General features: G+C 68.4%; 48 protein-coding genes and 1 pseudogene (1 of these 49 running past the window's edge). 28 read left to right on the top strand and 21 right to left on the bottom strand.

Annotation, left to right across the window (positions count from 1 at the left end; translation table 11 throughout):
• Positions 1 to 238 precede the first annotated feature (238 nt).
• The 5 genes and pseudogenes from KY661_RS27130 to KY661_RS27150 form a co-directional block, all read right to left on the bottom strand.
• Positions 239 to 1204: pseudogene (locus KY661_RS27130) on the bottom strand (trypsin-like serine peptidase); the annotation flags it as partial.
• 840 nt (positions 1205 to 2044) lie between these two features.
• Positions 2045 to 2542 (bottom strand): helix-turn-helix transcriptional regulator, encoded by a 498-nt coding sequence (locus KY661_RS27135; RefSeq protein WP_225412989.1) that lies wholly within the window; start codon positions 2540 to 2542, stop codon positions 2045 to 2047.
• 308 nt (positions 2543 to 2850) lie between these two features.
• Positions 2851 to 4038: a serine/threonine-protein kinase gene (locus KY661_RS27140; protein WP_225412990.1), complete on the bottom strand. Its 1188-nt coding sequence runs from the start codon at positions 4036 to 4038 to the stop codon at positions 2851 to 2853.
• Between the two features lie 469 nt (positions 4039 to 4507).
• A complete protein-coding gene (locus KY661_RS27145; RefSeq protein WP_225412991.1) occupies positions 4508 to 6358 on the bottom strand; it encodes a serine/threonine protein kinase in 1851 nt (616 codons plus the stop codon).
• Positions 6355 to 7203, bottom strand: coding sequence for a DUF2381 family protein (locus tag KY661_RS27150; protein WP_225412992.1), 849 nt, complete (start codon positions 7201 to 7203; stop codon positions 6355 to 6357). The genes KY661_RS27145 and KY661_RS27150 overlap by 4 nt, the downstream gene beginning before the upstream one ends.
• A 1539-nt stretch (positions 7204 to 8742) precedes the next feature.
• Here KY661_RS27150 and KY661_RS27155 point away from each other — a divergent pair.
• The 3 genes from KY661_RS27155 (at position 8743) to KY661_RS27165 (ending at position 12329) form a co-directional block, all read left to right on the top strand.
• Positions 8743 to 9336 (top strand): hypothetical protein, encoded by a 594-nt coding sequence (locus KY661_RS27155; protein ID WP_225412993.1) that lies wholly within the window; start codon positions 8743 to 8745, stop codon positions 9334 to 9336.
• Between the two features lie 1551 nt (positions 9337 to 10887).
• Positions 10888 to 11112 carry a helix-turn-helix domain-containing protein gene (locus tag KY661_RS27160; protein WP_225412994.1) on the top strand — a complete coding sequence of 75 codons (225 nt, stop codon included), beginning with the start codon at positions 10888 to 10890 and terminating at the stop codon, positions 11110 to 11112.
• A complete protein-coding gene (locus KY661_RS27165) occupies positions 11109 to 12329 on the top strand; it encodes a tyrosine-type recombinase/integrase (RefSeq protein WP_225412995.1) in 1221 nt (406 codons plus the stop codon). Before KY661_RS27160 ends, KY661_RS27165 begins: the two co-directional genes overlap by 4 nt.
• Positions 12330 to 12682: 353 nt before the next feature.
• Here the strand turns inward: KY661_RS27165 and KY661_RS27170 are convergent, their stop codons facing one another.
• The gene (locus KY661_RS27170; RefSeq protein ID WP_225412996.1) at positions 12683 to 15187 is read right to left on the bottom strand and encodes a jacalin-like lectin; all 2505 of its coding nucleotides are present in this window, start codon (positions 15185 to 15187) and stop codon (positions 12683 to 12685) included.
• 12 nt (positions 15188 to 15199) lie between these two features.
• Complete coding sequence (locus tag KY661_RS27175; protein WP_225412997.1) at positions 15200 to 16618, bottom strand: hypothetical protein; 1419 nt, start codon at positions 16616 to 16618, stop codon at positions 15200 to 15202.
• A 207-nt stretch (positions 16619 to 16825) separates the two neighbouring features.
• Between KY661_RS27175 and KY661_RS27180 the strand changes: the two genes are divergently transcribed.
• Both KY661_RS27180 and KY661_RS27185 read left to right on the top strand, forming a co-directional pair.
• Complete coding sequence (locus KY661_RS27180; RefSeq protein WP_225412998.1) at positions 16826 to 17176, top strand: ArsR/SmtB family transcription factor; 351 nt, start codon at positions 16826 to 16828, stop codon at positions 17174 to 17176.
• The gene (locus KY661_RS27185; RefSeq protein WP_225412999.1) at positions 17173 to 17667 is read left to right on the top strand and encodes an SRPBCC family protein; all 495 of its coding nucleotides are present in this window, start codon (positions 17173 to 17175) and stop codon (positions 17665 to 17667) included. The genes KY661_RS27180 and KY661_RS27185 overlap by 4 nt, the downstream gene beginning before the upstream one ends.
• Positions 17668 to 17679: 12 nt before the next feature.
• Here the strand turns inward: KY661_RS27185 and norR are convergent, their stop codons facing one another.
• Positions 17680 to 19230 (bottom strand): nitric oxide reductase transcriptional regulator NorR, encoded by a 1551-nt coding sequence (norR, locus tag KY661_RS27190; protein WP_225413000.1) that lies wholly within the window; start codon positions 19228 to 19230, stop codon positions 17680 to 17682.
• A gap of 176 nt (positions 19231 to 19406) precedes the next feature.
• On the opposite strand from norR, the gene hmpA reads away from it, so the two are divergent.
• The gene (gene hmpA / locus KY661_RS27195; RefSeq protein WP_225413001.1) at positions 19407 to 20588 is read left to right on the top strand and encodes an NO-inducible flavohemoprotein; all 1182 of its coding nucleotides are present in this window, start codon (positions 19407 to 19409) and stop codon (positions 20586 to 20588) included.
• Between the two features lie 19 nt (positions 20589 to 20607).
• Here the strand turns inward: hmpA and KY661_RS27200 are convergent, their stop codons facing one another.
• From KY661_RS27200 to KY661_RS27210, 3 genes are all read right to left on the bottom strand, one after another.
• Positions 20608 to 21555: a TIGR02757 family protein gene (locus KY661_RS27200; protein ID WP_225413002.1), complete on the bottom strand. Its 948-nt coding sequence runs from the start codon at positions 21553 to 21555 to the stop codon at positions 20608 to 20610.
• A gap of 38 nt (positions 21556 to 21593) precedes the next feature.
• A complete protein-coding gene (locus KY661_RS27205) occupies positions 21594 to 22055 on the bottom strand; it encodes a MogA/MoaB family molybdenum cofactor biosynthesis protein (RefSeq protein WP_177241438.1) in 462 nt (153 codons plus the stop codon).
• Between the two features lie 186 nt (positions 22056 to 22241).
• Positions 22242 to 22556, bottom strand: coding sequence for a Rieske (2Fe-2S) protein (locus KY661_RS27210; RefSeq protein ID WP_075008189.1), 315 nt, complete (start codon positions 22554 to 22556; stop codon positions 22242 to 22244).
• Between the two features lie 151 nt (positions 22557 to 22707).
• Between KY661_RS27210 and polX the strand changes: the two genes are divergently transcribed.
• The 5 genes from polX to KY661_RS27235 all read left to right on the top strand — a co-directional run bounded on the left by polX (position 22708) and on the right by KY661_RS27235 (position 27312).
• Complete coding sequence (gene polX / locus KY661_RS27215) at positions 22708 to 24450, top strand: DNA polymerase/3'-5' exonuclease PolX (protein WP_225413003.1); 1743 nt, start codon at positions 22708 to 22710, stop codon at positions 24448 to 24450.
• A 65-nt stretch (positions 24451 to 24515) separates the two neighbouring features.
• Positions 24516 to 25877: an AHH domain-containing protein gene (locus tag KY661_RS27220; RefSeq protein WP_225413004.1), complete on the top strand. Its 1362-nt coding sequence runs from the start codon at positions 24516 to 24518 to the stop codon at positions 25875 to 25877.
• A 9-nt stretch (positions 25878 to 25886) separates the two neighbouring features.
• Entirely contained in the window at positions 25887 to 26453 is a 567-nt protein-coding gene (locus KY661_RS27225) for an imm11 family protein (protein WP_225413005.1), read from the top strand.
• A 41-nt stretch (positions 26454 to 26494) separates the two neighbouring features.
• Positions 26495 to 26866: an ArsR/SmtB family transcription factor gene (locus KY661_RS27230; RefSeq protein ID WP_225413006.1), complete on the top strand. Its 372-nt coding sequence runs from the start codon at positions 26495 to 26497 to the stop codon at positions 26864 to 26866.
• Positions 26863 to 27312, top strand: a complete 450-nt coding sequence (locus tag KY661_RS27235; protein ID WP_225413007.1) for an SRPBCC family protein — start codon at positions 26863 to 26865, stop codon at positions 27310 to 27312. Before KY661_RS27230 ends, KY661_RS27235 begins: the two co-directional genes overlap by 4 nt.
• On the opposite strand, the gene KY661_RS27240 is transcribed toward KY661_RS27235, so the two are convergent.
• The gene (locus tag KY661_RS27240) at positions 27313 to 27873 is read right to left on the bottom strand and encodes an NADPH-dependent FMN reductase (protein ID WP_075008183.1); all 561 of its coding nucleotides are present in this window, start codon (positions 27871 to 27873) and stop codon (positions 27313 to 27315) included.
• A gap of 119 nt (positions 27874 to 27992) precedes the next feature.
• On the opposite strand from KY661_RS27240, the gene KY661_RS27245 reads away from it, so the two are divergent.
• The 4 genes from KY661_RS27245 (at position 27993) to KY661_RS27260 (ending at position 33291) form a co-directional block, all read left to right on the top strand.
• Positions 27993 to 28595, top strand: a complete 603-nt coding sequence (locus tag KY661_RS27245) for an MXAN_2756 family trypsin-like serine endoprotease (protein WP_225413008.1) — start codon at positions 27993 to 27995, stop codon at positions 28593 to 28595.
• Positions 28592 to 29314 (top strand): myxosortase MrtX, encoded by a 723-nt coding sequence (mrtX, locus tag KY661_RS27250; protein WP_225413009.1) that lies wholly within the window; start codon positions 28592 to 28594, stop codon positions 29312 to 29314. Before KY661_RS27245 ends, mrtX begins: the two co-directional genes overlap by 4 nt.
• 126 nt (positions 29315 to 29440) lie before the next feature.
• A complete protein-coding gene (locus tag KY661_RS27255) occupies positions 29441 to 32575 on the top strand; it encodes a TonB-dependent receptor (RefSeq protein WP_225413010.1) in 3135 nt (1044 codons plus the stop codon).
• A 14-nt stretch (positions 32576 to 32589) separates the two neighbouring features.
• Positions 32590 to 33291 (top strand): hypothetical protein, encoded by a 702-nt coding sequence (locus tag KY661_RS27260; RefSeq protein ID WP_225413011.1) that lies wholly within the window; start codon positions 32590 to 32592, stop codon positions 33289 to 33291.
• Positions 33292 to 33313: 22 nt separating this feature from the next.
• Here the strand turns inward: KY661_RS27260 and KY661_RS27265 are convergent, their stop codons facing one another.
• Positions 33314 to 34147: a class II glutamine amidotransferase gene (locus KY661_RS27265; RefSeq protein ID WP_225413012.1), complete on the bottom strand. Its 834-nt coding sequence runs from the start codon at positions 34145 to 34147 to the stop codon at positions 33314 to 33316.
• A 218-nt stretch (positions 34148 to 34365) separates the two neighbouring features.
• Here KY661_RS27265 and KY661_RS27270 point away from each other — a divergent pair, with 218 nt between their 5' ends.
• The 3 genes from KY661_RS27270 to KY661_RS27280 all read left to right on the top strand — a co-directional run bounded on the left by KY661_RS27270 (position 34366) and on the right by KY661_RS27280 (position 38460).
• Complete coding sequence (locus KY661_RS27270; RefSeq protein WP_225413013.1) at positions 34366 to 35967, top strand: Hsp70 family protein; 1602 nt, start codon at positions 34366 to 34368, stop codon at positions 35965 to 35967.
• A 381-nt stretch (positions 35968 to 36348) separates the two neighbouring features.
• Positions 36349 to 37659, top strand: coding sequence for a J domain-containing protein (locus tag KY661_RS27275; RefSeq protein WP_225413082.1), 1311 nt, complete (start codon positions 36349 to 36351; stop codon positions 37657 to 37659).
• A 48-nt stretch (positions 37660 to 37707) separates the two neighbouring features.
• Positions 37708 to 38460 (top strand): CvpA family protein, encoded by a 753-nt coding sequence (locus KY661_RS27280; RefSeq protein WP_225413014.1) that lies wholly within the window; start codon positions 37708 to 37710, stop codon positions 38458 to 38460.
• A 36-nt stretch (positions 38461 to 38496) separates the two neighbouring features.
• Here KY661_RS27280 and clpX read toward each other — a convergent pair whose 3' ends face one another.
• Entirely contained in the window at positions 38497 to 39567 is a 1071-nt protein-coding gene (gene clpX, locus KY661_RS27285; RefSeq protein ID WP_225413015.1) for an ATP-dependent Clp protease ATP-binding subunit ClpX, read from the bottom strand.
• A gap of 217 nt (positions 39568 to 39784) precedes the next feature.
• Between clpX and speA the strand changes: the two genes are divergently transcribed.
• The gene (speA, locus tag KY661_RS27290) at positions 39785 to 41794 is read left to right on the top strand and encodes a biosynthetic arginine decarboxylase (protein ID WP_225413016.1); all 2010 of its coding nucleotides are present in this window, start codon (positions 39785 to 39787) and stop codon (positions 41792 to 41794) included.
• 55 nt (positions 41795 to 41849) lie between these two features.
• Here speA and KY661_RS27295 read toward each other — a convergent pair whose 3' ends face one another.
• From KY661_RS27295 to KY661_RS27310, 4 genes are all read right to left on the bottom strand, one after another.
• Positions 41850 to 42371 (bottom strand): hypothetical protein, encoded by a 522-nt coding sequence (locus tag KY661_RS27295; RefSeq protein ID WP_225413017.1) that lies wholly within the window; start codon positions 42369 to 42371, stop codon positions 41850 to 41852.
• A gap of 119 nt (positions 42372 to 42490) precedes the next feature.
• Positions 42491 to 42928, bottom strand: coding sequence for an OsmC family protein (locus KY661_RS27300; protein WP_075008173.1), 438 nt, complete (start codon positions 42926 to 42928; stop codon positions 42491 to 42493).
• A gap of 31 nt (positions 42929 to 42959) precedes the next feature.
• Positions 42960 to 44180 carry a deoxyhypusine synthase family protein gene (locus KY661_RS27305; RefSeq protein ID WP_075008172.1) on the bottom strand — a complete coding sequence of 407 codons (1221 nt, stop codon included), beginning with the start codon at positions 44178 to 44180 and terminating at the stop codon, positions 42960 to 42962.
• Positions 44181 to 44238: 58 nt separating this feature from the next.
• Complete coding sequence (locus KY661_RS27310; protein WP_075008171.1) at positions 44239 to 44511, bottom strand: hypothetical protein; 273 nt, start codon at positions 44509 to 44511, stop codon at positions 44239 to 44241.
• Positions 44512 to 44667: 156 nt separating this feature from the next.
• Here KY661_RS27310 and KY661_RS27315 point away from each other — a divergent pair, with 156 nt between their 5' ends.
• The 4 genes from KY661_RS27315 (at position 44668) to KY661_RS27335 (ending at position 48707) form a co-directional block, all read left to right on the top strand.
• A complete protein-coding gene (locus KY661_RS27315; RefSeq protein ID WP_225413018.1) occupies positions 44668 to 45486 on the top strand; it encodes a PHP domain-containing protein in 819 nt (272 codons plus the stop codon).
• A gap of 124 nt (positions 45487 to 45610) precedes the next feature.
• Positions 45611 to 46729, top strand: a complete 1119-nt coding sequence (locus tag KY661_RS37375; protein ID WP_317987308.1) for a hybrid sensor histidine kinase/response regulator — start codon at positions 45611 to 45613, stop codon at positions 46727 to 46729.
• Between the two features lie 14 nt (positions 46730 to 46743).
• Positions 46744 to 48327, top strand: a complete 1584-nt coding sequence (locus KY661_RS27330; protein ID WP_225413019.1) for an ATPase domain-containing protein — start codon at positions 46744 to 46746, stop codon at positions 48325 to 48327.
• Positions 48324 to 48707, top strand: a complete 384-nt coding sequence (locus KY661_RS27335; RefSeq protein ID WP_225413020.1) for a response regulator — start codon at positions 48324 to 48326, stop codon at positions 48705 to 48707. The genes KY661_RS27330 and KY661_RS27335 overlap by 4 nt, the downstream gene beginning before the upstream one ends.
• 12 nt (positions 48708 to 48719) lie before the next feature.
• Here the strand turns inward: KY661_RS27335 and KY661_RS27340 are convergent, their stop codons facing one another.
• Positions 48720 to 50258, bottom strand: a complete 1539-nt coding sequence (locus KY661_RS27340; RefSeq protein ID WP_225413021.1) for a methyl-accepting chemotaxis protein — start codon at positions 50256 to 50258, stop codon at positions 48720 to 48722.
• Positions 50259 to 50494: 236 nt separating this feature from the next.
• Between KY661_RS27340 and KY661_RS27345 the strand changes: the two genes are divergently transcribed.
• Both KY661_RS27345 and KY661_RS27350 read left to right on the top strand, forming a co-directional pair.
• Entirely contained in the window at positions 50495 to 50863 is a 369-nt protein-coding gene (locus KY661_RS27345; RefSeq protein WP_075008166.1) for an NADH-quinone oxidoreductase subunit A, read from the top strand.
• Positions 50864 to 50869: 6 nt separating this feature from the next.
• Positions 50870 to 51433, top strand: a complete 564-nt coding sequence (locus KY661_RS27350; protein WP_075008165.1) for an NADH-quinone oxidoreductase subunit B — start codon at positions 50870 to 50872, stop codon at positions 51431 to 51433.
• Positions 51434 to 51510: 77 nt separating this feature from the next.
• Here the strand turns inward: KY661_RS27350 and KY661_RS27355 are convergent, their stop codons facing one another.
• Together KY661_RS27355 and KY661_RS27360 are read right to left on the bottom strand one after the other, a co-directional pair.
• Entirely contained in the window at positions 51511 to 51984 is a 474-nt protein-coding gene (locus KY661_RS27355; protein ID WP_225413022.1) for a PaaI family thioesterase, read from the bottom strand.
• Between the two features lie 23 nt (positions 51985 to 52007).
• Positions 52008 to 54005 carry a sulfatase-like hydrolase/transferase gene (locus KY661_RS27360; RefSeq protein ID WP_225413023.1) on the bottom strand — a complete coding sequence of 666 codons (1998 nt, stop codon included), beginning with the start codon at positions 54003 to 54005 and terminating at the stop codon, positions 52008 to 52010.
• 140 nt (positions 54006 to 54145) lie between these two features.
• Here KY661_RS27360 and KY661_RS27365 point away from each other — a divergent pair, with 140 nt between their 5' ends.
• From KY661_RS27365 to nuoD, 3 genes are all read left to right on the top strand, one after another.
• A complete protein-coding gene (locus KY661_RS27365; RefSeq protein WP_225413024.1) occupies positions 54146 to 55417 on the top strand; it encodes an adenylate/guanylate cyclase domain-containing protein in 1272 nt (423 codons plus the stop codon).
• A gap of 163 nt (positions 55418 to 55580) precedes the next feature.
• The gene (locus tag KY661_RS27370; protein WP_075008161.1) at positions 55581 to 56099 is read left to right on the top strand and encodes an NADH-quinone oxidoreductase subunit C; all 519 of its coding nucleotides are present in this window, start codon (positions 55581 to 55583) and stop codon (positions 56097 to 56099) included.
• A 23-nt stretch (positions 56100 to 56122) separates the two neighbouring features.
• Positions 56123 to 56894, top strand: the 5' portion of a protein-coding gene (nuoD, locus tag KY661_RS27375) for an NADH dehydrogenase (quinone) subunit D (RefSeq protein WP_075008160.1). The gene runs 476 nt beyond the window's last position; only the first 772 of its 1248 coding nucleotides appear in the window; it begins with the start codon at positions 56123 to 56125; its stop codon lies off the right edge, out of view.

Genomic DNA, 56894 nt, shown 5'->3' on the forward strand with positions numbered 1-56894 from the left:
AAGGCCCCGAGTCCTCCATCACGATAGGCAATGTGCAGCCGCGAAAGGGGAAAAGTTATTTCCTCCAGCCTCCTAAGCCCCTCATCTCTTACTTTTTCAGCGGCCTGCTAGGGCAGCGTGGATGCTGGCCATCGCTAACGTGACGTGCTGTTCATCGGGCTGCCTGAAACAATAAGCCTGCCCAGTTCAACGCCGCTCAATCCAACGAAAGAACCGACATAATGAGAGCTGGCGCTAACCCGCACAGCCGGGTGCTAGCAGTATTGGTGGTGGTGCAGAAGGCGCTGATGGCCGGGTAAACGTAGGTGATATCCTCACCGCGACAGGCTGTCTCACCGCACACGTTGACGACCTTGCAGGCGCCGCTGGAGATGTAGTCCGTCTCGCCACGCACGAGAATGCCCGCTACGCTGTAGGTGCTCGTCTCGTACACGCCTGAGCCCGAGTTGCCAGCGAAGGTATCCGTGGAGGCCACGAAGTAGTCGAGCGTGCCCGAGCGCGCGTCGCGCACCGAGCCGCCCGAGTCAATTTTGAAAGGGATGCCACTGCCGCTGCCGATGACGGCCACGTTTTGCCCGGCCGACAGAGCGGTGTTGCCCGTGCGCACGGGCGCCGGGATGAAGCGAGGCGCGGCCGTCCGGTCCAACCGGATGACGGCGTAGTCCAGGTTCTGCGTGCCCACCGTGCCCTGCTGTCGCGCCACGATGGAGGCACAACTGAAGATGTCTGCCGTGGTGACCGTCTGCAACGAACCCGCCGCTGGCCGGTAGTAGTTGAAGACGAAGCGCGTGTTGGTGCAGTCCATGGCGTTGGTAACGCAGTGGCCTGCTGTAAGCACCAAGTCGTCGTCGATGAGCGTGCCGGAGCAGAAGGCCGCCGTGGGATCATCCCGGAAGCGCTCGGTGGTGCAGAGGTTGTAGGCGGCGCCCAGCGTCTGACCGTTGAAGGTGACGTTGTTGGGATCGGTCGCGTTGAAGTCCGACGGGTTCATCAGCGCCACCGTGGCCTGCTGCGCGCGCGCCCGCAGCGTGGCATTGGTGTGTGCGTACACGTCCTGCCGGTTATCCGGCCCATAGACGACTTCGCGCTCGACAAAAGCGGGCAATTCGTCGTGTTCATGCGTGCTGCTCGCGCCCGTCTCAGAACACGAGCAAACAAGAAAACACCCGAACAACACAACATATCTACTTGGCTTGATGGTCATTAGCCTTCGTCCTGAACCAGGATGGCTAGCGAAGTTCGAGCCCTAGAAGGACAGGATAACCGCCAGCATCGCAACCGCCACCCCAATAGACTCCCGTAGGACGCGAGGACAGTATCGCCGAAACAGCAAGTGATGTCATTTGCTTAATGTTATCTGCACTGCCGCCCAGCCGATATTGATTGGTTTTGTTCGGGCATGTGTGGCTGGTAAACGGAGCTGTGGTAAGCCTGAGCCAGACACCACCACCACTGCCAGAGGTGTCTGAAGCCTCAATAGCCGCGACTCTCACATCGCCGCTCCATACCCCAGCATATGCGATGCCGGCCGCGAGAAAAGACAAGAGTCCACTGACCAAATTGATCTTTTTCATCTCGTTTTTGACTCTCAGTCTGAAATTCGTCATAACTTAATCGAACTAGGGCTATGCTTTACGCCTTGATTCACGCGCAGAGCGGTCATGCACTATAACCATCTAGAATCCGCCAAGCTAGTTTGTTCGTAAGCCACCTGCCATGCCCAGGTCGCACGTCGCGCTGCAATTGCTCGAACACCTCGGCGCGTCCACTGGTGACCCACCACGCTCAGCTCGACAAGCTCCCGCAGCATGTCATCGTCGGACGGATACGGCCTCTGGAACGTCCTCCGGCTTGAGAGGATGATTCAGAAGCCTCGCCCGAAGTTCCTCTGGGTGCTTCGCTAGTTCCACCACCCTCATACTCGTGACTGGCCGCCGGCGGCAGACGTCAGGGACGCCGATACAGCCTCCTGGCTGCGAAGGTGACTGCATAGGGGTTGAAGGGGTAGAAAACATCGACGAGGAGTCTTGCTGCGTGGGCGCGGTCATCGCCGATCCCTCCCCTGGCGGCGGGTACGCTTGGGCTCCGTCAGGAAGGCCATGACAAGCCGCAAGATCAGCCGGAGCTGGAGCCCTTGGAGGCGTCCGAGCAGGCGCCGCAGGCGCCGCATTTCCGGCGTGTCTGCCAGTTCGGGCGGCACTTCGAGCCGCGCCGCTTCCGGTACGCTGCCCACAGGGGCAAAGCCCATCAGCTCGTGCGGGCCGCTTCGCAGGGCCACGCACAGCCGGAACAGCGTGGGCACGCTGGGGAGCATCTTCCCGCGCTCTAGCCGCCCGTAGACTTCTGTCGCGGTGCCAATGCTCTCGGCAAGTTCCGCCTGAGTCAGCCCCGCACGCATCCGCGCCTCCCGCACGGCCATTCCGAGGGTCGATGCGAGGCGTTGCTCTCGGCGCTGCGCATCCTCCGGAAGAAGGGGACGCTTCCTGTGGGTCTTGGCCCGAGGGCGGCGCTTTGCGACTCGTGCTTTCAGGTGCAGTTTCATGGCGGGAACCTCGCGCACCACGCCAGCACGGAGGAATCCGAGCCAGTCAGTGCATGACAGAAATAGGAGAGAGAAAGCCCGGTCTGCTCACCGGGGCCGGTGAACTGCAACGACCGGAGGCGCCCCAAGGTTCAGGACGCCTCCGGTCGCCTCGTACCCGGCCACGCCGGTTCCCCTCGGCGTGGCCAGTGGTGCGCGCTTCGAGCGGGTCGGCTTGTCCCCCTCCAAGTTAGAGGCAGGCCGCTCCCCTCTCTGCGCGACGCCGACACGGGGCTGCGGGGCTGGGTGCTGAAACAAGAGGCCGAGCGCTACGCGGAGCCCCCCGGCGAGGTGGTGATGTGATCCGCCGACAGCATGCGCGTGGTGGCTTCGGAGTCCGGTGCCGTGGGGCTGCCCACGTCCTTGTGCATACGGGCCTGCGCCGTCATGCGGCGGACTTCCGCCACAGCTTCGGGGGCTCCGTAGGGAGCCCCCAACGACTCCAGCGCTTGGCGCAGCTCTTCCTCCAAGGCTGCGGCAGACGGGTAGCGGTCATCCGGGCGGCGCTGGAGCAACTTTCGGAGGATGGAGCGCAGGGGGGGGAAGAGTTCTTCTGTCAGGTGCTCCACCTCCTGCGCGGTGTACGTCGCGGCCCGCAGGATGTAGTCGTCTACTTGCTCGGGCAGTTCCGCAATCGTGGCCGTCGTGTGAGCGGCCACCACCTGCGCGCGCACCTCGGGGGTCAACGCTGCTTCCAAGTCAGAGGCGCGCAGCGTGGCCGTGCTGTAGAGCCCCTGGGACGTGACAATCTCCAGCAGCACCAAGCCGAGCGCGAACAGGTCCGAGCGCGGATCCATCGGCTCGCCGAGAAGCGCCTCGGGAGCGCCGTAGTAGGCGTCCCCCTGCGGGCGCGGGACCGAGGTTGCCACCCGGCCCGGGAGCAGCGAGCGGGCGAGCGCAAAATCCGTGAGCCTCACCGAGCCATCCCATCGCAAGTAGATGCGGGCGGGGTTCACGTCCCGGTGAACGATGCCCAGCGGGCGTCCTTGCTCATCGGTGCGCGTGTGCGCGTGCTGGAGAGCACTCGCCACTTCGGCGCCCACGTAGAGTGCGAAGCCTGCCGACAGGCAGACCCCGCGCATCATCATGGCGGTGACGTAGGTGTCCAGTCGAGTGCCCGAGACGCGCTCGGTGAGGATGTAGAGAACGCCTTGGGCCTCGGTGCGCCCCAGCACGCGGGCGATGTTGGGATGATCCAGGTAGGTGGCGAGCCGTGATTCTTCCTCCAGCCGCGCTCGGATCTTGGCGAGCGTTTCGGGATCGTGCTTGGGCGAGGAGGGCGGCAGACTTCGAGCGAGGTAGTTTCCCTCCGGGCCGAGCCGGGAGCGCTGCTGAACAAGGAGCACGGTTTCCCCGTGATTTGTCGTCTCCAGTTCCCGGGCGAGCGCATACGAGAATTCTCCGAAGGTGAAGAGGATCCGCACCTCGGGTTTCTGGGGGCCTTTCGCGGTGGCCATGGGATGCAAGCTCCTAAAGGCGCGCAGCAAGGAGCCGCGCGACGGAAAGAGACACTACCCGGCACATGGGGTCAGGGTGAACGATGGGGCAGGTAGGGCGGATGCGTTCAAAAAACAGCCAATTTCCAGCCTTGTCGTATAAATGTACCCCTCCCCGCTCGGGAAGCCACCTCCAACTGGGCCGAGCTAGAGCTGTTCGACGCGTGCAGCACCCAGGCCGAGTCGGGGCGCCCGACGCGCGCGGCACCAGGGCCGAGCTGGAGCTGTCCGCAGCGCGGCACCAGGTCCGAGAGCTGGAGCTATCCGAGGCGCGCAGCACCGGACCGAGCTGGAGCGCTTCGAGGTGGCTCCCAGCTCATCACCGGGCCGAGTTGGGGCGCGCCTGGACGCGCGCAGCACCCGGGCCGAGCTGGAGCTGTCCGCCGCGCTCCACGGCCCGTACCGGGGCGGCGCAACTACGGCTGCCCCCTTAGGGCGCCCAGCTTCTCACGGTCCTCCCGTTGCTGGGGCTTGTGGCCAGTGCAGTGCCGTCCTTGGCTCCCTTCGCGACGCCGTGAGGGCCAGAGACAACGCACACCGGCACCTTGGCTTTGCCGGGGAGTTCTACGTGATCGTAGATGGCTCTGATCTCGTAGGGAGCACCGTTCTTCTCATCAGTGACGTAGATCCGCCCGTAGAACAGCGTGCCAGGGGGGGCTTTAGGCTGGTTGCCGTTGGGCACGACGCCAGTAACCGGGCCGCCTAGCGTGAACTCGCACAGGCCACGGGCTGGGCATTGTTCGTCGAGATTGAAAACGAATTTCTCACCGATCTCCCAGCCGAGCCTTTCCATGGATTCGACCGCGCCGGGCGAACACTCGAAAGGCTCCGCCTTGATACGGACGGACGCGCAGCCGTTGGTAGCCATGGCGACCGCCAACGGCAGCGCCTTGCACCATGCCGGGAAGCCGGGATCAGTCGGGGCGGGGGCTGCTTTCGTCGCGCGTGTGGCACGGGGGGACTTGAGAGCATCGGGCGGCTTGGGCTTCACGGGAGATCCTTCCTTGGGTGCGGTGGCAGAAACGGCGGGGGCTGAGTCCTGCGCGAGCGCGGGCACGGGCGCGGCCTTCACAGCGGGAAGCGGGGCGGCGGGCGCGGCCTCTCTCGGTGCGGTCGGCGACGCGGGGGCGGGGTGCTCGCGTGTCAGCCATGCAGCCGCACCGGCAGCCAGCACAAGGGCAGCCACCATGCCCGCCAGCGCCAGAGGTTTACGCCAGTGCTGGCGTGAAGCAGCCCTCATGCCCGCCAATGCGCGCGGCTGGAGTCGGCCACGCACGCGTGAGGCGTGCTTGTCCGCCAGTGCCAGAATCTTGCGCCAACCCTCATTCCCACGCGCCGCGAGTCCGGCACCCTGCCCGCCTTCACCGGGTGTGCGCTGCAACGAGGGCGGGTGTGCTTGCGCCGCGTATTCAGGCGCGGGGTGGTCGGCCAGTTCCAACAACTCGCGCCGCAGTGCCTCGAAGCTCTCGGGCCTTAGTGCTGGCGCACGCGCTACCAAGCTCTCCACGAGCGCGCTCAAGGCTTGAGGAACTCGCGGGTTCACGTCTCGGGGCGGGGGCAAGTCCAACGTGGAATCCGCGAGAGCGCTGCGGGGCTTGTCCTTGGTGGGGAGCGGATCTGTGAGTAGCTCGTGGAGCATGATTCCCACGGCGAACAGTTCATCCGTCACCTTGAACGCATAGCGCGCCCCTCGCTTGCGCCCTTGCTTGTAGAAGAACTCTTGCGCCTCGGGCGCGCGGTAGCGCTCGGTTCCAGGGGGCAACGGTGTGGTCGTCAACTCCTCGGCGTTCGCGTAGGTCGCGCAGCCCAGATCGATGATCACCGGCTCGCCGTTCTTGCGGATCATCACGTTGGACAGCTTCAAATCTCGGTGCAGCACGCCGCGCCCGTGCATGTACGCGATGGCGCCGGCGATCTTGGCGAACACGCGCGTAATCTCCTGGAACGTCGGGTGAGTGCGCTCTAGCCAGTCTCCCAGCGTCCAGCCGTCTACGTACTCCAGCACGCAATACACGCGCCCATCGGGCAAGTACCCGAAGCCGCGCGTCTTGATGATGTGGGGATGAGCCATCGTCAGCAGGATCGCCACCTCGCGAAGCGCTCGCGCGTGCGTTCTGCCGGTATCGCCGCTCTGCTCACGGTGCAGGGCGACCTTGATCGCGAAAGGCTTCCCCTGCTGCTCGGCATGGTGAACGGCACCAAAGCCGCCCGTGCGTAAGGCCCGGATGATCTGCCACCCGTCAACGAGAGTGCCGGGCTCAAGCTCCACCGCTCCGATCATGGCTTGTGCTCCTTTGCTGGCGGAAGATTTATCGAAGGAATCGAGAAGGAGGGCGTCCCCTCAGGACCGTGAAGGTTCAAGGCGAATTGAAGCCCCGCGCCTGGGGGCGGCACGTCCGTTTCCACGAGCACGCGCACGGTGCCGGAAAACTGGCTCAGTTCCACCTTCACCGTCCGCACGCGCGCCTCGCCAGTCTTGCTCGTCAACGTGGCGCCGGTCGGCCTCCATGTTGTGTGTTCGGGCGGAGGGATGATCTCCACATCCACTAGCACCCATCCCTTAGCGCGGTAGACCGCTCCGGGTCTGGCCTGAAATCCGCCCGCAGTGGATGAGACGGTGAGAACCTTCCCGGTCTGGACTCCATCGTCATCAAAGAACCCGCTTGTAACGGCGTCTGCCGGACTCTGGGCGGCGCATGGCGCGCACGCCGTCTGACAAGCTGGCTCCGGCTCCTTGCGCCGTAAAACGTTGATCTCCGTGTCCACTTCGGAAGGGTGCACGACGAGCGCGAACTCGGCCAACGCGGGCGCCTTCCCATCCGCCAACGGCACGCGCAGCGTCCAACGTTCACCGGGCCGGGGCTCGCTCAAGGGCTCGATGATGATCGAGCGCTTGCCCGTGTCCACGATCTTGATCCGGCTCGTGTCCACTTCGACGGCCTCACCCTCGATAGGGACACCAAACACGATGGACGTGCGGATCCCCGTGGCGATGAGTGCCTCTAGGGACGAGCCTGTCAGGGTGAAGGAGCGGCGGCGCAGTTCGCGCGTGGGCGCCGGTTGGGCTTGGGCCAGTGTTCCCCCGAGCAGAAGGAGCACAAGAGCCAGGGGCGCGGGTGAGAGCAAGAGTTCATGACCTCCAAGGTAGGCACCCTAGCAGACGCTGCCCGCGCGTTGTGGGTGCTCCTCTGGCCCGGGTGGGGCGCGCTTGGGCCGGTGCTTGAAGCGAGGCAGGTCGCGGCAACGCGCCCGCGTCTTCCTCCGCGCCTGCCAGCGCTGGCCAGTGGTCAGCTGGGCCGCGCTCGGCTGCCTCAGGCTAGGCGCGCTTGGCGGATAACGCGCCTGCCTGCTCGCGCTGTGGGGATTGTGGCGCGGATTCCTGGCGTACCTCCGGGCGGCGCTGTCCCTGACGTCGGCGTTTTGGCGCGCGCTAAGGGGCCACCCTGCGTTCGGGAAGCAGGATGGCGGCCCCACCGCCGCAGCGCGGTTTTAGAGCCCTTGGAGCCGTTCGGCGGGGCACCCGCTGGCGCGTTCTCTTGGCTGGGTTCCGCACTGCCAAGTTGCGGGCGTGCTCCACCGAGCCGAGCTGGCGATATCCGCCGCGCGCGCCACCGAGCCGAGCTGGCGATATCCGCCACGCCCGCCACCGGGCCGAGCTGGCGATATCCGCCGCGCGCCACCAGGGCCGAGCTGGCGATATCCGCCGCGCGCGCCACCGAGCCGAGCTGGCGATATCCGCGCGCCACTGGCGCTATCCGCCGCGCGCCACTAGGGCCGAGCTGACGATATCCGCCGCGTCCACCAGCGGAGCCGAGCTGGCGCCATCCGCCCGCGTCCCCGGGCCGAGCTGGCGCTATCCGCCGCGCCGAGCTGGGGCTGTCCGACGCGCGCCGCACTGGGGCCGAACTGGGGCTGTCCGACGCGCGCGGCACCGGGCCGAGCTGGGCGCCCTGGACGCGCGCGGCACCGGGGCCGAACTGGAGCTGTCCGTAACTGAGCGCCGTACCCCGTCGGAGAAGCGGGGAAGCGGCGGCCAGCCGAGCGTGTGGAGCCCGCCAGACGGACACCGCGTCAGCGATCTCCGCGCTCCGTTCCCACTCCGGGTGAAACGCTGCTGCCCGGCTGGCTGCTCCACCCCCGGGGCAGGGCGCGCACTTACCGCGTCGGAGGCCCGGCCGCTCGGCTCGGCCCCGTGGAGCACGCGCGCCAGGGCCGCAGCGGCGCTCACCGTGGAGCCCTCGCGCGTCGGACGCCCGGCACTCGGCCGGGCCCGTGGAGCGCGCCAGGGCCGCAGCGGCGCTCACCGTGGAGCCCCTCGCGCGCCGGAGGCCCCACCGCTCGGCTCGGCCTGTGGAGCACCCGCCAAGAACCGCAGCAGTGCTCACCGTGGGGCCCTCGCGTGTCGGACGCCCGGCTGCTCGGCTCAGCCCGGGGAGCACGCGCCAAGAGCCGCAGCGGTGCTCACCGTGGAGCCCTCGCGCGTCGGACGCTCGGCTCGGCCCGCCCGGCCCCGTGGAGCGCGCCAGGATGAGAACCAGACCCGAGCAGCCGGTTCAGAGCGCGTTGGACGAGGGAGCCCTTTCGCGAAAAAGGGAGAAGTAATGCTCCGTCATGTGCCGCTGTCCTGACATGCTATGTTGTCGAGGCCGTTCGGAGGGCAAGTCGATGTCCGAGATTGGAACGATCACACGCAATCACACGGGGTTGAGCCGGGTGTTGTGCTTCCTGGCTATCTGCTGGAGTGCTCTGGCTGTGGGCCAGGAACCGGCCATGCCGCCGCTCTCCTGGCGCTCCAGCCTCGGCTATGGGCAGTTGCGGTGGGGCATGACTCTTCAAGAGGTGAAGACGCACTATCCCGGCATGGCCCAATTCGGAGATGGGCGCTGTTGGTTCGTAGAGCAGCCTGTCGCAGTTGCAGGAACGGAAGCCACGCTGAATCTCTGCTTTTCAGATGGCCGACTCTACGGGGTAGACCTCCACGCGACATGCAAATCGCTGGCTCAGTGCAGGACGCGTATGGGCAAGTTCCACGAGGGGCTCTCTGCGAAATACGGTCCGCCGAACAAGGCGCAAAGCAGCAACGACTACCACGTGTGGTTCATTGGGCCGGGCGGGGAATATCCGGGCATAGTCGCAAAGATGGTAATTAGGATGTCTCTTATTGAAGGGCGAGACGGTGCTGAGCCCTTTATTGCCATCAGCTATTGGAGCAGAGAACTGCCATACCGACCTCCGCTGCCAAATACCGAAGGGCTCTGATTATTTGTCCTTGTCCGGCTCAGTGGCCGCCTCCGCGTGCTCGGCCGCACCCGCCTTCTGCCGCTTCTTCACGAGGCGCATGATCTCATCCTGAGCAATCCCCCATGCAGCCGTCCATGAAGGCGCAGAAGGAGCATCGGGCCGAGCCGCATCGTGTTGGAGAGCCAGCGCCTGAGTCGGTGAGGGGAGTTGCCGGTCGCGGCCGATCCAAGGCTGTCCTGCTGTCAGACAGGCTTGCGCCATGCGCCACCGGCAGGAGGCCCACAGCCCAAGGCTTCCTTGCTCAGGATGAGAACCACACCCGAGCAGCCAGTCGAGTTGGAGGAGGACGCAAGGCGGACGCTGCGCCAGCGTTCTGAGCGCCGTGTCCCCACTCGGAGTGGAGCCGGGATGTCCGTCTGGCGGCCCAAGAGCGGTGGGCACCCCATCACCACGGGGCAGGGCGAACAGTTACAGCTGTCCGACGCGCGGCACCAGGGCCGAGCTGGAAATGACCGACGCGCACCGGGCCGCAGTGACTCGGTAGACCGTGGTGGCGCCGTGGTGGCGCCAGTGGAAGTCCCGCAGCAGTCCCGTGCGAACGCCGCGCACTCTGCACGGTGCTCAGCCGAGCCACCGCGCCGCGCGCACTCCATCTGCGCCGTGCGCAAGGCCCTCGGTTGCCCGTCTGCACGCTTGCCGATCAACTTTCACGCTTCGTCCATGGCTGGGCACTTCCCGTTGCACTGTGTCCCCCCTGGCCCGGGTAGTTCCGGGCTGTTTGGCGAGTGTGGAAAGGCGGGTGAGGTGAGGGGCGGGATGAATCCCAGGGGGGCCAAGTCCTTCTGTGCGGCGCGTTCAGGCGCCTTTGTTTGCTGTCGGGTGACACCGCCGGGAACAACGCCGATTGTCACGCCAAGACGCGCCAGCTGTCACGCCAGGACGCACCAACCGTCAAGCCTTGAGCCCGACTCCAGCCGTGGAGCGATACACCGCTCCTTGCCTGTCTAGTATCCGTGCGGGCTCGACCGTTAAACGAGGAGATTGTAGGTGTTTGTTGGTGTTTGCCTAGATAAGTCGGAATTTGCCTGTTCTTACCCAATGTCCAACCGCGCCGCGATTGGGCACCTTGGGCGGCATGATTCACGACCCACACAACACCCGGCAAGCACGAGGGGCGCGCACGCTTCCCGCCTGGACGGGACGCGCGCGCCCCTGTCCAAGCCTGCCGAACACGGGCCAGCGCTGCCCAGCGCGGCCCGGAGCACTGCCGGTGCTCGGAAGGGTGCGAGACACTGTTGCCCATGCAGTGCAGTACAACGGCTGCCCCCAGGACGCGGGGCGGTCCGACGTGGACAGCACCCGCAGCGCATTGTGTCCCCGCCACCCTCCGGATGCGCTCGGGTCGCCGCACCGCTTCGCGCTGGGCGGTTCCTCGCCCCTCACCGCATGGCGCTGCGCGTCCTGGCTACAGGCGCGCAGCGTCGGACACTCGGCCACATGGAGCATCTCACCCATGCAGGGGCCACACGAAGCACAGACCCCTCAACGAGGGCAGGAGGGGCACCAGTTATGAGCGCGTCCTCTCTTGCTGCGGGCAACGTGCCTGAGTTTCTCACGGTGGAGGAAGCCGCCGAATTGCTGCGAGTGAATCGGAAGACGCTCTATGAGGCGATCCGACTCGAACAAGTGCCCGGCGTGGCTCGTATTGGCAAAACCCTACGCCTCCGCCGCGCGGCCCTGCTAGAGTGGACAGCCGGTAAGGACCGTGATTCTGCGCTCGGGAGTCGGAAATGAGTGTCAGATTGCGGAAGTGGCAGAACAAGGCAGGGAAGGCCGAGGAGGCTTGGCAAGTGGACTTCATGTTTCACCACCCGGACGGACGGCAACAGCGAGTCGTGAAGTTCTCGCCCGTGCAGACGCGCCGGGGTGCCGAGCAGTACGAGCGCGAATTGCGCGCCGCTCTCCTCAATGGAACCTTCGGAAAGGAGAACATCAGCGAGGAAAACCGCGTCACGTTGTCGCAGTTCGCCCCGCGCTTCCTCACCTATAGCGAGAACAACAACAAACACTCCAGCGTCGTCACCAAGCGGCAACTCTTGGAGGATCACCTGCTCCCCTTCTTCGGGCAGATGGCTTTGTCTGCTATTGGACCGGCAGAGATGGAAGACTTCAAAGCCGTCATGCGGAAGAAGAAGTCCGCTGCCCGCGCCCGGAAGGAGGCCCCGACGAAGGCCGCCCTTCTCAAGCGCGGCGATGTGGCGCCCAAGCCCCTGAGCCTCAAGACGATCAACAACGTCCTGTCAGCGTTGAGCAAGCTGCTGGCTCTCGCGGAGGAACAGCGGGTCATCCCGCAGGCTCCCCGCGTGAAACTCTTTGGGAAACTGCCCAAGCCCACCTTCGATTTCCTCAGCTTCGAGGAAGCCGAGCGGTTGATCGACGCTGCCGAGATGGAATGGCGGACGTTGCTGCTGGTGGCGCTGAAGACGGGGCTTCGTCAGGGAGAAATGATCGGGCTCCAGTGGGGTGACATGGACTTGTCACAGGGGCGGCTCAACGTGCGGCGCACCGTCTGGCGTGGCGTGACGGACTTGCCCAAGGGCGGACGGGAGCGCACCGTAGACCTTCCCGCATCAGCAGTGGAGGCCCTCAAGGCCCACCGTCACCTGCGGGGCCGCTTCGTGTTCTGCCAGGAGGACGGCCAGCCGCTCACTGCGGGCAAGATGGCGCAGCCGCTTCGCAGAGCCCTCCATCGGGCGGGCATTAGCCGCGAGGAGGGGCGGATCGGGTGGCACGACCTCCGCCACACCTACGCCAGCCACCTTGCGATGCGGGGCATTCCTCTCAAGGTCATTCAGGAGTTGATGGGACACGTCACCATCGAAATGACCGAGCGGTACGCCCACCTGAGCCCGGACACGCGCCGAGAGGCGGTCGGGGTGCTCGACCGGCCCTCTGCGCCCGCGTGCGACATACATGCAACACGGATGGAGGAAGCCGCTAACCATCCGTAAAGACGTAGTAAAAATGTGGAGGCGGCGGGAATCGAACCCGCCGGAGGCGAGCCGAGCGCACTGACCGATGGAGAACGCATCGCAGTTGAAAGCGTCGAGTTCACCAATGGCGATTTCCACTTGCCCCTGCTGGCACGCCTCCGACGCCACCGCTCGTGGTCCCAGGCGTGCACTCTCCCCTGGCCGCCGTTCTTGACACGGACATGGCGGCCCTGTTGCCTAAACGCCTGTCCTTGCGTGCGGTGGGGGCAGGTCAATCGGCAATGGCCGAAGCCGCCGCCGCACCAGCCCCCCCCGATCTGGGCGATCCAATTGAGGGCCACGGGCAAAATCCGCCCGTGGCCTGCTGGGCGCTAGAGCAACTGCACGTTGCCTCCGAGCGAGGCGACGTATGTCGTCCCACCCGAGTGCACGACCGTCGTCCCGAAGAACGACCGGATCCCACTGCCTTTCGGCGCGTCGAGTGTAAAGCTCTGCGTGTTCTGCACGTTGTGCAGCGTCCCAAAGGGGCCGTGGGTCTTGCCGCGCGCGGTCTTGAAGGTGATCTGCGCCACCTGCTCCATGCCGAAGTACGTGCCCGTGAAACCGGTGAGCGACACGATCGCGTCGCCGGTGAGATCGATCGTGGTGGCGTTACCGCCATTGCCTCCCTGGAAGGGCGCGGAATTAGCGCCATAGCTGGGTTGAAGGGCGTCGATGATGTCGCCGGAGCGAACTAGGAGGCTCGTCATGGGCCCCCAGCCACTGACCGTGGGCAGATTGTCCCAGGCCGCTCCCGGTCCTCCCGCAGGGCCAATGGGGCCATAGGGCATCCCCGCCTGGAACCAGTCCAGGATGAGCTTGCACCGGATCGCTGACAGATCGCGGCTCGCCGGCATGTGCAGCGGCTGGCTCATGTCCAACCCGAGGACACGCTGGATCTTGTCGCGGTTCCCCACGACCCCTTCATAGGTCCACAGCTGGAAGCGGCCCATGATGGGATAGAGCATGCCGTATTGCCGCAGGATGTCCCGGATGCCGTTGGTCCATGAGGGCGTGCCCCTGATGGGATTCTGTTGGTAGATCTGAACGCTGACGAGATCGTCGGGATCCTGGTTGTAGTCCGCGACCGTGGGGGAGAACGTGTAGGAGGTGAAGTAGACCTGCCCGTCGACGTGGCCGCGTGGATTGCCGGGATCCTGGCCGGTGAGCGTGACGGTGGCTTTGCCTCCGTTGATCGCCACCACGTTCGAGGAGAGGACGAGCTTTCCCGGGGGCGTCGAGATGTTGTTCGCGTTGATGCCATTGGTGCCCGACGTCCCCAGCGTGCCGAGGGTGTAGTCGGCCGCCGCGCTCGGGCTCAGCGTGTTCAATTGGATCTTCCACTGGTCCGTCCCGTCCACGCGGCCGAACTTGCGCACGTAGAGATTGACGGTCTGGGTCTCACCAAGCGGGAAGCTGGACGTGGTCTGCATGCCCGGGTTCATTCGGAAGAGGAACTGATCCGCGCGCATGCTCAGTCCCTCGGAGTTCTCCTCCAACAGGGTCTGGGTCACGGGCTTGCCGTTGACGGTCGTGGTGCTTTGAAGGGCGATCGGGAGGTTCGCGAGGCTCTTCGGGTCCACGGAACCGAATTGGGTGACGGTCAGCATCCCGGAGCGCTTGTCGATGAAGTCCGGATTGGCGTAGTCGATCGACGGGACGAAGGTCGTGTATGTCTTGCTGTCTCCGGAGCCCGTGTAATAGGCGAGCGACAACGTCCCGAGCTTCTCGGCCCACAGCGGCCGTCCCGGCAGCCGGACAGGCAGCGAGTTGGCGAGGTCGATGGTCAACGAGGGCGTAGTGCTCTGGAGATTGAGCTGGGCTTGGGCCCACCACGCGGCGGGAGTTGACCCCTTGGGCGGCGGCGCCAGGGTGCGCGCCGGGACGGCAAAGGTGGGCTCGTCATCCAGGCAGGGCCCGATGGAGCCCACGAGCTTTCCATAGTTGAACTCATGGAGCGGCTGCTCGGGCAGCGGTTGATTGGTGCTGTAGTCGATCCAGGGCTGATAGGGCTGCTGGGTGGCGGCCAGGATTGCCGGACCGTACTGCTGCGCCGTGCTCTGTCCCAGGAGTTGTTCGAGCAGGTTGTTGACGTAGGCCATCGTCGGGATGAAGCCCCGCCCCGGAGGCACGGGATTTCCGTCCGCGTCGAGGTTCATCACGTATTGCTGGAGGCTCGTGATCTGGTTCAGGACACTCTGGGGGACGCCCTTCCCCAGCATCGTCTGGAACGTCGCGCTGGTGAAGGCATAGAGCTGCGGGCCGTTGTTGTGGGCGCTGACCACCATGCGAATGGACAGGCGGTTGGGCGAGGCCTTCTGGAGCGCCTGGAGGACCGCCGAATTGCCAACATTCCATTTCAGGTTGGTGAGCGTCGATTGGTAGACGGCGGAGCCGCTCGCGGAGTTCCGTGGGGTATTGGGGCCCTGCGAGTTGCCCCAGATGCCGTTGAACGCGATCGGCGTGAAGACCCCCTGGACGTAGGCGCCGTCGAAGGTGCCGATCATGACGGTCATGCCCCAGATCTCACTGCCGTTCTGCTGCATGGGATCCAGGTCCACCAGCTTGGGCGGAGAGCTGGTGTACAGCGCCGTGACCGAGGCCCCCAGCAGGGAGTCGCTGGTGGCGCTGGGGGCATCGAGGGTGGTCACCGTGCATTTGAGCAGATCGAAGATGCTGTCGCCCTTGGGCTCCCAATAGAGTTCGATGTTCTTCGGCTTGAGCGAGTCTTCGTCGTAGTTGTCCGGGTTGTAATTGTTGGGCGTGTTGTTGATGGTGGCCGGCGAGGCCTGGAACTGCCCGGAAAAATTGATGCGAGGTTGGTCGAGGTAGCTCATTCTGGTCTCCTCTTAGGGGTTGTTGAGGTAGGCGTTGCAAGCGGTGGGCAAAGCGCCGTTCTCGCACCCACCCGGCATCTGGACTTCGTCGAAGAGATGGCTCAAGCCCACGGGCGGCAGGTTCTGGCTGTCGCTGGGGCCCGACATGTTGTGGCAGCTCAAGCAGTTGTAGGGGTTGCTCACCGCGGCGACGCCGTTCTGAACGAAGGTCTCCATGGAAGTATTGGCGGCGGACAGCGAGCCTGCCTGCGCTTGCAGGTAAGGCGGCATGGTCTTTCCGGTGGTCCACACGTTGCCAACGAGTTCGTAGTTGGCCCAGACCTTGTTGATGAGGGTGGGGTTGGCCTGGATGAGCGACTGGACGCTGCTGTTGATGGCGTTGATGGCCGCGGTGCTCTCGGCGAGCATCTGCTGGGTCTTCTCCTGGCAGGCGAACTGGTTGGGGTTGACGCTGCAGTTCTCCCCTCCGGGGAAGACGCCCGTGGCCGAGTCTCCCTGCGGGTGCATGCGGCAGACCTGGGCCGGTTTGCCCACCTCATAGGCATTGAGCTTACAGTTGGTGCACTGGGGGTTGTAGAAGTTCCACGCGCCTCCAAGGGGCGGCGAGGCCGAGGTGTTGCTGCAATCGGGCGCGTTGTTGCGGTGCTCGAACGTGGCCCAGAGCATCGCCGGGAAGTCCGGGGTCTTGGCCACGATGTGCATGCCGGTCAGCCCCAGGCTGACCTGGCGGCAAGGCGAGTTCTTGTACTGAATCAGGCCGGGGACCACGTAATAGAGGCCCGAGGCCACCGCCGCGTCATCGAGCACCATCCAGCTCGTCTTGAGCTCGACGGCGGTATCGGGGAGGGCCAGGTTCGGATACTTCGAGATGAGGTCGATGCCCTTGTTCCCGGGCTTGAGGGGGCCCGCGCAGTTGGCCTTGTAGAGCTGGCAGGACGTGAACATGGCGTAGACGCTCTGGTTCACGGACATGCCGTAGTAGACAAAATTGCCCTTCGGATCCATGAGGGGCTGATCGGCGCCGGCCTGCTTGATGATGTCGGTGTAGAGGCGGGGCGTCTTGCCGCCCGTGATGGCAAGATTGGGTTGGATGTTGCAAGAGGTGGGCGGCTCCTGGCCCCAGGGAGTCGGCGTCCCATCCTTGATGAAGATGCCGTAGGAGGGCATCCACGTCTCGAATTGCAGCATGTTGGAGCCGCTGCTGACCGGCTGGACGAGCGCGAGCAGGGACTGCCACATGAACTGCTGGAAATTGCAGCTCGACTGGTTGCCGGGCACCTCGCTGGGCAGGGTGGAGCTGGTGAGCCAGGAGGAATCCGCCGCGCACGCGCTGGCCGCGGCAGAGACCCTCGCCACCCGGTCTGAAGGCTGTACCGCCTCGGTGCCGGACTTCGCAGAGCAAGCCACGAGGCCCAGGGAACACAACGCCATGAACAATACGGGAAGCGGTTTGTAGGGCACGGACTTCTCCTGTGGGGGGTTCCGCCGAAAGAGGGACCTGGTGTCGCCTGGGGAGCTTACTGCCATTCGTCCACGAAACACCGCCAAACGGCGGCCCGATCGCATTCGCCTCCGCGAAGCAGCCCAGGGAAGAACCCAAGCAATACAAAGGTATTGACCTAAGTATTGAAAGGGACCATGGTCTCTTTCATGGCGCCCCAAGCCCAGCAACTCACCCGCGTGTTCCAGGCCCTGGCCGACCCCACGCGGCGCGCGGTGCTCGAACGGTTGAGCACGGGTCCCGCCGCCATGAGCGAGCTGGCCCGGCCCTTCCAGATGGCGTTGCCGTCGTTCGCCCAGCACCTGAACGTGCTGGAGGACTGCGGCCTGGTGCGCTCGCGCAAGCGTGGGCGGGTGCGCACCTTCCAGCTCGCCCCCAAGCCGCTGGAAGACGCACAGGACTGGCTGGCCCAGCAGCGCGCGGTCTGGGAGCGCCGTTTGGATCAGCTGGATCAATACCTCGATGAACCCTGGGAGAACGAACCATGACCGCCCCCCTTGCCTATCAACCCGATCCGAAGCTCGACCTGGTGCTGGAGCGTGTAACGGAGGCTTCGCCCGAGCGGGTATGGCTCGCGTGGACCCAGCCCGAGCACCTGAAGAAGTGGTTCGCTCCCCGGCCGTGGACGACCGAGGCGTGTGAGGTGGACCTTCGCCCCGGCGGCATCTTTCGCACCGTGCTGCGCTCTCCGGATGGGAAGGACGAATCCCGCACCACCGGGTGCTACCTGGAGGTGGTGAAGCACCAGAAGCTCGTCTGGACCATCGCGCTCGAGCCCGGCTTCCGTCCGGCCAAGCCCTCCGGGATTCCCATTTTCACCGCCGCCATCCTGCTGGAGCCCCGGGGCAAGGGAACGAAGTACACCGCCATCGCGATGCACCAGGACGCGGAGGGCGCCCAGCGCCACGCCGAGATGGGGTTCCACGAAGGCTGGGGCACGGTGTTCAACCAGATGGCCGAGATCGCCCAGGCGCTGTAGCACGGACCCGGCTCAGACGAGCCCCAGGCGTTTGGCCAGCCGCCGCAGGTTGGCGCGATCCAGGCCCAGCTCCCGGGCCGCGGAGGCCCAGTTGCCCTGGTGCCGTTCGAGGCTCGCGCGGATCTGCCGGCGCTCGAAGTGCTCCACCGCCTCACGGAGGTCCCCCACCGGGGCCTCCTCGGGCCCGGGCAGAGGCTCCGCGCGCGGCGGGCCCGCCGGCGCTCCGTGGAGCGCGAAGTCCTCCGCTGACAGGGTAAGGATGCGGCTGTCATCGCGGCGCTGCCCATAGGCCCGGAGCGCGGTGCGGGCCACCAGGTGCTCCAGCTCCCGCACGTTCCCAGGCCAGGCGTAGGCACACAGCGCGGCCTCCGCATCGCTGCTCAGGCGCAGGCTGCGCAGGCCCAGGCGTGAGCGGTTCTCCTCGAGGAAATAGCCCGTCAGCAGCAGCACGTCGGTGCCGCGCTCGCGCAAGGCGGGCACGCGCAGCGGAAACACGCTGAGCCGGTGATAGAGGTCGGCCCGGTAGCGCCCCTGCCGCACTTCCTCGGCCAGGTCCCGGTTGGTGGCGGCCAGCAGCCGCACGTCGATGCGGTGCTCCCGGTCCGAGCCCAGGCGCTGCAACTGCCCGCTCTGGAGCACGCGCAGCAGCTTGGCCTGCACCGGAAGCGGCAGCTCGCCCACCTCGTCCAGGAGCAGCGTGCCCCCATCGGCCAGCTCGAACTTGCCGCGCCGGTCGCTCACCGCCCCCGAGAAGGCGCCCACGACGTGGCCGAAGAGCTCGCTTTCCACCAGGCTCTCGGGCAAGGCGGCGCAGTTGAGGCTGACGAGCGGCCGGTGCGCGCGGGGTGAGGCCGCGTGGAGCGCCTGGGCCACCAGCTCCTTGCCCACCCCAGTCTCTCCACTGATGAGCACGCTCAGCGCGCTGGCGCCCACCAGCGCGATGTCCTCCAGGAGCTTGCAGAAGGGCTCGCTCTGGCCAATCAACGTATGGGGCCGCTGCCCGGCCGCCAGACGGTAGGTCTCCGCCCGCTGGAACTCGCCTTCGGCCCGCATCACCAGCCGCTCGATGCGCTGGGTCACCCGCACGGTGGCCGCCGCCAGGCTCGCGAAGGCCTGCAAGGTGCCCAGAGCCACGGGGGCCAGCCGCCCGGGGGCCAGCGCGTCCAGGGTCAGCAGGCCCCACACGTGCTCGTCCACCAGCAACGGGCAGCCCATGCAATCGTGGACCTCAAGGTCGCCGTGCGCCCCCTGCACCAGGCCGTCGTAGGGGTCCGGCAGGGCGCTGTCGGCGGGAAAGCGCGTCGGCGCCATGTTGGCCAGCAGCACCTGGAAGCGGGGATGCTCGCTCACCCGGAAGCGCCGCCCCAGCGTGTCCTCCGAGAGGCCGTTGACCGACAGGGGGACCAGCCACTCGCCTTCCAGGCGCAGCAGCGCGGCCGCATCGCATGGCAGCAACAGGCGCAGCGCCTGCAGCAGCCGCCGGTAGCGCTCCTGTTCGGGCAGCTCCCGCGACAGGTCGTCCACCAGGGGAATGAGCGCCTGGAACACCGGCGAAGAAGTCATTGTGACCGCCGCGAGTCCATTTGACTCTCAACCCCCCAGGTCCAATTGACCTGAGCCTGAGACAACCCCCTGATTTTCCAACGGTCCCGGGTCGGCATGGAAGCTGCTCTATCAAAGCACGGAACACGGCGAGGGGCAGCCCCGCCCAGGCCAAACCCTCTCGACAGGAGACCCCCATGCTCAGCGCTCCGTACCGGAACATCCTCAAGTCCACCGTGCCCTTGCTGGAGAGCGGCGGGGAGGCCCTGACGACGCACTTCTACCGCATGATGCTCGGCGAGTACCCCCAGGTCCGGCCGCTGTTCAACCAGGCCCACCAGGCGAGCGGTGCGCAGCCCCGCGCGTTGGCCCACGCGGTGCTCATGTACGCGCGCCACATCGATGAGCTGGAGAAGCTCGGCGGCCTGGTGACGCAGATCATCCAGAAGCACGTGGCCCTGCAGATCCTCCCCGAGCACTACCCCATCGTGGGCACGTGCTTGATGCGCGCCATCCGCGAGGTGCTCGGCGAGCAGGTGGCGACCCCCGAGGTGATGGAAGCCTGGACCGCCGCCTACGAGCAGCTGGCCACCCTGCTCATCGCCAGCGAGAAGCAGCTCTACGACGAGAAGGCGCAGACGCGTGGCGGCTGGCGCGGCGGGCGGATGTTCCGCGTCGTCCGCAAGGAGAAGGAGAGCGAGGAGATCACCTCCTTCTACCTGCGGCCCGAGGATGGCGGCCCCCTGATGCCCTTCGCCCCGGGGCAGTACATCGGCATGCGGCTCTTCATCGACGGCGTCGAGTTGCGCCGCAACTACTCGCTGTCGGCGGCGGCCAATGGGGAGTCCTACCGCATCAGCGTCAAGCGCGAGCCCCAGGGCAAGGCCTCCGCGTACCTGCATGAGCGGGTACACCCCGGCGACACCCTGGAGCTGTTCCCGCCCGCGGGCGGGTTCACCCTGCGGCCCAGCACCAAGCCCCTGGTGTTGATCAGCGGCGGCGTGGGCATCACCCCGACGCTGGCCATGCTGACGGCCGCCCTGCCCCAGGGCCGGCCCATCCACTTCATCCACTGCGCGCGCAACGCCCGCGTCCACGCCTTCCGGGAGTGGGTCGACCGTCAGGCGCAGGCCCATCCCCACCTGCGGCGCTTCTACTGCCACGCCGAGGCCACCGAGGGCGCGGCCCCGCCGGACGCGGTGGGCCTGCTGGATCGCGAGCAGCTGGCGCGGTGGCTGCCCGCGGAGCGGGACATCGACGTCTACTTCCTCGGGCCCAAGCCGTTCATGGCGGCCATCAAGCGCGCGTTGAAGGAGCTGGGCGTCCCCGAGAACCAGTGCCACTACGAGTTCTTCGGGCCCGCGGAGGCGCTGGCGTGAGAGAAGCCGGTGAGCTGATTCAGGGGCGCGCGGACGGGGCCGGGCGCCGCAGCAGCCGGGGCCCCACCGCGCACGTGGGCAGCAGCACGCACTTCGCGCAGTTCTCCACCACGGGCTGGGCCGGGCACACCCCGCTCATCCCGTAGTGGCACAGCGCGAAGTCGTACCGGACGGGGTCCGCCGCATCCAGCAGCCGCAGCGACGCCGTCACCTCCTCCGCCGTGCGCCAGCTCAGGTCCGTGCGCCGGGTGAGCCCCAGGTGCTGGGAGATGCGCCCGATGTGGGTGTCCAGCGGGATGACCAGCGCGGACGGGGGCACCTGCTTCCAGATGCCGAAGTCCACCGTGTCCGGCCCGCGCACCATCCACCGCAGGTAGAGGTTGAGCCGCTTCGCGGCCCCCGCGCCCAGGGGCGAGGGCAGCAGGTGGTGCAGGCCCCGCTCCGGGCCCAGCGCCCGCCGCAGCGGCGCCATGGGCACCTCCCGGAGCGCGGCCGTGAAGTGGCTCAGCGCCCCGTGCACCGTGCCGTGGGCCTCCCGGCCCTGGACGAAGAGCGCCTCCAGGCTTCCGTGCTCCCGGAGCACCTGGCCCATGCCCAGCAGCAGCACCGCCACGTCCGTGCCCACGTTGAAGCGGTACACGAAGCCATCGAGCAGCTCGCGCGCCCCGTCCACCGTCAGCGCATGGACGAACGCCGCGGGCGAGGCGCCCATGCGGCGCAGCAACCCGTCCACCTTGGGGCGGAACAGGTCCGCGCGCCCATAGGCCAGCGAGGCCGCCAGCAGCGCGCTCACCTCGATGTCGCGCGGATGGGCATAGCGGTGCGGGAACTCCACGGGGTCGAACCCCATCCGAGCCCGCGTGTCCGTGGACGCCAGGAAGGACTCCAGGAGCGGACGCAAGCGCCCGGCCGCCTGCTCCGACAGTCCCTCCCCCCGGGAACGCTTGCCCACGCGTGAAACGCCCATGGTCCCGTCAACAACCCCGGGCCGCCGCTTCATGCCCTTCAGCGGGTCAGCTCGCGCGCCGCGTGTCCCAGCTCCGGAAGAATCAGCGCCTCCAGGGCCAGGCGCACCGCCTGGGGCGAGCCGGGCATCACGAAGACAATCATCCCCTGGTACGTCCCCGCCGTTGCCCGCGACATCATCGCCGCGCTGCCGATCTGCTGGAACGAGAGCGCCCGGAACAGCTCCCCGAAGCCGGGCAGCTCCTTCTCGAACAGCCCCCGCAGCGTCTCCACCGTGGAGTCCCGCCGGCCGATGCCCGTGCCCCCGTTGAAGAGCACCGCGCGCGCCCCGGCCTCCGCCGCCTCGGCCAGCGCCGCCCGGATCGCCTCCGGCTCGTCCTTCACGACCTTGTAGCCGCAGACCGTGTGGCCCGCCGCCTCCAGGCCTCCCCGCAGCGCCTGCCCGCTCTCGTCCCGCGCCGCGTCCCGGCTGTCCGAGCACGTCACGACGAAAGCGCTCACGTGCGCGGGGGCGTGGGCCTTGTGCTCCCGCTCCGCGTGTGAGTGCCCGTGCCCGTGCCCTCCGTGGGGGTGGTGGTGGGTGTGACCGTGGCTGTGGCCATGCTCGTGGCCGTGGCCGTGCTCGTGGTCATCGTGGTCGTGGCCCTCGTGGCCCATGGGTCGCCCTTTCCTTCGTTCCAGTGGACGTTATTTCGCCCAGGGGTCGTCGATGACGAGCTGTCCGTCCTGCACCTCGACGGCCACCACGGGCTGATCGTCCGCGATGCCCGGGGACGTCTCGTTCTTGCCCGTATCCATGTCAAAGCCGACTTCATGGCAGGGACAGATGACCAGGTTGTCCTCGAGGCGGCCTCCCGACAGCAGGCAGCCCGCGTGGTTGCACCAGTCATCGAGCCCCTTGTAGCGCCCGTTGATCTTGGCGACGCACACGTTGCGGTTTCCCACCTCGTAGCCACGCATCTCCTTCTCGGAGAAGTCCGCCGGCCCCAGCTTGATCTTCATCGGCTTCTTTATCCCTTCGGACGATAGGTTCCCCCTCCTGCCGGGCAGGGGGGGTTGACCTTCTACCCCGGGAGGGCCGGGCCGGGGAGGCCCCTCTTTTCTTCACGATGTCACCCTGCGCCCCCGCGTCTTCCGGATTACCTTTCCCCCCGTGACTCCGCCCGACAAAGATTCCGTCATCCAGGTGCTCCGCAACCTCTCCCTGCTCCTTCAGCTCAAGGGGGAGAACACCTTCAAGGTCCGCGCATACGACACCGCGGCCGACCGCCTGGCGGGCACCTCCCACGACCTGAAGGCCCTGGTCCAGGACGGCCGCCTGCAAGAGCTGCCGGGCATCGGCCAGGGGCTCGCCGAGAAGATTACCGAGCTGGTCACCACCGGAAAGCTGGGCTTCTACGAGGAGCTGAAGGCCGAGTACCCCCCGGGGCTCCTGGAGATGCTGAAGCTCCCCGACGTGGGGCCCAAGAAGGTCATCGTCCTGTGGAACGAGCTGAAGGTGGGCAGCGTGGCCGACCTGGAGCAGGCCTGCCGCGAGGGCCGCGTGCGGGAGCTCAAGGGCTTTGGCGCCAAGAGTGAGGCGAAGATCCTGGAGGGCATCGCCCTGCACCAGCGCGCCCAGGGCAAGCGCAAGCTCCTGGGGGACGTGCTGCCCACGGTGGACACGCTGCTGGAGCGGCTGAAGGCCGTGCCTGGGGTGGTGCGCGTCAGCCCGGCGGGCAGCGTGCGCCGCCGCGCGGAGACGGTGGGCGATGTGGACCTGCTGGCCTCGGCGCCCGAGGCCGGGCCGGTGCTCGATGCCCTGGCCAACGCTCCCGGCGTGGCCGTGGTGTTGGGCAAGGGGGAAAGCAAGTGCTCCGTGCGGATGACCCAGGAGGACCTCCAGGTGGACCTGCGCGTCCTGCCGGACGAGGACTTCGCCACGGCCCTGCACCACTTCACCGGCTCCAAGTCCCACCATGTGCGCCTCCGGGGGTTGGGGCAGGACCGGGGGCTGAAAATCAGTGAGTGGGGCGTGCACCAAGCGGATGGGACCAAGCTGCCCGTGCCGGACGAGGCGGCGCTCTACCGGCTGCTGGGCATGCAGTACGTCCCGCCGGAGCTGCGCGAGGACACCGGCGAAATCGAGGCGGCCCTGGCTGGAACGCTGCCCGAGGACCTGATTTCGCTGGAGGACGTGCTCGGCGTGGTGCACTGCCACAGCACGTGGTCCGACGGAAAGCACTCCCTGGAGGAGATGGCGCGCGCGGCCAAGGCGATGGGGCTCCAGTACCTCACCGTCACCGAGCACAGCCAGACGTCCATCTATGCCGGCGGACTCAAGGAGGATGACCTCAAGCGCCAGTGGGAGGAGATCGACCGCGTGAACGAGGCCGTGCCCGGCTTCCGGCTCCTCAAGGGCATCGAGGTGGACATCCTGGAGACGGGCGCGCTCGACTACAGCGACAGCCTGCTGGAGCAGCTGGAGGTGGTGATTGGCTCCATCCACATCCGCCACAGCATGAACGAGGACCAGATGACGAAGCGGCTCCTCAATGCCATGGACCGCCCGGGGCTCAACATCCTCGGCCACCCCACGGGCCGCCTCATCCACGAGCGCGACCCGTACCCGGTGCGCATGGAGGAGGTGCTCGACAAGGCCGCCGAGCGCGGGGTGGTGGTGGAGGTGAATGGCAAGCCGGCCCGGTTGGACCTCAAGACCGAGCACGTGCGGCAGGCCATCCAGCGCGGGGTGAAGCTCGTGGTGAGCGCCGACGCGCACAAGAAGGAGGATCTGCGGCACCTGGCCTTCTCGGTGGCCACGGCCCGCCGGGGCTGGGCGCGCAAGGGGGATATCCTCAACACCCTGCCCGCCGACCAGTTCATCTCCAAGCTCAAGGCCCTCCGGCTGCAGTGAGCCTCCGTTTTCCGGTGGCAGCCCTCTAACCTGCTCCCCTCCTCTCATGAAGGAAGGGGTGACACATGATTCTGCGGATGCTGTGGAGGCTCAACGCGCTGATCCTCGCGTTCCTCGTGGCGTGCAGCGGCATACCGAGGGTCCCTGTCGTCGAGGACAACGGCCAGGGCGTGGTCATCGTCCACATTCCCCGCACGGCGGACCTGCAACCCGTCGCCTTGGAGGAGGAAGAGTTCCAGCAGGCCATGAGGCAACTGGCGCGCGAGGTGCGGCTGACAGGCACACCGCGCCAGACGGCGGAGAGGATGTTTCAGATCGATCCCCAGAGCGGTAATTACCTCTACCTGCCGAGGGATAGAAAGCTGGTGCCAATGGGGCCGGGCGAGCCCTGGGACGGCACGTTGACGAAAACGGACCTGGAGACGGCGGAGCGCTACCGGGTCTGGTGCCAGCGTGTGCACAACTTCTACGGGGACTGTCTCGGGGGCGCGCTGGTGGGAGGGCGCTACCTGGACATGCACGGCCGCTATGTCTGGGCGCTGGCCCTGAGCAAAAGCCCGGTGCTGGACGAGATGAAGAAGGCGCTGGGCGGGATGGTGGAGTTCCGGGCGCTCATGAGCGCGGCCCTCTTCACATTTGGCTACATGCTGGTGATCCTGGCGCTCAATCCCGTGGCGCCGGCGCTGGTGGCGGTGGTGGGTCTCGGAATGCTCCTGTACGTGGGCTACGACACCATCCACAACCTCGTGATGGGTTGGCTCGAATTGATGGACGCGGTGAAGGCCGCCACCTCCTTCGAGCAAATTCGCGATGCGGGCGAGCGCTTCGGGAAGAGCATCGGGCGCGAATCAGCGCGCGCGTTCGCCATGCTGCTGATGGCGGCGATTGGACGGACGGCGCATCAATTCGCGGCGAGGGTGCCGACGCTGCCCGGTTCGGCGCAGGTAGCCATGCAGGCCGAGGGTCAGGCCGCGATCCGGTTGCCCGCGCTGGGGGCGGTGGAGGAGATCGCACTGACAACCGAGGGCGTCAACGTCACGATGCCCGCAACCGCGGTGGCGATGGCGGCACGGGGCGGTGGCAGCAAGGCCACCTGTGTCGAGACGCACCACATCGCCACCATCTGCAACGACAAGTCCACGGCTCGCGGTGGCCAATGGACACCGCGCTTCCGTCGCATCTTTGCGAGAGCGGGGATGACACTGGATGATCCGGCGAACAGGATGCCTCTGCTGGGACACTACGGGCCGCACCCCGAGCGGTATCACCAGATCGTCCACAAGGAACTCGCCGATGCAACGGCCGCCTGTCGCAGCGTTGCCGCGTGCCGTGCGAGGCTGAAGGAGGCCCTCAAGGAACTGGCGAAGGAAATCGCCACCCCAGGAACAGAGCTGAACCGAATCATTACCCGGCAGCCACCGCGCTAAAGGGAGCCCATGAGCACGCGCTTTTTCGAACTCGCCGACAACGTGAATGTGCCGCACCGCTGGGACCTTGGCACGCCAACGGACAGCCGGGGCGGGCAGATAGATGACAGGCCGTTTACGTGCGGAACACCTGTCCACAGCACGGATGGCCGCTTGAGGATCCCGGTCGAGACCGCAGGCAAGCCGCTGGACTTCACGGAGGCGGGCGTTGGCCTCCCAGTGGTCCATGTCCGGGTCGCATCCATGTTCGCAGAGCTGGCCCCGGAGGATGTGCAGCTGCTCCCCGTGGATGTCGAGGGCCACCCCGATCAGTACCTCATCCTTGTTGCCAGACGCCGCATCCGCTGTATCGACGAGCAGGCGTCCCGAATCCGGCTCTGGACTCACGAGAACGGCATTCCAGAAATGGTCGGTCAGTATGCCTCCGTGCGTGACATGCGCATCGACAAGACCAAGGTGGGGGGCGCCCAGGTGTTCCGGTGCGAGGGGTGGACGGTCCCGCTGATCGTCTCCGGGGAGATCAAGGACGCCTTGACGGCCATGGGCGCCACGGGCGTGAGATTCGAGGAGGTCTAAGCTCATTGACGCCAGAGGGGTGCGCCTCTACATTCAACCAAATGGTTGAGCATTCGGCCGCACGCCTCGACGGCATCTTCCATGCGCTCTCGGACGCGACGCGCCGGGAGATGTTGCGCCGCCTGTCGCAGCAGGAGCACAGCGTGGGCGAGCTGGCCGCGCCGTTCCAGATGTCGCTGGCGGCCGCCTCCAAGCACATCCAGGTGCTGGAGCGTGCGGGCCTGGTGCGCCGCAACGTGCAGGGCCGCACCCACCGGTGCCGCTTAGCCCCCCAGCCCCTCTCCGAGGTGCAGGAGTGGCTGCGGTTCTACGAGCGCTTCTGGATGGAAAGCCTCGACGCCTTGGATGCGCTGCTCCAGAGCGACCCCTCCGGCCCTCCGCCCCCTGCCCCCAAGAAAGGAAAGCCCCGATGAGCCCTCCCCTACCGGTCCAGGTCCGCATCGTCCGTCCGTTCCAGGCCTCCCCTGAGCGCGTCTTCGACGCCTGGGTCGATCCCCAGTGGCTCCGCCGGTGGATGTTCGGCGCCGCCGTCCGGGACGAGGAAATCCTGCGCATCGCCAACGACACGCGCGTGGGCGGCACGTTTTCCTTCCTCGTGCGCCGGAACGCCGAGGAGATCGACCACGTCGGCACGTACCTCGTCCTCGACCGGCCCCGCCGCCTCGTGTTCACCTGGGCCATCGGCGAGGAGGCAGAGGAGCTCAGCCGGGTGAGCATCGACATCGCCCCGAAGGGCGCCGGGTGTGAACTCACCCTCGTCCATGAGATGGACCCGAAGTGGGCCGAGTACGCGGGCCGCACCGAGGCGGGATGGAGCACCATGCTCGGCGCCCTGGAGCGGGCGCTCGGCACGGCCTGACTACTTCTTGCGCAGCGGCTTCAACGCCCCGCCCCAGGCAATTACCTGGTCCAGCAGGGTGTTGACCGTGGTCTCGTGGCGGGCGGCGGGCTTGAACACGGTGTAGTTCTCGAAGTCCGTGGAGAGCGAGAGCGCCACCTGGGCCCGCACGTCCGCCACCTGCAGTTCGCCCATGATGAGCCGCAGGTTCTCCACGGCGCGCGTGCCGCCCGCGCTGCCGTAGCCCACGAAGCCGGCCGCCTTGTTGTTCCACTCCTTATAGAGGTAGTCGATCGCGTTCTTCAGCGCCCCGGACGTCGCGTGGTTGTACTCGGGCGTCACGAAGATGTAGGCGTCGAAGGGATCGATCTTCGCGGACCAAGCCTGGGTGTGCGCGTGGGCGTACTTGCCCTGGGACGGCGGCACGGGCTCATCGAGCAGCGGCAGGTTGAAGTCCTGGAGGTCCACCACCTCGAACTCGGCATCGCTCCGCTTCTTCGCGATGTCGTGGACCCACTGGGCCACGGCTGCGGCCTTGCGGCCCGGGCGCGTGCTGCCGACGATGATTGCCACCTTGAGCATAGTTCGCTGTCCTCCTGAGGACCGTTGGCGCTACCCCCCAGGCATATGCGCGCGGGCTGCCGGACTCAATTCCTTCGCCCTCCCTGTGTCCGGCCCCGGGTGCTAACCTCGCGCCCGCGTTGACGCTCCGCCTCCTTGTCCTGATCCTCGGTTTCAGCCTCACGGCCCATGCCTCCCCACGCGAAGGGCGCCCCACGCGCGCGGACCTGCAACGGGTGATGGAGGTGCATGCGCGCTCGGTGGTCCGCGTCCACGGGCCCCGCCGCGCCGGGCCCGGGGTCATCGTGGGCAGCCAGGGGCAGGTGCTCACCTCCGTGGAGCACGTCAGCCTGGAGGCCGCCGAGGTGGAGTTCGGCGGGCAGAAGCTCACGGGCGCGGTGGTGCTCGCCCATGCCGGGCTGAAGATCGCCGTGGTGGCCGCGCCCGCGGGCGCCTACCCGTCCGTGCCCGTGAAGGTGCAGCCCGAGGGGCTGGATGGGCAGTGGCTCATCGGCGTTGTAGCGGGCAAGCGCAAGCAGGACGCGCGCCCCTTCGCCGCCGTGGCCCGGAGCGCCCAGGCCCCCTTCGTGGACCTGGACCTGCCGCTCGCCCCGGGCAGCCCCCTCTTCGATGCCCAGGGCCGCCTCGCCGCAGTCGTGGTCCAGCCGCGCCGCGGGGGCTGCCGGGCCTTGCCCCTGGCCTCCGTCCAGCGCCAGCTCGTCTCGCTCCAGGAGCGCCCGTGAGCCGCCCCTTCGGCGCATCCTGGCGCCTGTCCGCCGTGCAGGAGGTGGGGCTCCTGTGGGCCCTGGGCTTCCTGGGCATCATCCTCTCCTTCCTGCTCTTTGGCGGCTCCAGCATCCCCAAGCTGGTGGCCACGCTGGGCTTCCTCTACCTGCCGGTCATCGCCATGCGCTGGCGGGACGAGGACTACCGGGACTACGGCCTCACCCTGCGCGCCTGGCGCCAGGACGTGCGGCTGTTCCTCCTCATGTGCCTCATCGTCGGGCCGCTGTTCTTCGTGGGCTTCTCCGTCTGGGTGGAGGTGTTGCAGCACCTGCCGCCCGAGCTGAAGCGGCTGCTGTCGCCCCACCGGGGGCCCGTCCAGTTCATTCCCCAGCTGCCCCCGCGCTTCGGGGAGTGGGTCATCGACCAGCTCTTCGTCGTGGCGCTGCCCGAGGAGTTCTTCTACCGGGGCTACATGCAGTCGCGGCTCCGGGATGCCTGGCCCCAGGGCCGCAAGGTGCTGGGGGCGCGGCTGGGCCCCGCCTTCTGGGTGACGGCGGCGCTGTTTGCCCTGGGGCACCTGGCCATCTTCCAGGCCTGGCGCCTGGCGGTGTTCTTCCCCGCCCTGCTGTTCGGGTGGATGCGCGAGCGCACTGGCTCCGTCCTCGGCGCTGCACTCTTCCACGCCGCCTGCAACCTCTACATCCGCTTCCTGGAGCTCTCCTTCTTCGGCACCTGAGAGGGTGGAGGAACGTCCGCTATATTGGACTTTTCTCTAACGAATTTTGAACATTAGGTGTACTGTCGCGGTGGACGCGCCGCGTTCCGGCGGACGGCGTCACACCTCCACAGGGGAGTCCTCCCAGTGAACCTTCTTCCGAGAGTCCCGGCGCGCGCCCTCGGCGCGACGCTCGCGTTGGCCTTTGTCCTGTGGGCGCTGCCCACCTGGGCCCAGCAGGGCGCCTCCGTGCTCACGGGCACGGTGCTGGACGCGAGCAGCCAGCAACCCGTCGCCGACGTGACGGTCACCGCCACCGCCGCCACGCTCCAGGGTGAAGAGGTGGCCGTCACCGACAGCACGGGGCTCTACCGGCTGCCGCAGCTGCCCCCGGGCGTCTACACGCTGCGCTTCGAGCGCGAGGGCTACCAGCCCTACTCGCGCGCCGAAGTCACCCTGCGCCTCAACCGCACCATCCGGCTCAACGTGCAGATCCTCCCGGATGAGTTCCAGACGAGCATCGAGGTGTCGGGCACCCCGCCGGCCATCGACGTGGGCTCCACCCGCACCGGCGTGAGCGTGGGGGCCGAGACGGTGCAGAACCTGGCGTTGATCCGTCCGGGCTCCAAGGGCTCCGCGGCGCGCTCCTTCGAGGGCCTGGCGGAGCTGGCCCCGGGCGCCACCAGCGACGCCTACGGCATCTCACTCAACGGCACCAGCTCCCCGGAGAACGGCTTCCTCGTGGACGGCCTGGCCACGGGCAACCCGGCCATCGGCGTGCTGGGCTCGCCCGTCTCCGTGGAGTTCATCGAGGAGGTGAACGTCATCACCGGCGGCTTCATGCCCGAGTTCGGCCGCGCCACGGGCGGCGTGGTGACGGCGGTCACCAAGTCCGGTTCCAACGAATTCCACGGCTCGCTCTTCACCAACCTCACCCCGGGCTTCCTGGAGGGCGGGGCCACCCGGGTGGCGCGCGAGGGCAGCGTCATCACCACGGACCAGAAGCTGTGGAACCTGGGCGACTTCGGGGCGACGCTGGGCGGCCCCCTCCTCAAGGACAAGCTCTGGTTCTTCGCGGGCGTGGCGCCCTCGTTCACCCGCCGGAGGCTGGAGCGCAACCTCAACACCTTCGTCCTGGATGAGCAGGGCCAGCGCGTGCGCGACGCCGAGGGCTTCTCGCGGACCGAGCGCATCCCAGGCACCACCACCCCCTACTTCGCCGACCAGCGCGCGGTGCAGTACCTGGGCAAGCTCACGTGGCAGGCCGCCACGGACCACACCCTCACCCTGTCCGCCTACGGCTCCCCCACGCGCTCCGGCGGCGAGGGCCGCTTCGCCTACCGGCCGGAGGACCAGGCCGTGGAGGTGGAGAACATCGCCGGGGCCTACAGCGCGCTCGCCCACCGCAACACGCAGGACTCGCGCGACCTGTCGCTGAAGCTGGCCTCGTCCTTCCTGGACAAGAAGGTCCTGCTGGACGCCAACATTGGCTGGCACCACCAGAACGACACCAGCCTGCCGGTGGACGGCAGCGGCATCGGCAACGCCACGGGGTTCTCGGGGGTTCCCCAGTTCGAGATGCGGCGCAACACGCCCTTCTATGCCATCACCGACCTGGAGACGCTGCCGGACCCCTCGGTGTGCAACCCCGTCAACGGCGTGTCCCCGTGCACGGTGACCAACTACCTGCTGGGCGGCCCGGGCCTGCTGCTGGACCGGACCGTGGAGCGCTACCAGGGCAACGTGGTGGGCACGCTGCTGCTGAGCGGCCTGGGCCACCACGTCATCAAGGCCGGCCTGGACGTGGAGGTGATGCAGAACAAGGACACGCGCGCCTACTCGGGCCGGGTGCTCTACCGGGAGGCCGTCAACGGCAGCACCTTCCAGGACTTCCGCGCCTTCGGCTACCTCACCGGCCCCGACGAGGCGGTGGTTCAGCCCTCGGTGCCCACCTCCACGCGCGCCACCGCCGTGGGCGGCTTCCTCCAGGACAGCTGGAGCGTGATGGACACGGTCACCCTCAACGTGGGCCTGCGCTACGACGCGCAGACCATCGAGGGCAACAACGGGGCCGAGGCCTTCGACTTGTCCAACCAGTTCTCCCCGCGCGTGGGCGTCATCTACGACTTCACCCAGCAGGGCCGCTCGAAGCTGTTCGCCAGCTACGCGCGCTACTACCAGAACGCCGTGCTGGCCATGGTCAACTCGCAGTTCTCCAACATCACCCGCCTGCAGGCCAACCGCACCCGTGCCGCCCAGAACGGCGCCCCCGGGTGTGATCCGCTCCGCCAGGAGGCGCCCTACACCGAGTGCCGCGACGAGCGGAACATCGTCCGCAGCGGCCCGGAGTCCGTCAGCCGCCTCTACAGCCAGACCTTCGCCATCAACAGCCCGGTGGACCCGGACCTGAAGCCCCAGTCCTCGGATGAGTTCGTGCTGGGCGGCGAGTACGAGCTGCTGCCCGGGGCCAGCGTGGGCATCACCTACACCCACCGGAACATGAACGACGTCATCGAGGACATGTCCCGCAACGAGGCCACCAACTACTTCATCGGCAACCCGGGCCGGGGCATCGCCAGCGACTTCCCCAAGGCCGTGCGCGACTACGACGCCGTGTCGCTGCTCTTCAACAAGACGTTCTCGGACCTGTGGCTCATCCAGGCCAACTACACGTGGTCGCGCCTACACGGGAACTACTCCGGCCTGTTCCGCCCGGAGAACCTCCAGCTGGCCCCCAACGTCACCTCGGACTTCGACCTGGTCTCCCTGACGGAGAACCACACCGGCCTGCTGCCGATCGACCGGACGCACTCGCTCAAGTTCTACGGGGCCAAGGAGCTGATGCTCTCCGGCGCGGCGAGCATCAACCTGGGGCTCTCGTACCGGGGCGCCTCGGGCGCGCCGCTCAACGTGCTGGGCACCCACTACATCTATGGTCCGGACTTCACCTTCATCCTGCCGCGCGGCAGCGGCGGCCGCCTGCCGTGGGTGCATGCCTTCGACACGCGCCTGGCGTTCAACTACCGGCTCACCCGGGACACGGTGGCCTCGGTGAGCCTGGACCTCTTCAACCTGTTCAACTTCCAGGCGGTGACGAGCATGGATCAGCGCTACACGGAGGACACCGTGGACGCGCTCGTGGGCGGCACGCCGGAGCAGCTCGCCGGCCTGACGCCGCGCGGGGACACCTCCCGCGCCGTGGTCGTCAACCCCAACTACGGCAAACCCCTCTCCTACCAGCCGCCCCGCAGCGTCCGGCTCGGTGCGCGCCTCTCGTTCTAAGCGGAGCCCTCCCCATGAAGACCCTTCCAGCCTTCTCGTGGATCCTTCTCCTCGGGGGCGCGGCCAGCCTGGGCGCGTGTGCCGCGGAGCAACCCCTGCCCCAGTGCACCGTGGGCCGCGGCGAGCACGCCGTGCGCTACACCCGGGTGAGCGGCACCGGCGCGTGTGCCGCCAAGCGCGCCGAGAAGCTCGGGGCCCAGATTTTCCGCACCCCGGGCTCGGGCGAGCCCCCCTCGCTGGTGTTCAAGCCCGGCCCCCTGGCCGCCAACGAGGGCAAGGACCCGGCCCACCCCGTCACCGCCACGGGCTTCTTCACGAGCGAGTACCCCTCGGACGAGGAGATCTGCGAGGTGCCCACCCTGTCCGAGGCCCGGCAGCTCGTGGCGCGGGCCGAGGGCGCCCCCGTGGACGTGCGCTACCAGTGGAGCAACATCCGCGTGCAGGGCTCCTCCGCCATCCCGGGCACCCAGTGGACCGCGGACCTCACCTACTCGGAGGATGACTGCACGGCCACCTATCAGGCCGTGGGCCTCTTCCCGGCCCTCAAGTGCGAGCGGACCGAGGTGCGCAACGGCCAGAACGTGGTGGTGAGGGATCCGGCCCTCTGCGCCCTGCCGCGGCCCAGCCTGTCCATCGATCCGGCCTTCCCCACCCTGTGTGATGAGACGACCAACCTGTGCGTGCTGGACGGGCAGCCCCCGTCCCTCAAGCCGTAACACCGGGGCGGCCAGGGCCCGCTCAAGGCGCGGGCAGCTGCCGCACCTGCAAGTCGCCCCCCACCGCGAGCGTGGCCCCCGGGGGCAGCTCCACCCAGCCCGCCGGGCGCTTCAGGTGGCTGGCCACCACCACGGCGCGGCGGCGGCGGTGGGCCCCCACGCTGGGCTGCGTCTCCGGGGTGCTGGGCCCCACGCCACACACCTCGCAGTGGTCCGTGCCCTCCAGCCGCGTGTAGTAGAGCGGCGCCTCGCCCCAGCGCGTGGCCAGCAGCACCTGGCCGTTGGTGGCCACCAGGTTCAGCAGGGAGGGGTGCACCGCCCCCGCTTTCGCCGCGGCCCGGTCCAGCGCCTGGGCGGCCTCCGCCAGCAGCGCCCCGGCCACCTCCGCCTCCAGCCGGGGGTCCTCCGTGCGCCCCGTCTCCCGGAGCCGCTTGAGGAAGTGGGCGAACACCACCTCGCTGTCCGTGGCGCCGCGCACCTGCCGGCGCAGGAACTCCGGCAGCGCCTCCAGCAGCGGGGCCCGGAGGTGCTCGAAGCCCTCCAGCGCCCCCTGGTGCGCGAACAGCCAGCGGCGCACCCGGAACGGCTGGGTGTTCTCCTCGGGGGACACCCCCAGGGGCAGCTTGCCCACATGGCACAGCAGCACGCCGGACTCCTGCGGGGGGGCCAGGGACTCCGGCGTCAACCCCTCGTCCGAGGAGAAGCGCCGCATCAGCACCTCCCCGTCCGCGTACGCGCCCACCCCGGCCGCGTTCGCCCGGGTGTCCCCCTGGAGGCGCACCTGGTCTTCCAGCCGGTGCAGCTCGCACCGCAGCAGGTTCGGATCGGACGTGAGCACGGCCAGGACGGCGGACATGGGCGGTAACTCCCGGTCAGGTGTGGGGGCTGGCCCCATGCATAACGGCCTCCCCCGCCCCCCTCAACCCTGCTTCCCGGGCAGGCCGTGCGCGCTAAGCCCTTGAAATGGCTGAGATTTACGACATAGACCGTTTGACACCTCGGGATCGGGAAGCGTAACCTCCGCCCGCTTTGGGCAAGACTCCTGCGATGGTGCAGGACTTCACCGGAGACGGAATGTCGGACGAGATCGCGATTGGCGTCGACCTGGGCACCTCCTATTCGTGCGTGGCGGTGGTCCAGGACGGCCAGCCGGTGGTCATCCCCAACGAGTGGGGCGAGTCGAACCACGCCTCGTGCGTGTCGTTCCTCGATGACGGCTCGGTGCTGGTGGGCAACGCAGCCAAGAAGAACATCATCGCCGCGCCGGAAGCGACGGTGTACTCGGCCAAGCGGCTCATCGGACGGTACTTCTTCTCCGACGAAGTGAAGAAGGCCCAGGCGGTGATGCCCTACACCATCGTCGAGGGCGAGAACAACGCGGTGCGCATCCAGGTGCACAGCCAGACGTACTCGCTGCCCGAAATCTCCGCGCTGGTGCTCAAGGAGATGAAGGCGGTGGCGGAGACGTACCTGGGGCGCGAGGTGACCAAGGCGGTGGTCACCGTGCCGGCGTACTTCAACGACAACCAGCGCCAGGCCACCAAGGACGCGGGGCGCATCGCGGGGCTGGAGGTGCTGCGCATCCTCAACGAGCCCACCGCGGCGGCGCTCGCCTACGGCTTCGGCCGGGACGTCAACCAGCGCGTGGTGGTGTACGACCTGGGCGGCGGCACCTTCGACGTGTCCATCCTGGAGATCGGCAAGGACGTGTTCGAGGTGCTGTCCACCGCGGGCGACACGTACCTGGGCGGCGACGACTTCGACGACCGCATCATGACGTGGCTGGCCGAGGACTTCCTGGCCAAGACGCGGCTGGACCTGCGCCAGAGCAAGTACTGCCTGCAGATGCTCAAGGATGCCGCCGAGCGGGCGAAGATCGAAGTGGGCCAGAACGGCACCGCGGAGATCCTCTGCCAGGGCATCTGCCAGGACGGCAACGGCAACGTGATGGACCTGCGCAACACGCTGACCCATGACCAGTTCAACCGGATGGTCATGGACCTGGTGCAGCGCACCTTCAAGGTGTGTGACGAGGCGCTGCAGAGCGCGCGGCTGTCCGCCTCGGAGATCGACGCGGTCATCCTGGTGGGCGGCCCCACGCGGCTGCCCATCATCCGCAATTCCGTGAAGCACTACTTCCAGAAGGAGCCCATGGAGGGCATCAACCCCGACCAGGTGGTGTCGATGGGGGCCTGCCTCCAGGCGCACGCGCTGCTGGACGCGCACGCGGAGACGTTCCTGGTGGACGTCACCCCGCTGTCGCTGCGCATCGGCACCGTGGGCGGCTACACGGAGAAGGTCATCGACAAGAACACGCCGGTGCCCATCGACCGCTCGAAGACGTTCACCACCAGCCGCGACGGCCAGGAGAAGGTGAAGATCCGCGTGTACCAGGGCGAGTCCAACCGGGCCGAGGAGTGCGAGCTGCTGGGCGAGTTCGAGTTCTCCGGCTTCCGCATCGGCTACCGCGGGGACGTGAAAATCGAAGTGACGTTCGAGATCGACACCAACGGCATGGTGAACGTGTCGGCCTGTGACGTCGAGACGGGCCAGAAGACGACCACCACGCTCACCCTCTCCTCGGGCATGTCCGAGACCGATATCCAGCGGTCCATCGACGCCACCCGGCAAATCCAGCTCGCAGGTCACAGCGGCGATCTGCCCTCCGTGGCCTAGCCGCTTCCGTACGGAACACCGATGTCCCAACCTTCCGATCCGAACGCCGGCAAACCTCCTGGGCCTCCTCCCGGGAGTGCCCCCTCTCAGCCGGCCTCCGCCGGTGCCCCACGTCCGGCCCCTCCGGGAGCCGTCCCGCCCCGCCCGGGTGCCCCCGTGGCCGCCCCGCCTGGGGCCCCGCGCCCCGCACCGGGCGCCACCGCGGCCCCCCGGCCCCCCGCTCCGGCCGTCCCGCCCGTGGGGGCCGCCGCCGGTGTTCCCCCCCGGCCCGCTCCCGGCGCTCCGGGGATCGCCCCGCGCCCTGCCCAGGGCACAGTCCCTCCCGGCCCGGCCGCGCGCCCCGCGGGCCCTCCCGCCGCAGGCAGGCCGCCCGTGGCCCCCATGCCTCCGTCCCCGCCCGCGGACCTGATGCCCCGCTCCGAGCGCCCGACCCTGTCGCTGCCCACCATCTCGCCGGTGAGCTTCGCGCAGCCCACCGTCGCGGCGCCTCCGCCGGCCGGCCAGAGCCCTCAGCGGCCCACGATGCAGGGGCTGACGCCTGTGTCCGTCACGCCCCAGCCCGGCCCGGGCGTCACGCTGACGGCCCCCACCCCCGGCTCTCCGGCCGCCGCAGCGCACCGGCCTACCCTGCCGGGCATCGTCCCCGTCTCCGTCACCCCGCTTCCCATGCCGCCACGGCCTCCGGCAGCCCCCGCTGGGGTTCCCGCCGTGGGCCGTCCGCCCGGGGTGGCCCCCGCCGCTGGGCCCCCGTCCCCCGTGCTTCGGCCCGGCACGCCGCCCACCATGGCCCCGGTGGTGCCTCCCACGGCGGGCGCTTCGCCCACGCCCCGGCCCGGCATGCCGCCCCCGGTGGTGCCCGCGGTGTTCCCGGCCCAGGCCTCGGGCCCCCGGCCCCCGGTGGCCGCACCCGCGCGCCAGGCGCCTCCCACCATCGCGCCCATGGCCCCGGCCGTTCCGGGCATTCCCGCAGTCCCGGCGGTGGCCGCCTCACGGCCCCTCGCGCCCGCCGTGCCCCCGGTGGCCCCTGGCATCGCACCCGTCGTGCCTCCGGTGGCCCCCGCCGCCGCAGCCGCTGGGGCTCCCCCCCCGCCGCCGCCTCCGGCCGCCACGGGCAAGGGCTCGCTGGATCCGGCGCAGGCCGCCGAGCTGGAGGTCCGCTGCTCCCAACTCGACCAGCTCGACTACTTCGAGGTGCTGAAGCTCCCGAAGGATGCGGCCCCGGCGGCCATCAAGAAGGCCTTCTACTCCGAGAGCCGCACCTACCACCCGGACCGCTTCTACCAGCTGGAGTCCAAGGAGCTGAAAGAGCGGGTCCACGAGCTCTACAAGCGCATCACCGAGGCCTACTACGTCCTGCGCGACGACACGAAGCGCAAGAAGTACCTGGCGGACGTGACGGGCCCGGAGCGGGCGCAGAAGCTGCGCTTCACCGAGAACTCCGAGGCCGAGACCAAGGCCGCCGTCCGCAAGGAGCAGGAGGAGCAGATCGGCACCCACCCCAAGGGGCGCCAGTTCTACCAGCTCGGCGCGAGCGACTTGGACGCGGGCCGGTGGTCCTCCGCCGAGCGCAACCTGAAGATGGCGCTCACCTACGAGCCGGCCAACGCCCGCTACAAGGAGAAGCTCGCCGAGGCCAAGAAGAAGCTCGAGGAAGAGGCCAAGAGCAAGGGTGACTCCTTCAAGATCAAGTAACGCGTCCGCACGGGGCGGACGTCCGGTGGCAGGCAGGGGGGCTTCGCGGTGATCATCGATCTCATCATCCTGGGACTGGTGCTGTTCTTCGCGGTGGTGGGCGCCATCACCGGCGCGGCCCGGCAGGTGGCCCACCTGGTGGGGCTGGCGGTGGCCTACTTCGTCTCCAAGCGGCTGGGGCCGGTGCTCGCGCCCAGGCTGGCGGAGGCGCTGGGCACCCCGCTGCTCATCGGACTGCTGGTGGGCAGCGTGCTGCTCTTCATCGTGGTGCTGGTGGTGGTGCGCTACGCGCTGGGGGCCCTGCTCCAGCGGATGCTCTCGGGCCAGGACCCGGAGAACCGGGGCGCGGACCGGTTCATCGGCTTCCTCATCGGCGGGGCCAAGGTGGGCATCATCGCCTACGTGCTGCTCAGCGCGCTGACGTTCGTGGAGCAGTACGTGGTGGTGGCGGGCCGGCGCATGGGCCTGTCCCCCAAGGGCTCCCACGCCCTGGCCTTCGCGCGCAAGCACAACCTCTTCGAGATGACCCAGTTCGCCGCGCTCAAGGACTTCGTCCAGGTGGCCCAGCTCAGCGCCGACCCCCAGCGCGCCGCGAAGCTCCAGAATGATCCCGCCTACAAGGCGCTGCGGCAGGATCCCCGCTTCCAGAAGGCCCTCCGGGACGAGTCGCTGCGCCGCTCGCTGGAGCAGGGCGACCACCGGGCGCTCCTGAACAACAACCTCATCCTCCAGCTCATCCAGGACCCGGACATCGCCGCCCGGCTGGGCGCGGCCTCCCACGCGGCGGAGCGAAAGCCCTGAGCCCCGCCCCGGAGGGCGAGGCCCCGGAATCCCTGCTCAGGCGCCGAGCTGCGAGGCGTTCAGCCCGTTGAGCCGGACGCGCACGAACTCCCCGTCAATCCGGAAAGAGCCCCGGCCGCGCTCGGGCGCCTCGAACATCACATCCGCCATGACGTGCTCCAGGATGGAGCGCAGGCCGCGGGCCCCCAGCCCCTTCTCCACCGAGAAGTGCACCACCTCGCGGAGCGCCTCCGGGGCGAAGTCCAATTCAATCTCGTCATAGGCCAAAAGCTCGCGGAACTCGCGGATGATGGAGTCCGGGGGCTCGGTGAGCACGCGCAGCAGGTCCTCCTCGCCGAGCGCCTGGAGCTGCACCATCACCGGCAGGCGGCCGAGGAACTCCGCCAGCATGCCGAAGTCCACCAGCTGCTTGACGCTGATGCGCTTGGTCACCCGGCGCCCGTCCTCCTCGGAGCCGAAGCCCAGGGGGCGCGAGCCGCCCTCCCCGTACTCGTGCAGGTCCGAGAACGTGCCGGCGCAGATGAAGAGGATGTCGCGCGTGTCGATCTGCACGAAGTCGCTCTTGTTCCACGCCTGGGTGAGGTTCATGGGAACGAAGACTTCGCGCCCCTCCAGCATCTTGAGCAGCCCCTGCTGGACGCCCTCGCCGCCGATGTCCCGGCTGCCCGCGCCGTTGCGGGCCCCTTGGGAGCGGCGGGCGATCTTGTCCACCTCGTCCACGAAGATGATGCCCCGCTGGGTGTCCTCCACCGAGTGGTTGGCCTTGAAGAGGAGGTCGGAAATCATCACCTCCACGTCCTTGCCGTAGTACCCGGCCTCCGTGTACTCGGTGGCATCCACGGTGGTGAACGGCACCGAGAGGATTTCCGCCAGGTTGCGCGCGATGTGCGTCTTGCCGCTCCCGGTGGGCCCAATCAGCAGGATGTTGGACTTCTTGATGAGCGTGCCGCGCCGGAGCCGCCGCGCCTGGATGCGCTTGAGGTGGTTGTGGGCGGCGATGGCCACCGCCCGCTTGGCCTCCTCCTGGCCGATGACGTAGCGGTTCAACCGCTCGAAAATCTGTCTTGGTGTGAGTAACGGCTCTTCCCTGCGTGCGGACGACTCCATGCACCCTCCCCTTCGGTCCACGCGTCCTCCCCGTGTTCACAAAGGGTAAGCCCGGGTGGCGGGGAGGCCCACCGGACTTCTTCCCGGGCCCTTCGCCTGCCTGGCTGCTCTGCTGACAACCGGCTATTGAAGCCGGAGCGCTTTCCCTATAGTTGCGCGCGTTCACGGTTGAAGGAATTCGTCACCCTTCCCCACCCCTGGAGGCCCTGAGACGCCGATGCCCATCAACACGCCGCAGCACCGTTGGACCCTCGCTGATGCCCTGGAGATGTATGGGATCCGGAACTGGGGAAATCCCTACTTCGGCATCAACGAGAAGGGCCATGTGTGCGTCCACCCCGATGGGCCCCAAGGGTCCAGCATGGACCTGAAGGAACTGGTGGACGAGGTGCGGCGCCGGGGCATCGGCCTGCCGCTGCTGATCCGCTTCACGGACGTCCTCCGCCACCGCGTCATCCACCTCAACGAGGCCTTCAAGAAGGCCATCGCCGAGTCCAACTACAAGGGCCAGTACCGGGGCGTGTACCCCATCAAGGTGAACCAGCACCGGTACGTGGTGGAGACCATCGTCGAGACGGGCAAGAACTACGGCTACGGCCTGGAGGCCGGCAGCAAGCCGGAGCTGCTCGCGGTGATGGCGCTGCTCGACAACGAGGACGCGCTCGTCATCTGCAACGGCTACAAGGACGAGGAGTACGTGGAGACGGCGCTGTTCTTCTCCCGGCTGGGCCGCAACGTCATCCTCGTGGTGGAGAAGCCCAGCGAGCTGCCCCTCATCGCCGAGGTGGCGCGCAAGACGGGCATCGCCCCCCGGCTGGGCATCCGCGTGAAGCTGTCCACGCGCGGGGCGGGCAAGTGGGAGGCCTCCGGCGGAGACCGCTCCAAGTTCGGCCTCACCTCCTCGGAGCTGATGAACTGCATCGGCTTCATGCGCGAGACGGGGCTCCTGCCCCACTTCGAGCTGTTGCACTTCCACCTGGGCAGCCAGATCTCCAACATCCGCAACGTGAAGAACGCGCTGCGCGAGGTGGGCTGCTTCTACGTGGAGGTGGTCCGCCAGGGTGCCCCGCTGAAGTACCTGGATGTGGGCGGCGGCCTGGGCGTGGACTACGACGGCTCGCAGACCAACTTCACCTCCTCCATGAACTACACCACGGAGGAGTACGCCAACGACGTGGTGTTCGGCGTGATGGAGGCGTGTGACCGGGCGGGCGTTGCCCACCCCACGCTCGTCTCCGAGTCCGGCCGCGCCATCGTGGCCCACCACGCCGTGCTGGTGATGGACGTGCTGGGCACCAGCGAGTCAGACCTCTCCCAGGTGCCCGACAAGGTGGACGAGAAGGCCCCCTCCGTGGTGCGCAACCTGATGAACACCCTGAAGGAGCTGACGAACAAGAACCTCCTGGAGTCCTGGCACGACGCCCAGGACTCGAAGGAGGAGAGCCTCACGCTCTTCTCTCTGGGCCACCTGTCGCTGGAGCAGCGCGTGGCCGCGGAGAACATCTACTGGGCCATCTGCCACAAGATCATGCGCATCGCGCGCGACCAGGGCGAGATTCCCGAGGAGCTGGACTCGCTGGAGCGGCAGCTCTCCGACACGTACTTCTGCAACTTCTCCGTGTTCCAGTCCCTGCCGGACTCGTGGGCCATTGATCAGCTCTTCCCGATCATGCCCATCCACCGGCTCTCCGAGAAGCCGTCGCGCCGGGCCACCCTGGCCGACATCACCTGCGACTCGGACGGGAAGATCGAGCACTTCATCGACAAGCGCGAGGTGAAGGACGCGCTGGAGCTGCACCCGCTCAACAACGACGACTACTACCTGGGCATCTTCCTGGTGGGCGCCTACCAGGAAATCCTCGGGGACTTGCACAACCTGTTCGGGGACACGCACGCGGTGCAGGTGTCGCTGGCGCCCAACGGGGGCTACCTCATCGACCACGTGGTGGAGGGAGACACGGTCAACGAGGTGCTCCACTACGTGAGCTACAGCAAGGACGACCTGGTGGCGCGGCTGCGCAAGTTCACCGAGGTGGCGCTGCGCAACGGCCGCATCACCCTGGACGAGTCGCGCACCCTGCTGCGGATGTACGAGGAGGGCCTGTCCGGCTACACCTACCTGGAGCGCGACGTGGACGCGGCCTTCAACGCCAGCCACGGCCAGCTCCGCCTGGTGCCGCCGCAGGACGCCACCACGCCCCGCGTCGCCCCGCCCACGGGCACCTGATGCACGGCTCCGGGAGCTTGCCCCACCCTGGGACGCAAGCTCCCGGCCCCCGTTTCTAGCGCGCGGGGACGGACGTCCCCGGCGCCACGGACTCGCTGGCGAAGGCCGTGTCGGAGGCCCGCAGCCGCAGCCGCTCCAGCGTCTTGAGCTGGGCCTCGGCCCGCTCGACGCACGCCTCGAAGTCGATGCCCGCGAGCCGGGCCTCCGTCTTGGCCAGCCGCTCCAGCGCGCGCCACATGCAGATGCGGCCCCGGGTGCCGATGCACAGGGCCTCCAGGTCCATCACCCGGCTCAGGGGCGAATAGCCCAGCAGCCCGCCGCCGTTGGGCTTCAGGCGCTCCATCCAGGCAATGGCCCAGGCCGCGCCCTCCTTGAACCGGTCCCTGGGGACCTCCAGCCCCCGCATCACCCGCTCCAGCAGCGTCCGGTCCTGCTCCAGTTCCACCCGCAGAGTGGAGAGGTAATCCCCCACCGGGTTGCCCGCGTTCCGCCGGGCGGCCCGCTGGGCCAGGTCCAACCCGAAGCGCGAGCCGGCGAGGTGATCGTTCAGATAGATGCCCAGCAACTTCACGTTCATGCACGGCCTCCCCTCGTGAGCCTTGTGCTGGGCAGGGTCGGCACGTCCTGGGGCCCGCGCACGGGCACCGGCTGGGCAGGCAGGAGGGCAGCCAGGCAGGGCGGCCCTCCCTGTGCCGCCTAGGACTCGCCCGGGTAGCGGAACACGAGGGGCAGCTTCACGTCCGGGTGGAGGCTCCGCGCCACGGGGCACTCCTGGGCGGCCTGCTCCAGCCGGGTACGGTGCGCCGGGGACAGGCCGCTGGGCATGTGGAGGGTGAGCACCAGCTCGCCAATGCGGCGCGGCGGCGGCGTCATCCGCTTCTCCACCGTCGCCCGGGCCTCGCCAAAGGGCAGCCCCTCGCGCGAGGCCACCAGGGCCATGGTGGTGATGGCGCACGAGGCGAGCGCCGCCCCCACCAGGTCCGTGGGCGAGAAGGAGCCTCCCGTGCCCCCGTTGTCCTTCGGGGCCTCGGTGGCGATGCGCGAGCCGGAGGGCCCGTGCTCGAGTTCGGTCTTGAAGGAAGCGGCGCTGGTGGCGGTCATCACCACGCCGGTGGGCTGCGAGGGCTGGCTCATGGGGGGCTCCTGGGAAAAGAGGGGGTGAGGGTTAGCGAACGTAGGCGCCGTGCTTCCCGGCGTCCTCGGGGGTCGAGGGCTCTGCCTCCTCGACGCTCCAGTCCAACGTCTTCATGAGCTGCTTGCTGCGCTTCTTCACGTCCGCGTCCAGGAAGGCGATGGCGTCGTTCATCTTGTCCATCAGCCGCATGGGCTTGCGCTTGTTCTTGGGCTCGGACAGCAGCGCGTGCGTGAGCCAGGGGAACACGGCCGTCACGTCGCAGTGCACGTACATGGAGCCCGTCTCCACGGCCTCCACGGAGACCTTGCCCCAGGTGTGGCCCTCGCCGGCCGGGCAGCTCGACAGCGCCCCGTTGTCCACCGGGTCCACGCAGAACTGCACGTCGATGTCGAAGCCCGAGGTGGGCACGTTGAGGATCTGGTCCAGCAGCGGCTCGCCCTGGAGCGTGTAGTTCTTGGGCACGCCGCCGCCCAGAATCCAGATGGCCAGCTTCTTCGAGCCCTGGTGGCGGCAGAAGTGCTGCATGGCCGCCATGGAGTACACGTCGTCGTTGATGTCGAGCTCGAACTTGAACTCCGCGCCGAGCAGCCGCTTGAGCTTGACGACGTTCAGGAAGATGGAGCCGTCCTGCACCGCGCCCACCCAAATGGGCACCGCGTGCTTGTAGCAGGTGGACAAGAGCGAGGGCTGCTTCACCCCGAGCTGCTTCTCGATGCCGTACACCGCCTTGCCCAGCAGGTAGTGGAACTCCGGCGTCGTCATCTTCTTCTGGAACTCGGGGCCCCGGATGATGGCCGAGAAGAGCCGGTCCGTGTCCAGGAGCGCCTCCTCCCAGAAGCCCAAGTCGTAGATGCGGATGATGCGCGCCAGCCGGTACTGCAAGTCGCCGGCGTTCGGGTTCACCTCGCGGATGGCGTGGCCGATGATGCGGTGGGCGTCGTGGTAGAGGTTGGCGCCCGTGGTGGTCAGCGCCGAGATGATGCCCTTCTCCACCAGGGGAATGAGGCAGCTCTGGTGCAGGCCCGCGGGCGTCATCGCGCCCGAGAGCGTCATGAAGATGGAGGCGTCCTGCTCCATGGACTTCGACATCAGCTCGAACGCGGTGCGCTCCTGGCGCCCCACATAGGCGCTGAAGGCGTGGGCGAGCAGCTCCGCCGGCTTCTCCTTGCCGGTGATGGGGCGCGGGTCCGCCTTGCGCGCGCCCGCGTAGGCGTTGCGCAAGCTCTTCTTCGGGGTCGAGGTCTTGGCCATGGCGCGCCGATCTACCATCCGCCGCGCGCCAAGGGGAGCATCCGCTTTCGCCGCCGCCTCAGCGCCGCCCCCGCCCCTTGGAAGGCCCCGGGGGGGGCGCCTCCGGCCCGGGCGGGCCCAGCACCCGCTCCCGGACCTGCTCGGGCGGCAGGTGTCCGGTGTCCGAGACGACACAGGAGATGTACGCCAGCTCCGCCAGCGCCCGCCGCACCCGCTCGCGCACGGCCGGGTCCTCGGAGCCCAGCGCCTCCGAGGCCGCCGCCACATAGCTGCTCGCCAGCGACTCGAAGAGGTAGACCCGGTTCTCGATGGTGTCCTTCGCCTTGGCCATGGGCAGAAGTCTATGCCTGGGGGCGCGGGGCTGGCGGGAGGCCTGGCCCCCGGCCGTTCAGTCCTGGCCAGAGAAGGGCCCCGGAAGCGGCCTCTCCGTCCAGGGCTTCAGGTAGAAAGGCGGCGGAAGGCCTCCCCGAAGCCCTTGGAGCATGCCGTGATTGATCTCCACTCCCACACGACCGCGAGCGACGGCCAGCACTCGCCCGAGGAACTGCTCACGATGGCGGCCGCGGCCGGGGTGACGGTGCTGGCGGTGACGGACCACGACACGGTGGCGGGGCTGGCGGCGGCCAAGGCCGCGGCGGCCACCCGCGGGGTGGAGCTCGTCCCGGGCATCGAGCTGTCCGCCTTCGTGCTGGGGCGCGAGGCCCACATCCTCGGGCACTTCCTGCGGCCGGAGGACCCTGGCATCGCCCGGTTCGCGGACGCGCTGCGCACCGAGCGCGAGCAGCGGATGAAGCAGATGGTGGACAAGATGCGGAAGCTGGGCTTCCCGGTGCGCATGGAGGACGTGTACGCGCTGGCGGAGGACGCGCACCTGGGCCGGCCCCACCTGGCGCGCGTGCTGGTGGAGAAGGGCTGGTGCGTGGACACGAAGGACGCGTTCGACCGGTTCCTCGGAAGCGGGCGCCCCGCCTGGGTGGACCGCTACCGGTTGGACGGGGCGGACGCCATCCAGCTCATCCGCGCCGCCGGGGGCACCGCCACCCTCGCCCACCCGGGCAGCTCGAAGATGAACCGGGCGGAGATTGCCCTGCTGGCGAAGGCGGGGCTGGCCGGCCTGGAAGTCCTCCACGCCGACCACAACCCGAGCGTGCGCGAGAAGTACGTGGCGCTCGCCCGGGAATTCGGCCTGGTGGTGACCGCCGGCAGCGACTTCCACGGCGAGAAGGTGGCCCCGGGGCGGCACCTGGGCATGGCCTCCATGCCCGCCGCGCTGTTCCAGCAACTGCGTGCCCGGGCCTCGGCGTGAGCCGCGAACTCTGGGAAGAATCCAACACCCGTGGCACCTTGAGCACACTTCATGCCAAGGAGAAGCGTTCTGGGGATTCCCCTTTGAGACGGGGGTACCCAGAATTTCGAGCCTGGACCAACACGTGACGACACCGGGCCCCAACGCACAGACCGCCGAACCCAAGGCCACCGTCCTCAACGTCAACGACCACGCCGCCACGCGCTACATGGTCAGCCGCATGCTGAGCATGGCGGGCTACCAGGTGCTGGAGGCCAGCACGGGCCACGAGGCCCTGGCCATCGCGATCCAGAAGCCGGACCTGGTGCTGCTGGATGTGGAGATGCCGGACATCGACGGCTACGAGGTCTGCCGGCGCCTGCGCAAGCATGAAGAGACCCAGGGGCTGCTCATCGCGCACCTGTCCGCCGTCTCCATCACCCGCGAGGACCGCATCCGGGGGCTCGCCTACGGCGCGGACGCCTACTGGACCACGCCCTTGGAGGAGGAGGAGCTGCTGGCCAACATCGAGGCGCTCCTGCGGCTCCAGCGGCGGGCCCAGGAGGCCATCCGCGTGCGCGACGAGTTCCTCTCCGTCGCGGCCCACGAGCTGAAGACGCCGCTCACCGCGCTGCGGCTCAACCTGGAGCGCACGCTCCTGCTCGCCCAGCGCGCCGGGACCCAGGTGCCGCTGGACAAGGCGCTCCACGCCTCCCTGCGCCAGCTCTCCCGGCTGCAGCAGCTGCTCGACGCGCTGCTGGACGTGTCGCGCGTCTCCAGCCGGCGGCTCAAGCTGGAGGTGGGCACCGTGGACATGGTGGAGCTGACCCGGGAGATGGCCCAGCGCCTGGAGGCGGCGGCGCGAACGGCCGAGGTGGACCTCCAGCTCGAGCTGCCCAGCGAGCCGCTGGTCCTCATTGGAGACCGCCTGCGGCTGGAGCAGGTCCTCAACAACCTGCTGACCAATGCCCTCAAGTATGGGGACGGAAAACCCGTGTGCCTGCGCGTGGAAGAGCGCGAGGACATGGCCGCGCTTCAGGTGAAGGACCAGGGCATCGGCATCGCCCCGGCGGACCAATCCCGGATTTTCGAGCGTTTCGAGCGAGCGACCACCACCGAACAATCGGGCAGTTTGGGCCTCGGCCTTTACATCGCCAGAGAGATTGTCTCGGCGCACGGAGGGACCATCACCGTGGACAGCCAACCTGGACAGGGCTCGACGTTCCAGGTGCTCCTCCCGCTGCGCCGGACCGAGCCGTACTGAGCAAGGAGTTACGTGTGGAGGACACAACAGGGGGCCCTCCCCCCAGCCGCAAGGCCAAGCCCGAGCGGCTCATCACGGGCGTGCCCCGGCTGGACTTCATCACCAAGGGAGGGCTCCTCAAGGGCAATGCCTACTCGGTGCTCGGGCCCCCGGGCTCGGGCAAGACGGTGCTGGCCAACCAGATCGCCTTCAACCACGTCAAGGACGGCGGCCGGGCGCTCTATGTGACGCTGCTGTCCGAGTCTCACGCGCGCATGCTGGCGAACCTGGAGGGGATGACCTTCTTCGACCGGAACGTCATCCCCGGCAAGCTGCACTACATCAGCGGCTACCGGGAGCTGGAGCAGGAGGGCCTCAAGGGGCTGCTGGAGCTGGTGCGGCGGGCGGCCCAGGACCACCAGGCCAGCCTCCTCATCATCGACGGCATGGACGCGGCCAAGGAGTTCGCCCGGTCGGACCTGTCCTTCAAGCGCTTCCTGCAGAGCCTGCAGACGTTCGTGGGCATTCTGGGCGCCACCGTGCTGCTGCTCTCGCCCCACCACGAGGGGGAGGTGCACCCGGAGAGCACCGCCGTGGACGGGGTCTTCGAGCTGTCGCTCTGGCTGTCAGGCCCCCGGGCCGTGCGCGAACTGGTCGCGCTGAAGTTCCGCGGCAGCGACTCGCTGCTGGGCAAGCACGAGGTGGAGATCTCCGAGCGGGGGCTCGTCATCCACCCGCGCACCGAGGTCCAGTTCTCCAATCCCCAGGAGAGTGGCCAGGAGGACCGCATCCGGATGTCCTTCGGCATCCCCCGGCTGGACGAGGCGCTTCATGGCGGCCTGCTGTCCGGCTCCACCACCATGCTGCTGGGCAGCCCCGGCACGGGCAAGACGCTCCTGGGGCTGCACTTCCTGCTCCAGGGGGCCCGGGAGGGACAGCCGGGCACCTACTTCGGCTTCTACGAGACGCCGCCCCGGCTCATCGAGAAGGCCGCGGGCGTGGGCATGCCGGACCTCCAGAAATACGTGGACAACGGCCTGATCGAACTCCAGTGGCAGCCCCCCCTGGAGCACAACCTCGACGCGCTCGCGGAGCGGCTCCTGGAGCGCCTCCAGGAGCGCAAGGCGAAGCGGCTGCGGCTCTTCATCGACAGCGTGGCCGGCTTCCGCTCCGCCACCGTCTACCCGCAGCGCATGGGCCGCTTCTTCTCGGCCCTCTCGCACCAGCTGCGGATGATGGATGTGACGGCCCTCTACTCGGAGGAGACGCCGCTGCTCAGCCCGGGCGTGGACGCACCGCACCCGGAGGAGGCCGCGTACGTGGAGAACATCATCCTCCTGCGCTACGTGGAGCTGCGCTCCCAGCTCTACCGGCTCATCTCCATCATGAAGATGCGCGAGAGCCTGTACGACAGCGGCATCCGGGAGTTCTCCATCTCGAAAGAGGGCATCTCCGTCGCGGACACGTTCAGCAGCGCGGAGTCGATCCTCACCGGCCATGCCCGCGTGACGGGCACCGCGGACGCCGAGGCCCAGGCCCCGCGCAAGAAGAAGGCATCCTCTGGCAAGAAGGCCCCGAAGCCGCCCCTGCGGGGCAAATCCCGGCGGGGACGTTCATGAAGACCATCCTCGTCGTCGATGATGAGTTCGACATCGTGGAGGCGGTGAAGGCCATCCTCGAGGAGGACGGCTACCGGGTCCATGCGTGCGGCAATGGGTCCGAGGCGCTGCGGTGCTTGAACGAGGTGAAGCCGGACCTGGCCATCCTGGACATCATGATGCCCCGGCTCAACGGCTACGAGACGCTCAAGGCCATCCGGAAGCAGCCGGCCTTCGAGCGGCTGCCCGTGCTGCTCATGAGCGCCATCGTCCCCGAAGTGCCCGCCGGCGGCTACGCGTGGGATGGCTTCCTCAAGAAGCCCTTCTCCCTGTACGACCTGCTGGAGCAGGTCCACCGGCTGGCCCCGAAGGCCCAGGACGGCGATGGGGCCACCGGGTAGGGGGCGGCCGGCTCAGTCGCGGGCGACCTTGAACCGGCCCGTCACCGCCGTGAGCCCCTCGGCCACGGCCTGAAGGTCCTGGGCAATCCGGGTGGTTCGGCCCGTGGCATCCACGCCCTGCTTCACCAGCTCCGCCACGTTGCGCGCGCCCTGCACGGCCTGCTCGCTGGACTGGCGCTGCTGGCGCGTGGCGATGGTGATTTGACGGGCCGCCTCGCTGGTGCCGCGCGCCAGCTCCACGATGCGCTCGAACACCGCCGAGGCCTGCTCGGCCACCTCCACCCCGCGGTCCGAGGTTGCCATGCCCACGCGGGCCTTGGCGGCGGCCTCGTCTCCGGAGTCCTGCACCTTCTCGACGATGCGGGCGATGTCCCGCGCCGAGCCGGACACGTTCTCCGCCAGCTTGCGCATCTCGGCGGCCACCAGCGAGAAGCCCCGGCCCACCTCGCCTGCCTTGGTGCCCTCCAGCGCCGCGTTGAGCGCCAGCAGGTCCGAGCGCTCCGCCACCTGGTTGATGACCTGGGCGATCTTCGACACCTGCTGGAGATCCTGGTTGAGCCCCACGATGGCGTCCGCGACGCCCTTGGACTCGATGCGGATGTCGTTGATGCCCGCCACCACCTGGGCCACCACCGCCATGGCCTCGGCCACGGCCTCGTGGGTGCGGCGCGCGCTGGACTCCACCACCTCGGTGGAGCTGGAGATCTGCTCGGCGGTGCGGCTCAGCTCCTCGAACGTGGCGGCGATCTGCTGGGCGTACGCGGCCTGCTGGCTGATGACGTGCTCCTGGTCCGCGGAGGCCCCCGTGAGCCCGCGCGACGCGCTGGAGAGCTGCTCGGTGCGCGAGACGAGCTCGGCCACCGTGGCGCGCAGCGTGCCCAGCATCTCGTTGAAGGAGGTGGCCATGAGGCGCACCTCGCCCGCCGCGGGCACCTCCATCTGGCTGCGGGACACATCGCCCATGGCCACTTCCCGGGCCATGTCCGTCATGTGCGAGACGGGCTCCGAGATGGCCCGGCTCAGCAGGAAGGCCAGCATGAGCCCCAGCAGCGTGGCGGCCAGGAACACGGGCAGCGCCAGCAAGATGAAGGCCCGGGTGTCCTCGTGCACCACCGCGGTGTCATAGCCAATCACGTAGCCGCGGCCATCCGGCAGGGCGCACCGCACCACCACGGCCTCGCCCACGTGCCCATCGGAACAGCCGGTGGCGGTGGCCCGGAGGGACCGGATCGCCGGCGGCACCGTGCCCCGCTGGGCCACCAGCGCCCCGTCCGGCTCCACCACGGCCTGGAACGCCACGCGCCCGCCCTGCTCCACCTGCTCGAAGAGGGACTGGAGCGGCGCGGTGCCGCTTTGGGCCGCCTCGGCCAGACGCCGCGCCACCTCGGGGCCCGCGAGCAGCCCCACGCTGAGGGCGCGCTCCTTCAGCCGCTCCATGCCAATGGCCTTCTGCCGCGGGGGGAAGACACCTGCCCCCAGCACGGAGATGACGATCGACGGCACCAGCACCGCGAGCGCCACCTGCCACCGTAAACTGAGCCGACCCCACATGCCTCGCTCCGGAGTTGAAACGACACGCGGACGGTAGGCGCCCCGCCCCAAGAGCGTCAAACAGGCGGAAGGTGGCAGCCACCCTTTGTTCCCTCGGCGGGTGGGCCAGGAAGCGGCCAGCGCCTTCGAGTGGCCCAGGGCCCCGCTTTTCTACTGTCTTCTCAAAGGTTTAGGCGGGGGCGGATCCGTCTTTCCCTTTGACAGGGCGGGAGGGCTCTCCTTAAGGTCCGCCGCCGATGAATTCTCCTCTGGCCCCTTACCTGCCCATGGCCGTGGCGCTGCTCGTCTCGGGCGTCCTGGCGTTGGTGATGCCCGGCCTGGCGAGCCTGCTCGGCCCCCGCCGCCCCAGTGCCATCAAGTCCATGGCCTTCGAAGCGGGCTCGGAGACCACGGGCCCCGCGAGGCAGCGCTTCGCGGTGAAGTTCTACGTCATCGCCCTGCTCTTCATCATCTTCGACGTGGAGGCGGTCTTCCTGTACCCCTGGGCGGTGAACTTCCAGGCGCTCGGCTGGTTCGGTTACTGGGAGATGGTGGTTTTCGCTGCAACCCTGGTGGTGGGTCTTATCTACATCTGGAAGAAGGGTGCTCTCGATTGGGAGAGCTGAGAAACCATGGCTGAGACCGACATCGCTCCCATTATCGCGACCCGCCGCGACGACACCGTGGGCTTCCTCCAGAACCTGGTGTCCAAGGGCCTGGGGTGGGCCCGCAAGTACTCCATCTTCACCTACCCGTACGCCACCGCGTGCTGCGGCATGGAGTACATGTCCGTGGCCGGCGGCCGGCACGATCTGGCGCGCTTTGGCGCCGAGTACCCCCGCTTCTCGCCGCGCCAGGCGGACATGCTGCTGGTGACGGGGACCATCAACCTGAAGCAGGCGCCCATCCTCAAGCGCGTGTACGAGCAGATGTGCGAGCCCAAGTGGGTGGTCGCCTTCGGCGTGTGCGCGTCCTCGGGCGGCTTCTACGACAACTACGCGGTGCTCCAGGGCATCGACCGCATCATCCCGGTGGACGTCTACATCCCCGGCTGCCCGCCGCGCCCCGAGCAGGTGCTCGACGCGATCCTCCTGCTGCAGGAGAAGATCGGCGGCCAGGTGCACAAGCTCGCGGACACGGGCCAGTCGAACCCCACCGCGGCGAAGCACGACCTGCTGATGTCCATGAACAAGTAGCGCCCTGCCGTGGCGTGAAGGGCCCGGGCCCCGTGTGTCTCCCTCGCGGGAGATGCCGGGGCCCTCGGCGTGAGGGCCTACCAGCGGTGATAGGCGGGGTGGCCCGGCTTGACGGCCACGAACGTGCCCCGGCACGTGGCGGTCACCTTGCCACCGGCGGTGAGCGTGCCCTCGATGACGGCGCGGTCGGCTTTAATCTCCACCGGCCTGGCTTCCAGGAACACCGGCCCCGCCAGGGGCGTGGGGCGCTTGAGCTGGATGGTGTAGTCGGCCGTCACGGTGCAGGGCGGCGACTCCAGGCCGCCCGCCTTCATCAGGTGGTAGGCCGCCGTCCAGTTGCAGTGGCAGTCCAGCAGCGAGCCGATGATGCCGCCGTTGAGCATGCCCGGGAAGGCCTGGTGGTGCTCGGCGGGCGTCCACTCGGCCACCACCCGGTCTTCGTCCACCAGGCTGCGGATGCGCAGGCCTTGAGGGTTGGAGGGACCACAGCCGAAGCAGGCGCTGTGGGGGGCGTAACGCTCCTGGAGGCTCTGGGAATCAGGGGTCGGCATGGTGGCCCCACCCTAACCTGCCCTCACGGGCCCTGCATCCGCACCGCGTCCAGCCACTGGCCCAGGGCGCCGGCATCCGCACAGTCGCCCGTGCACGTGCGCCGCACGCCCCCGTCCGCGCGTGGCTGATCCACCAGCCACCGCCGCCCATCGAACGCTCCCCGGTCCTTCTCCCGGACCATGGCGTCGTGGGCCTCCGCGCCCACCTCCACCACCCCATCGGGGCGGATGCGGTAGGCGTCAAAGGCACGGGGAGCCCCCGGCCAGTGCCCCGGGTCAAAGACTTCCGGGCTCACGTGCGTGAAGCCCGTCTCCGCATACAGCGGCGAGGGCGAGAAGGGCTCCCCGCGCAGCAGCGGGGCCAGCGACACGCCATCCACGTCTGCCGGCAGGGCTGGAAGGCCCGCCAGCGCCAGCAGCGTCGGCCCCACGTCCACGAGGCGCACCAGGGTGTCCACGCGGGGGGGGACCGGCTGGCCTCGCGGCGGCTTCACGGCCAGCACCACGCGGTACTCCTCTTCCGAGAGCCGGGCCCCGTGGACCGGCGTCGCCCCGGCCAGCTCCGGGTGGTCCGCGTGGAAGCTCTCGCCGTGGTCCGAGAAGAGGACGATGAGCGCATCGTCATAGCGCTCCGACTGCTTCAGCGTGTCGAGCAACCGGCCCACCTGCGCATCCGCCTGGGCGAGCAGCTCGTCGTAGAGCGCCTCCGCCCCTTCCCGGCTCCAGGCGCCCGCGCCGCCCGCGCCCCCGGGGACCACCGGGGAGAAGTGCATGCGCAGCCGCCGCTCGAGCGGCTCGGAGGCCGCCACGAAGCGCCGGTAATAAGGATAGACGGGGTCCCCCGGGAAGTGCGCCGCAGTGGCGTGGAAGGCAAAGAGCGTGGGCCCCTGCCGCGACTCGGCGAGCAGCCGCGCCGCGAGCCGCTCGGAGTAGCCCACGGGGTCATGAATCCCCGCCAGGGCGCGGTTGTCGGTGAACTCGGGCAGCCACGCGGCGCCGAGGGCATGGTCCGCGAAGAGGCCCACGCCCCGGTAGCGCAGCTTCTCCAGCAGGAAGTTCACCGCGCCCCGGGGCGGCTGGAGGCGCGTGGTGAAGCCCGAGTCCGGCCCCTCCGCGTGGAAGCGCGAGCAGTCGGTGGCGAACACGGTGCGCCACCCGGCCTCGGAGAACTGGCGGGCGAAGGTGGGGGCCTGAATCCAGCGGGACTCGGCCGTGAGCGAGTAGCGCACCCCCGTGCGGTGAGGCCACCGCGCGGTGAGCAGCGAGCGCCAGGCGGGCTCCGTCTGGGCAATCGGGGTGTACGCCTGGGTGAAGAGCGTGGCGCCCTCCTCCAGGAAGCGCTCCAGGGCCGGCGCCACGGCGCGGGTGCCTCCCAGCATCCGCAGCCGGTCCGGACGGAAGGCATCCACGCCGATGAGGACCACGAGCGGGTACCGCACATCCCCGTCCCGGAACCGCGCGCCCCCGGCCACGAGCAGCGCCGCGGCCCCCACGGCCCCCGCCCCGGCCGCCAGGGCCCGCTTCCCGGGACGCACCCGCCACGCCAGCACCGCCAGGCTGAGCCCCAGGAGCAGGCCCGCGGCCAGGCGCGGGTGCCACGGCTCGCCCCCCTCCACCAAGGTGCCCAGCACGGGCCGGAGCGCGGGCACGTCATCGAAGAGGGCGGGCCGCTGAATGGCCCGGTCCCAGGCCAGCAGCCCCAGCAGCCCCAGCCACGCGGGCACCGTCCAGAGCCACCGGACGCCTCCCCAGGCCCGGACGAGCCCTCCGGCCAGCGCCCCCAGCACCGCGCCGCCCAGGGCATACACGGCGGCGATCCGCGCGAGCAGCCCGGGCACCAGGGGGCCAATGGCCGCCATCAGCGCCGCATAGGGGCCTTGGACATCGATGCCCACCCCCACGCCCGCCGTGCGCAGCAAGCGCTCGGATTCCCAGGCGAACAGCCCCAACCCCAGCACCGCCCCCAGCAGGGCGGCGCGCGACAACCCGCGCAAGAGACCGGACGGGGAACGGGAGGACATGGGGCCTCAGCCTCTATCCGAATCCACGGGGCGCCTCCAGCCTGGCAAGCGCCTTTCCCCGCCACTGACGTGCGCGACCCGGGGACTCATGCCAACATGGGGCCCGCCGCACTACCCACCGGGGGGTGCCCAAGGGCCCTATGGACGCCGTGGGACAGACAACCCAGGAAACACTGGCCCAGACGCTCAAGGTCGAGCAGGGCCACAATGCCTTGAACCTGGCATGGGTGCGCCTGCTGGGCGTCTCCGCGGTCTTCAGCGTCTCGCTGTACTTCGGCCGCGTGCGCGGCATGGCCGACTGGGCCGTCTACATCCCCCCCTTCGCCGCCTACTGGTCGGTGACGGCGCTGACGCTGGTATCCCTGCTGCGCTTCGAGCGGCTGCGGAAATGGGCGGGGCTGTCCCTGGCCCTGGTGGACGTGCCCGCCATCTACTGGCTCCAGCACATCGCCCTGCCCCTGTCGCCCTCGCCCGGGGGCATCGCGGGCTTCACCCTGGGCATCTACGCCACGCTCATCCTGCTGTCGGCCCTGTCCCTGCGCCGCACGGCGACGCTGGTGGTGATGGGGTGCGCGGCCGTGGCGGAGATCACCCTCCAGCAGGAGGCTCAAATCGACCTGGGGGCCCAGCTCGCCGCCGTCGTCGTCCTGGGCGCCTGCGCGGCCGGGGCCTGCCACATGCTGCTGCGCATCCGCACGCTCTTGACGAACGCGACGCGCGAGGAGCTCAAGCGCGCCCGGCTGGGCCGCTACTTCTCCCCCGCCGTGGCCGAGCGGCTTCAGGACCTGGGCCGCTCCGAGACGGCCCCGGAGCTGCGGGAGGTCACCCTCCTGTTCGCGGACATCCGGGACTTCACCTCGCTGAGCGAGCGGCTGCGGCCCGAGCAGGTCGTCACCCTGCTCAACGAGTACTACGGCCGCATGGTCGAGGTGGTGTTCCGCCACGGCGGCACCCTGGACAAGTTCATCGGGGACGCGCTGATGGTGTACTTCGGCGCCCCCATCGCCGAGCCCGAGCACGCCCGGCGCGGCGTGCAGTGCGCCCTGGACATGGTCCAGGAGCTGGAGGCGCTCAACGCGGCGCGCACGGCCCGGGGCGAGCCCTGCCTGCGCATCGGCGTGGGGCTGCACACCGGGCCCGCGGTGCTCGGCAACATCGGCTCGGCCACCCGGCGCCTGGAGTACACCGCCATCGGGGACACGGTGAACCTGGCCAGCCGCATCGAGAGCCTGACCAAGACGGCCGGTGTGCCCGTCCTGGCCTCCGGCGCCACCCGGGAGCAGGCCGGGGACACCTTCCTCTGGAGCGAGCTGCCCCCTGCCTCGGTGGCCGGCAAGAGCCAGCCCGTGCCCATCCACGTGCCCCGCAACCGGGCAGCCTCCCGGCCGGCGGACGCCACCGTGGCGGCCTGAGCGGGCCCTCCGAGGCCGTTTTCGGACACCCCAGCCCCCATACACGCTTCTAGCGCGCGTAAGTGCGCTAGATGGCTGGGGGATTACGTTGACGCACTTGGTCTGCCGTCCTTATAAAGCCGCGATCCTCCTGCCATTGGGATGCCCCTTGAGCACATTCGCGTTGGACAGAGTCTCCGCTCACCTGCCGGAGGCGGTCGCGGAGCGCTACGTCGACCGGACGGGCGGCGCGTGGGCCGTCATTCACGCCCAGCACCTGCCCACGGTGGTGGCCTACCTCAAGAATGATCCCGAGCTGAACTTCAAGCTCTTCGTCTCCATCGACGGCGTGGACCGGCTGCACCTGGCCGAGAACGACCCGCGCTTCGAGATCGTCTACTTCCTGCGCTCGCTCACCCGGAACGAGCACGTGCGGCTCAAGGTGCGGGTCTCCGAGGCCCACCCCGAGGTGCCCTCGCTGGTGCCGCTCTTCAAGGGCGCCAACTGGTGGGAACGCTTCGTGTGGGACTTCTACGGCATCCGGTTCGTGGGCCACCCGGACCTGCGCCGCGTCCTGCTGTACGAGGAGTTCCAGGGGCACCCCCTGCGCAAGGACTACGCCCTCCGGGATCGCCAGCCGCTCATCCCCGAGCGCCCCATCAAAGACATCTTCCGCGGCCCCGGCACCAGCGGTCATTCCTGACGCCCGGCCCTTCGAGGACACCCATGTCGGAACACCCCAAGCCCGAAGACCTCAACCCGGATACCGACGCCTACGCCCATGAGTCCGAGCTGGAGGCCCACCTCCAGACGAAGCGGATGTACATCAACATGGGCCCCTCGCACCCGGCCACGCACGGCACGGTGCGCATGCGCGTCGAGCTGGACGGCGAGACGATCATCAAGGCGGACCCGGAGATCGGATTCCTGCACCGCGGCTTCCAGAAGAGCTGCGAGAACGTCACCTGGACGCAGTGCCTGCCATACACGGACCGGCTGAACTACGTGTCGGCGCTGATGAACAACTTCGGCTTCCTCAACGCCGTGGAGAAGCTCATCGGCCTGGAGATCCCCGAGCGCGCCCAGTACATCCGCGTCATCGGCTCCGAGCTGCACCGCATGCAGGACCACATCACCTCGGTGGGCGCCACCGGCCTGGAGCTGGGCGGCTTCGCCCCGTTCCTCCTGGCGCTGGAGGGCCGCGAGCTCATCATGGACCGGGTGTCCGAGCTGACGGGCGCCCGGCTCACCACCAGCTATGGACGCGTGGGCGGCCTGAACCGCGATCTGCCCGAGGGGTGGGTCGAGAAGGTCCTCAAGTCGCTCGACAAGATCCAAGAGGTGATGGTCGAGGTGAAGGCCCTCGTGCTCCGCAACCGCATCTTCGTGGACCGCATGAAGGACACGGGCGTCATCAACGCGGAGGACGCGCTGGACTTCGGCTTCACCGGCCCCGCGCTGCGCGGCTCGGGCGTCGACTACGACGTGCGCAAGGCCA

It is taken from the genome of Allostigmatella hybrida, from assembly GCF_020103775.1.
Classification (GTDB): Bacteria; Myxococcota; Myxococcia; order Myxococcales; family Myxococcaceae; genus Hyalangium; species Hyalangium aurantiaca.

Excerpts from the sequence above, each read along its gene's own strand:
- KY661_RS27265 (WP_225413012.1), bottom strand. The coding sequence starts at position 34,147 with ATGTCCGCCGTCCTGGCCGTGCTCACGTCCGATCCGAACCTGCTGCGG.
- KY661_RS27300 (WP_075008173.1), bottom strand. The coding sequence starts at position 42,928 with ATGAGCCAGCCCTCGCAGCCCACCGGCGTGGTGATGACCGCCACCAGC.
- KY661_RS27275 (WP_225413082.1), top strand. The coding sequence starts at position 36,349 with ATGCCTCCGTCCCCGCCCGCGGACCTGATGCCCCGCTCCGAGCGCCCG.
- KY661_RS27225 (WP_225413005.1), top strand. The coding sequence starts at position 25,887 with ATGAGCACGCGCTTTTTCGAACTCGCCGACAACGTGAATGTGCCGCAC.
- KY661_RS27165 (WP_225412995.1), top strand. The coding sequence starts at position 11,109 with ATGAGTGTCAGATTGCGGAAGTGGCAGAACAAGGCAGGGAAGGCCGAG.
- KY661_RS27260 (WP_225413011.1), top strand. The coding sequence starts at position 32,590 with ATGAAGACCCTTCCAGCCTTCTCGTGGATCCTTCTCCTCGGGGGCGCG.
- KY661_RS27355 (WP_225413022.1), bottom strand. The coding sequence starts at position 51,984 with ATGCCGACCCCTGATTCCCAGAGCCTCCAGGAGCGTTACGCCCCCCAC.
- KY661_RS27310 (WP_075008171.1), bottom strand. The coding sequence starts at position 44,511 with ATGGCCAAGGCGAAGGACACCATCGAGAACCGGGTCTACCTCTTCGAG.
- KY661_RS27140 (WP_225412990.1), bottom strand. The coding sequence starts at position 4,038 with ATGGCCACCGCGAAAGGCCCCCAGAAACCCGAGGTGCGGATCCTCTTC.
- KY661_RS27170 (WP_225412996.1), bottom strand. The coding sequence starts at position 15,187 with ATGAGCTACCTCGACCAACCTCGCATCAATTTTTCCGGGCAGTTCCAG.
- KY661_RS27270 (WP_225413013.1), top strand. The coding sequence starts at position 34,366 with ATGTCGGACGAGATCGCGATTGGCGTCGACCTGGGCACCTCCTATTCG.
- KY661_RS27180 (WP_225412998.1), top strand. The coding sequence starts at position 16,826 with ATGGTCTCTTTCATGGCGCCCCAAGCCCAGCAACTCACCCGCGTGTTC.
- KY661_RS27305 (WP_075008172.1), bottom strand. The coding sequence starts at position 44,180 with ATGGCCAAGACCTCGACCCCGAAGAAGAGCTTGCGCAACGCCTACGCG.
- KY661_RS27365 (WP_225413024.1), top strand. The coding sequence starts at position 54,146 with ATGGACGCCGTGGGACAGACAACCCAGGAAACACTGGCCCAGACGCTC.
- norR (WP_225413000.1), bottom strand. The coding sequence starts at position 19,230 with ATGACTTCTTCGCCGGTGTTCCAGGCGCTCATTCCCCTGGTGGACGAC.
- KY661_RS27360 (WP_225413023.1), bottom strand. The coding sequence starts at position 54,005 with ATGTCCTCCCGTTCCCCGTCCGGTCTCTTGCGCGGGTTGTCGCGCGCC.
- KY661_RS27340 (WP_225413021.1), bottom strand. The coding sequence starts at position 50,258 with ATGTGGGGTCGGCTCAGTTTACGGTGGCAGGTGGCGCTCGCGGTGCTG.
- clpX (WP_225413015.1), bottom strand. The coding sequence starts at position 39,567 with ATGGAGTCGTCCGCACGCAGGGAAGAGCCGTTACTCACACCAAGACAG.
- hmpA (WP_225413001.1), top strand. The coding sequence starts at position 19,407 with ATGCTCAGCGCTCCGTACCGGAACATCCTCAAGTCCACCGTGCCCTTG.
- KY661_RS27335 (WP_225413020.1), top strand. The coding sequence starts at position 48,324 with ATGAAGACCATCCTCGTCGTCGATGATGAGTTCGACATCGTGGAGGCG.
- KY661_RS27235 (WP_225413007.1), top strand. The coding sequence starts at position 26,863 with ATGAGCCCTCCCCTACCGGTCCAGGTCCGCATCGTCCGTCCGTTCCAG.
- KY661_RS27135 (WP_225412989.1), bottom strand. The coding sequence starts at position 2,542 with ATGAAACTGCACCTGAAAGCACGAGTCGCAAAGCGCCGCCCTCGGGCC.
- KY661_RS27160 (WP_225412994.1), top strand. The coding sequence starts at position 10,888 with ATGAGCGCGTCCTCTCTTGCTGCGGGCAACGTGCCTGAGTTTCTCACG.
- KY661_RS27200 (WP_225413002.1), bottom strand. The coding sequence starts at position 21,555 with ATGGGCGTTTCACGCGTGGGCAAGCGTTCCCGGGGGGAGGGACTGTCG.
- KY661_RS27155 (WP_225412993.1), top strand. The coding sequence starts at position 8,743 with ATGTCCGAGATTGGAACGATCACACGCAATCACACGGGGTTGAGCCGG.
- KY661_RS27350 (WP_075008165.1), top strand. The coding sequence starts at position 50,870 with ATGGCTGAGACCGACATCGCTCCCATTATCGCGACCCGCCGCGACGAC.
- KY661_RS27175 (WP_225412997.1), bottom strand. The coding sequence starts at position 16,618 with ATGGCGTTGTGTTCCCTGGGCCTCGTGGCTTGCTCTGCGAAGTCCGGC.
- KY661_RS27185 (WP_225412999.1), top strand. The coding sequence starts at position 17,173 with ATGACCGCCCCCCTTGCCTATCAACCCGATCCGAAGCTCGACCTGGTG.
- KY661_RS27145 (WP_225412991.1), bottom strand. The coding sequence starts at position 6,358 with ATGATCGGAGCGGTGGAGCTTGAGCCCGGCACTCTCGTTGACGGGTGG.
- KY661_RS27230 (WP_225413006.1), top strand. The coding sequence starts at position 26,495 with ATGGTTGAGCATTCGGCCGCACGCCTCGACGGCATCTTCCATGCGCTC.
- KY661_RS27345 (WP_075008166.1), top strand. The coding sequence starts at position 50,495 with ATGAATTCTCCTCTGGCCCCTTACCTGCCCATGGCCGTGGCGCTGCTC.
- speA (WP_225413016.1), top strand. The coding sequence starts at position 39,785 with ATGCCCATCAACACGCCGCAGCACCGTTGGACCCTCGCTGATGCCCTG.
- KY661_RS27240 (WP_075008183.1), bottom strand. The coding sequence starts at position 27,873 with ATGCTCAAGGTGGCAATCATCGTCGGCAGCACGCGCCCGGGCCGCAAG.
- KY661_RS27210 (WP_075008189.1), bottom strand. The coding sequence starts at position 22,556 with ATGAAGATCAAGCTGGGGCCGGCGGACTTCTCCGAGAAGGAGATGCGT.
- KY661_RS27220 (WP_225413004.1), top strand. The coding sequence starts at position 24,516 with ATGATTCTGCGGATGCTGTGGAGGCTCAACGCGCTGATCCTCGCGTTC.
- KY661_RS27295 (WP_225413017.1), bottom strand. The coding sequence starts at position 42,371 with ATGAACGTGAAGTTGCTGGGCATCTATCTGAACGATCACCTCGCCGGC.